The 57,671-nt window shown below is 38.8% G+C and carries 48 protein-coding genes, 1 pseudogene, 1 riboswitch and 1 other annotated feature (2 of these 51 running past the window's edge); of the genes and pseudogenes, 12 read left to right on the top strand and 37 right to left on the bottom strand.

Annotated features, from left to right (window positions below; genetic code table 11):
• The 18 genes from thiC to ileS all read right to left on the bottom strand — a co-directional run.
• Positions 1–1,285: the 5' portion of a phosphomethylpyrimidine synthase ThiC gene (gene thiC, locus NFR44_RS04710; protein ID WP_251441527.1), read on the bottom strand. The gene continues 65 nt to the left of window position 1, outside the view; only the first 1,285 of its 1,350 coding nucleotides appear in the window; its start codon is at positions 1,283–1,285; its stop codon lies off the left edge, out of view.
• Between the two features lie 97 nt (positions 1,286–1,382).
• A riboswitch (TPP riboswitch) is annotated at positions 1,383–1,484 on the bottom strand.
• Between the two features lie 131 nt (positions 1,485–1,615).
• On the bottom strand, positions 1,616–4,126 hold the full coding sequence (locus tag NFR44_RS04705) for a beta strand repeat-containing protein (protein ID WP_251441526.1): 2,511 nt from the start codon (positions 4,124–4,126) through the stop codon (positions 1,616–1,618).
• Positions 4,127–4,678: 552 nt separating this feature from the next.
• Complete coding sequence (locus NFR44_RS04700) at positions 4,679–5,833, bottom strand: ABC transporter substrate-binding protein (RefSeq protein WP_251441525.1); 1,155 nt, start codon at positions 5,831–5,833, stop codon at positions 4,679–4,681.
• Entirely contained in the window at positions 5,830–6,639 is an 810-nt protein-coding gene (locus NFR44_RS04695) for an ABC transporter ATP-binding protein (protein WP_251441524.1), read from the bottom strand. Before NFR44_RS04695 ends, NFR44_RS04700 begins: the two co-directional genes overlap by 4 nt.
• A gap of 4 nt (positions 6,640–6,643) precedes the next feature.
• Complete coding sequence (locus NFR44_RS04690; RefSeq protein WP_251441523.1) at positions 6,644–7,651, bottom strand: FecCD family ABC transporter permease; 1,008 nt, start codon at positions 7,649–7,651, stop codon at positions 6,644–6,646.
• Positions 7,648–8,646 carry a FecCD family ABC transporter permease gene (locus NFR44_RS04685; RefSeq protein WP_251441522.1) on the bottom strand — a complete coding sequence of 333 codons (999 nt, stop codon included), beginning with the start codon at positions 8,644–8,646 and terminating at the stop codon, positions 7,648–7,650. The genes NFR44_RS04690 and NFR44_RS04685 overlap by 4 nt, the downstream gene beginning before the upstream one ends.
• Positions 8,647–8,658: 12 nt before the next feature.
• Positions 8,659–10,881 carry a TonB-dependent receptor gene (locus NFR44_RS04680; RefSeq protein ID WP_251441521.1) on the bottom strand — a complete coding sequence of 741 codons (2,223 nt, stop codon included), beginning with the start codon at positions 10,879–10,881 and terminating at the stop codon, positions 8,659–8,661.
• Between the two features lie 103 nt (positions 10,882–10,984).
• A complete protein-coding gene (locus NFR44_RS04675) occupies positions 10,985–11,713 on the bottom strand; it encodes a TonB family protein (protein ID WP_251441520.1) in 729 nt (242 codons plus the stop codon).
• Positions 11,714–11,722: 9 nt separating this feature from the next.
• Positions 11,723–12,130, bottom strand: coding sequence for an ExbD/TolR family protein (locus tag NFR44_RS04670; protein ID WP_251441519.1), 408 nt, complete (start codon positions 12,128–12,130; stop codon positions 11,723–11,725).
• The gene (locus NFR44_RS04665; protein WP_251441518.1) at positions 12,120–12,749 is read right to left on the bottom strand and encodes a MotA/TolQ/ExbB proton channel family protein; all 630 of its coding nucleotides are present in this window, start codon (positions 12,747–12,749) and stop codon (positions 12,120–12,122) included. The genes NFR44_RS04670 and NFR44_RS04665 overlap by 11 nt, the downstream gene beginning before the upstream one ends.
• Before the next feature lie 31 nt (positions 12,750–12,780).
• Positions 12,781–14,715 carry a TonB-dependent receptor plug domain-containing protein gene (locus NFR44_RS04660; protein ID WP_251441517.1) on the bottom strand — a complete coding sequence of 645 codons (1,935 nt, stop codon included), beginning with the start codon at positions 14,713–14,715 and terminating at the stop codon, positions 12,781–12,783.
• A gap of 60 nt (positions 14,716–14,775) precedes the next feature.
• Positions 14,776–16,686 carry a TonB-dependent receptor plug domain-containing protein gene (locus tag NFR44_RS04655; protein WP_251441516.1) on the bottom strand — a complete coding sequence of 637 codons (1,911 nt, stop codon included), beginning with the start codon at positions 16,684–16,686 and terminating at the stop codon, positions 14,776–14,778.
• On the bottom strand, positions 16,683–17,714 hold the full coding sequence (locus NFR44_RS04650) for an ABC transporter substrate-binding protein (RefSeq protein ID WP_251441515.1): 1,032 nt from the start codon (positions 17,712–17,714) through the stop codon (positions 16,683–16,685). Before NFR44_RS04650 ends, NFR44_RS04655 begins: the two co-directional genes overlap by 4 nt.
• A complete protein-coding gene (locus tag NFR44_RS04645) occupies positions 17,711–18,571 on the bottom strand; it encodes an ABC transporter ATP-binding protein (RefSeq protein ID WP_251441514.1) in 861 nt (286 codons plus the stop codon). The genes NFR44_RS04650 and NFR44_RS04645 overlap by 4 nt, the downstream gene beginning before the upstream one ends.
• A gap of 9 nt (positions 18,572–18,580) precedes the next feature.
• The gene (locus tag NFR44_RS04640) at positions 18,581–19,684 is read right to left on the bottom strand and encodes a FecCD family ABC transporter permease (protein ID WP_251441513.1); all 1,104 of its coding nucleotides are present in this window, start codon (positions 19,682–19,684) and stop codon (positions 18,581–18,583) included.
• A 681-nt stretch (positions 19,685–20,365) separates the two neighbouring features.
• Positions 20,366–20,575: a 4Fe-4S binding protein gene (locus NFR44_RS04635; protein WP_251441512.1), complete on the bottom strand. Its 210-nt coding sequence runs from the start codon at positions 20,573–20,575 to the stop codon at positions 20,366–20,368.
• Positions 20,576–20,598: 23 nt separating this feature from the next.
• Positions 20,599–21,552 (bottom strand): HAD family hydrolase, encoded by a 954-nt coding sequence (locus NFR44_RS04630; RefSeq protein ID WP_251441511.1) that lies wholly within the window; start codon positions 21,550–21,552, stop codon positions 20,599–20,601.
• A gap of 463 nt (positions 21,553–22,015) precedes the next feature.
• Positions 22,016–24,847 (bottom strand): isoleucine--tRNA ligase, encoded by a 2,832-nt coding sequence (gene ileS, locus NFR44_RS04625; protein WP_251441510.1) that lies wholly within the window; start codon positions 24,845–24,847, stop codon positions 22,016–22,018.
• A 42-nt stretch (positions 24,848–24,889) separates the two neighbouring features.
• Positions 24,890–25,089 (bottom strand) — a binding site (T-box leader).
• Positions 25,090–25,368: 279 nt separating this feature from the next.
• Here ileS and NFR44_RS04620 point away from each other — a divergent pair.
• Positions 25,369–26,550: an MFS transporter gene (locus tag NFR44_RS04620; RefSeq protein WP_251441509.1), complete on the top strand. Its 1,182-nt coding sequence runs from the start codon at positions 25,369–25,371 to the stop codon at positions 26,548–26,550.
• A 29-nt stretch (positions 26,551–26,579) separates the two neighbouring features.
• On the opposite strand, the gene NFR44_RS04615 is transcribed toward NFR44_RS04620, so the two are convergent.
• From NFR44_RS04615 to fusA, 4 genes are all read right to left on the bottom strand, one after another.
• The gene (locus tag NFR44_RS04615; RefSeq protein WP_251441508.1) at positions 26,580–26,903 is read right to left on the bottom strand and encodes an ArsR/SmtB family transcription factor; all 324 of its coding nucleotides are present in this window, start codon (positions 26,901–26,903) and stop codon (positions 26,580–26,582) included.
• Positions 26,904–26,983: 80 nt separating this feature from the next.
• Positions 26,984–27,883 carry a DMT family transporter gene (locus NFR44_RS04610; RefSeq protein WP_371875180.1) on the bottom strand — a complete coding sequence of 300 codons (900 nt, stop codon included), beginning with the start codon at positions 27,881–27,883 and terminating at the stop codon, positions 26,984–26,986.
• A 173-nt stretch (positions 27,884–28,056) separates the two neighbouring features.
• Entirely contained in the window at positions 28,057–28,530 is a 474-nt protein-coding gene (locus tag NFR44_RS04605; RefSeq protein ID WP_251441506.1) for a NanQ anomerase/TabA/YiaL family protein, read from the bottom strand.
• Positions 28,531–28,655: 125 nt separating this feature from the next.
• The gene (gene fusA / locus NFR44_RS04600) at positions 28,656–30,728 is read right to left on the bottom strand and encodes an elongation factor G (RefSeq protein ID WP_251441505.1); all 2,073 of its coding nucleotides are present in this window, start codon (positions 30,726–30,728) and stop codon (positions 28,656–28,658) included.
• A 264-nt stretch (positions 30,729–30,992) separates the two neighbouring features.
• On the opposite strand from fusA, the gene NFR44_RS04595 reads away from it, so the two are divergent.
• Positions 30,993–32,363 (top strand): amino acid permease, encoded by a 1,371-nt coding sequence (locus NFR44_RS04595; protein WP_251441504.1) that lies wholly within the window; start codon positions 30,993–30,995, stop codon positions 32,361–32,363.
• 335 nt (positions 32,364–32,698) lie between these two features.
• Here NFR44_RS04595 and NFR44_RS04590 read toward each other — a convergent pair whose 3' ends face one another.
• The 6 genes from NFR44_RS04590 to NFR44_RS04565 form a co-directional block, all read right to left on the bottom strand.
• Positions 32,699–33,604: a LysR family transcriptional regulator gene (locus NFR44_RS04590; RefSeq protein ID WP_251441503.1), complete on the bottom strand. Its 906-nt coding sequence runs from the start codon at positions 33,602–33,604 to the stop codon at positions 32,699–32,701.
• A 107-nt stretch (positions 33,605–33,711) separates the two neighbouring features.
• On the bottom strand, positions 33,712–35,040 hold the full coding sequence (potE, locus tag NFR44_RS04585) for a putrescine-ornithine antiporter (RefSeq protein ID WP_251441502.1): 1,329 nt from the start codon (positions 35,038–35,040) through the stop codon (positions 33,712–33,714).
• Between the two features lie 710 nt (positions 35,041–35,750).
• On the bottom strand, positions 35,751–36,344 hold the full coding sequence (locus tag NFR44_RS04580; RefSeq protein WP_251441501.1) for a hydrolase: 594 nt from the start codon (positions 36,342–36,344) through the stop codon (positions 35,751–35,753).
• A 1-nt stretch (position 36,345) separates the two neighbouring features.
• Positions 36,346–37,767 carry an argininosuccinate lyase gene (argH, locus tag NFR44_RS04575; RefSeq protein WP_251441500.1) on the bottom strand — a complete coding sequence of 474 codons (1,422 nt, stop codon included), beginning with the start codon at positions 37,765–37,767 and terminating at the stop codon, positions 36,346–36,348.
• Positions 37,767–38,978, bottom strand: a complete 1,212-nt coding sequence (locus tag NFR44_RS04570; protein ID WP_251441499.1) for an argininosuccinate synthase — start codon at positions 38,976–38,978, stop codon at positions 37,767–37,769. Before NFR44_RS04570 ends, argH begins: the two co-directional genes overlap by 1 nt.
• Before the next feature lie 116 nt (positions 38,979–39,094).
• Positions 39,095–39,901 carry a class III extradiol ring-cleavage dioxygenase family protein gene (locus tag NFR44_RS04565; protein ID WP_251441498.1) on the bottom strand — a complete coding sequence of 269 codons (807 nt, stop codon included), beginning with the start codon at positions 39,899–39,901 and terminating at the stop codon, positions 39,095–39,097.
• 242 nt (positions 39,902–40,143) lie between these two features.
• Between NFR44_RS04565 and NFR44_RS04560 the strand changes: the two genes are divergently transcribed.
• Complete coding sequence (locus tag NFR44_RS04560; protein ID WP_251441497.1) at positions 40,144–41,076, top strand: transglycosylase domain-containing protein; 933 nt, start codon at positions 40,144–40,146, stop codon at positions 41,074–41,076.
• A 163-nt stretch (positions 41,077–41,239) separates the two neighbouring features.
• On the opposite strand, the gene NFR44_RS04555 is transcribed toward NFR44_RS04560, so the two are convergent.
• The 5 genes and pseudogenes from NFR44_RS04555 to NFR44_RS04535 form a co-directional block, all read right to left on the bottom strand.
• Positions 41,240–41,626: a YybH family protein gene (locus NFR44_RS04555; protein ID WP_251441496.1), complete on the bottom strand. Its 387-nt coding sequence runs from the start codon at positions 41,624–41,626 to the stop codon at positions 41,240–41,242.
• On the bottom strand, positions 41,619–41,924 hold the full coding sequence (locus NFR44_RS04550) for a putative Se/S carrier protein (protein WP_251441495.1): 306 nt from the start codon (positions 41,922–41,924) through the stop codon (positions 41,619–41,621). Before NFR44_RS04550 ends, NFR44_RS04555 begins: the two co-directional genes overlap by 8 nt.
• A 33-nt stretch (positions 41,925–41,957) precedes the next feature.
• Positions 41,958–42,644 carry a sulfurtransferase-like selenium metabolism protein YedF gene (yedF, locus tag NFR44_RS04545; protein ID WP_251441494.1) on the bottom strand — a complete coding sequence of 229 codons (687 nt, stop codon included), beginning with the start codon at positions 42,642–42,644 and terminating at the stop codon, positions 41,958–41,960.
• Complete coding sequence (selD, locus tag NFR44_RS04540; RefSeq protein ID WP_251441493.1) at positions 42,634–43,671, bottom strand: selenide, water dikinase SelD; 1,038 nt, start codon at positions 43,669–43,671, stop codon at positions 42,634–42,636. Before selD ends, yedF begins: the two co-directional genes overlap by 11 nt.
• A gap of 70 nt (positions 43,672–43,741) precedes the next feature.
• Positions 43,742–43,930, bottom strand: a pseudogene (locus NFR44_RS04535) (DUF951 domain-containing protein); the annotation flags it as partial.
• A gap of 566 nt (positions 43,931–44,496) precedes the next feature.
• On the opposite strand from NFR44_RS04535, the gene rbr reads away from it, so the two are divergent.
• The gene (rbr, locus tag NFR44_RS04530; RefSeq protein WP_251441491.1) at positions 44,497–45,045 is read left to right on the top strand and encodes a rubrerythrin; all 549 of its coding nucleotides are present in this window, start codon (positions 44,497–44,499) and stop codon (positions 45,043–45,045) included.
• A gap of 388 nt (positions 45,046–45,433) precedes the next feature.
• Here the strand turns inward: rbr and NFR44_RS04525 are convergent, their stop codons facing one another.
• The 3 genes from NFR44_RS04525 to modA are packed head-to-tail and all read right to left on the bottom strand — an operon-like array spanning position 45,434 to position 47,562.
• On the bottom strand, positions 45,434–46,057 hold the full coding sequence (locus tag NFR44_RS04525) for an ATP-binding cassette domain-containing protein (RefSeq protein WP_251441490.1): 624 nt from the start codon (positions 46,055–46,057) through the stop codon (positions 45,434–45,436).
• Between the two features lie 11 nt (positions 46,058–46,068).
• A complete protein-coding gene (gene modB, locus NFR44_RS04520; RefSeq protein WP_251441489.1) occupies positions 46,069–46,737 on the bottom strand; it encodes a molybdate ABC transporter permease subunit in 669 nt (222 codons plus the stop codon).
• Positions 46,738–46,758: 21 nt separating this feature from the next.
• Entirely contained in the window at positions 46,759–47,562 is an 804-nt protein-coding gene (gene modA, locus NFR44_RS04515; RefSeq protein ID WP_251441488.1) for a molybdate ABC transporter substrate-binding protein, read from the bottom strand.
• A gap of 303 nt (positions 47,563–47,865) precedes the next feature.
• Between modA and NFR44_RS04510 the strand changes: the two genes are divergently transcribed.
• The 7 genes from NFR44_RS04510 (at position 47,866) to NFR44_RS04480 (ending at position 55,577) form a co-directional block, all read left to right on the top strand.
• Positions 47,866–48,843 (top strand): AEC family transporter, encoded by a 978-nt coding sequence (locus NFR44_RS04510; RefSeq protein ID WP_251441487.1) that lies wholly within the window; start codon positions 47,866–47,868, stop codon positions 48,841–48,843.
• Between the two features lie 450 nt (positions 48,844–49,293).
• A complete protein-coding gene (gene argC / locus NFR44_RS04505) occupies positions 49,294–50,331 on the top strand; it encodes an N-acetyl-gamma-glutamyl-phosphate reductase (RefSeq protein ID WP_251441486.1) in 1,038 nt (345 codons plus the stop codon).
• A gap of 62 nt (positions 50,332–50,393) precedes the next feature.
• Positions 50,394–51,614 (top strand): bifunctional glutamate N-acetyltransferase/amino-acid acetyltransferase ArgJ, encoded by a 1,221-nt coding sequence (argJ, locus tag NFR44_RS04500; protein ID WP_251441485.1) that lies wholly within the window; start codon positions 50,394–50,396, stop codon positions 51,612–51,614.
• Between the two features lie 47 nt (positions 51,615–51,661).
• Positions 51,662–52,615, top strand: coding sequence for an acetylglutamate kinase (gene argB, locus NFR44_RS04495; RefSeq protein WP_251441484.1), 954 nt, complete (start codon positions 51,662–51,664; stop codon positions 52,613–52,615).
• 11 nt (positions 52,616–52,626) lie between these two features.
• Positions 52,627–53,823: an acetylornithine transaminase gene (locus tag NFR44_RS04490; RefSeq protein WP_251441483.1), complete on the top strand. Its 1,197-nt coding sequence runs from the start codon at positions 52,627–52,629 to the stop codon at positions 53,821–53,823.
• A 54-nt stretch (positions 53,824–53,877) separates the two neighbouring features.
• Positions 53,878–54,804, top strand: coding sequence for an ornithine carbamoyltransferase (argF, locus tag NFR44_RS04485; protein WP_251441482.1), 927 nt, complete (start codon positions 53,878–53,880; stop codon positions 54,802–54,804).
• Positions 54,805–55,013: 209 nt separating this feature from the next.
• The gene (locus NFR44_RS04480) at positions 55,014–55,577 is read left to right on the top strand and encodes a biotin transporter BioY (RefSeq protein ID WP_251441481.1); all 564 of its coding nucleotides are present in this window, start codon (positions 55,014–55,016) and stop codon (positions 55,575–55,577) included.
• 91 nt (positions 55,578–55,668) lie between these two features.
• Here the strand turns inward: NFR44_RS04480 and NFR44_RS04475 are convergent, their stop codons facing one another.
• Positions 55,669–56,595, bottom strand: a complete 927-nt coding sequence (locus tag NFR44_RS04475) for a DODA-type extradiol aromatic ring-opening family dioxygenase (protein WP_251441480.1) — start codon at positions 56,593–56,595, stop codon at positions 55,669–55,671.
• A gap of 307 nt (positions 56,596–56,902) precedes the next feature.
• Between NFR44_RS04475 and NFR44_RS04470 the strand changes: the two genes are divergently transcribed.
• Positions 56,903–57,671 carry the 5' portion of a hypothetical protein gene (locus NFR44_RS04470; protein ID WP_251441479.1) on the top strand. It continues 590 nt past the right edge of the window, so only the first 769 of its 1,359 coding nucleotides appear in the window; the start codon lies at positions 56,903–56,905; its stop codon lies off the right edge, out of view.

Below are 57,671 nucleotides of genomic sequence, written 5' to 3'. Positions count from 1 at the left end.
CACACATCGTACAGGTTCCTTCGCACTCTGGCTTACTTGATTCATAGTAGCGACGTGCCTTTTCAGGATCAATAGCCAGTTTAATCATAGTATCAAAATCTACTTCAGCACGAGCTTTACTCATAGCATCATCCCAAGCCTGTGCGCCTGGAATGCCTTTTGCCAAATCGGCTGCATGAGCGGCAATACGCGTAGCAACAATACCTTCTTTTACATCGTCAATCGTTGGTAAACGCAAATGTTCCGCTGGTGTCACATAGCATAAGAAGTCAGCCCCACAAGATCCGGCAATAGCCCCACCAATGGCACTCGTAATATGGTCATAACCAGGTGCAATATCTGTCACTAATGGACCAAGTACATAAAATGGCGCTCCATGGCAAAGGCGTTTTTCTAATGTCATATTAGCCGCGATTTCATTAAGCACCATATGCCCTGGCCCTTCAATCATTACCTGTACATTATGCGCCCACGCCCGTTTTGTCAATTCGCCTAACGTGATTAATTCTTCAATTTGAGCCGCATCCGTCGCATCGTGCGTACAGCCTGGCCGACAAGCATCGCCTAGACTTAACGTAACATCATAAGTTTCACAAATTTCTAGTAAGCGGTCATAGTATTCATAAAATGGATTTTCCTGATTATTCATTTCCATCCAAGCAAAGAGCAAGGAGCCCCCACGTGACACAATATTTGTCAAACGAGGATTATCTTTAATCCGTTGCGCTGTTTTACGATTCATCCCACAATGAATGGTCATAAAATCTACGCCGTCCTTCGCATGCTGTTCCACCACTGAAAAGAACTCATCTACCGTAATATCTTTTAAGTCTTTATCTAACATACCAACTGCATCATACATAGGTACAGTGCCAATCATAGCGGTAGACATATCAATCAATTTACGACGAAACTCCTGCGTCTTACCAAAATTGGATAAGTCCATAATGGCTTCTGCTTTCATCGCAATGGCATTGCGTACTTTTTCTAATTCTTCCTCTATATTATTATGCTCCGGTGAAACGCCAAGATTCACATTAATTTTAGTACGACAACGTTCACCTACCGCTTCAGGCGATAAACTTTTGTAATGTTTATTAGCAGGAATGGCCACTTTCCCTGAGGCTAACAAGGCCATTACATCCTCTAGGCGCAGTTGTTCTTTAGCGGCTACCACCTCCATCTGAGGCGTCACAATACCCTTGCGAGCCGCATCCATTTGCGTGGTATAGCTACCTTGCTTTACTACTGTCGTGTTTTTACATTGATTATCTTGCTGTTTCATCGAGAGGCCTCCTACATAGGTCTAAATATAACGAATGACTGTCTAAAACACGCAAAAAAGCAAAAATAAAAAGCTCATCCACGTGGATGAGCTTATGAAACGTCCTGTACAGCTTTCCTACGTCGGCATTATCCGAATCAGGTCAAGGGTCAAGTGTTCAAGCACTTTTCTCAGCCTACAGGCTCCCCTAGCTTTTTTGTGTATTTTCTTTATTATAGTACAGGCTCGTTGATAATACAATGAAAATTTACAAAATGACCTCTCTCAAATTATTTATAATTTAACTCATGATAAACTCCTATATTTCAAATTTAACACTACTAATATTTACTATTTAACAGAAATCACATTGCCATAGACATCACGTTCAACTTGATCATTAGATTCATCATTGATACGCACGCGTTCAATTTTATCTTTACTATTAGCTTCACCAGAAATATGATCAATACGAATTCTACTTTCTCCCTCATTAGAAGCAGCTAATGCTGGCGTATTACTGATAATACCTAGCAACTGATTAACTTTCGCATCTAATTCATTAACTTTATCACGCAAGTTTTGATTATCTAGTTTTAAATCAATAATTTCTTGTGCCATAGCCACCCGAGATCTAGATACTCCACTAGACTGTCCAACTTTAAAGGATAAACTAGCATTAAACATGTTTTCACCATTACCCATAGAACTAGCCACTCCCAACAAAGTATCTTCATTAGGTTGATAATATGCTCCTAGTGCAACTGCATCTGAATTTTTGTAATTACCATAACCTACAGCAAATGACCATTTATCATCAGCATTAAAACCAAGTGGATGTAACCCCGCTAAAGCAGCTGCCCCTGCACCAACTTTATCAATCTTACGATTCAAGTGATTATAATTACCCGATAAATTAGTAACTTTTTGATTTGTTTCATATAATTGATCCCCTGTTACCGCATCAGTAGATCCTTTACTAATATCTCCCGGTTTAATATTGGTAATCGATGTACCTCCCATATCAATACCATTATCATTAATAGTAGGACCATTTTCAATTTTTAATCCGCTATTATTAATGACTGTCTCACCAATTGTTATACTGCCATCTTTCCCTAAATCAATATCTTTTGCTAAACGAAGTTGTAATTGTTTATCACTACTTACTACACCAATATTATTCGCAGTAGCTAATTCGGACGCACCACCTACTATCGATAACGATTCTCCCATTTTAACATTAGTAATACTACCTACATCACCTTTAAAATTGAGACCTGTATTCACTGCATCCGAAATACCATTCACAATACCGCTTACATCTACGCTATAATTCTTAGAAGTATCATTCTGAATAAAATCAATTGACTTTGTAGCTGAATTATAACTGCCTCCAGTTGTATACGTATTACTATCAGTAATATTGTTAATAGATTCATTAATAGAATTAGCTACAGCGTAAAGCTGGCTACCATTTATAGCATCTGTAGAATCTTTACTTACTAATCCCGCTGCTACATTTTGAATCCGTCTCGTTCCTTCCCCTTCGCCCGTATTTGTACTACCAACAGAAACGACGCCAGCAATATTATCGCCTCCAGCAAAGCTTAAATTTTGTCCATTTATGGTATCACTTGTATATACGTCAATCCCTTTTGTTGTACTCCCACTAACTACATATGCTGATTTACTACCAAGAAATACTGAGTTATCTAATGTATTTTTGATATTATTGCCTAATACAAAAGTACTATTAGTAGATATCTGATTACTATTACCAATCGCATAGCTTTCACGGCCCGATACAGAAGTTACACCATAAGTACCTATACCAAATACACCAGACTTTTCAGCAGTACTTTCTAACTTATTATAAGAACCTACTACTAATCCATATTTAGCATCATTTGTAATTCCATGACCTAAACCTAAACCAAATTGCTTGGTTATCCTCGAGTTAGAGCCTATAGCAACTACATTGCTGGCAACTACAGCATTATTTTGGAAATGACCAATAATAACACTCTTATCTCCACCGGCATTATTTCCCGCTTGTGTACCCATAACAATAGAATTAGTAAGTGCTGTACCTTTATTATTAGTATTAGCATCTATGCCTGCGTTAGCACCTGCAACTGTACCTAGAATAATATTTCCAGCTCCATTAATGTTTCTCCCTGCACGAACACCAAGAGCTACATTGGATGCCCCTTCTGATCCCTCTAAAGCACCACTACCTAATGCTACATTACCACCTTTTGAATATACAGAACTAATAATTGGGCTTCCTGTCCAGCTTTTACTCTCTCTCAAAGCATTAAGACCAATTGCTATATTGTGACTATCTGTATTTTTTGTTTGCGCCGTATGTGTATTAGCCCAACGACCAAGAGAGATGTTCTCTTCACCACCTAAATACTGTCCCACTTCTGAACCAAAAGCAAAATTATAATATCCAGTTGTTCCTACACCGGCTTGTAAACCAACTGATACATTATTTTGATTTAGTGCTTCAGCTCCATCACCCATCGCAATAGCATTAGCTTTTATTACCTTAGCATTTCTACCTATAGCAATACCATTTAATGGATTATCAGCATTAGCAGCTGTACCAGTACCTTGAACCGTAGCATTCAACCCAATAGCAATAGCGCTGGATAAATTAGGCGTTTTCCCATCAGTTCCTTTTGCAACAGCCCCCTTGCCAATTGCCACATCCCCAGCTGAGTTAGTTTCTGAACTCTCTCCAATAGCTACACCATTTCCTACCCCCTCTGTGTTAGTGGCGCCCCACACATTACCACTAATCATAGTTACACTAAGGCTTAATAATAATAATTTCTTAGATACACCGTTCATAAATAATCTCCTTCTAACTTATACAACATCTTACACAATTAACATACAGCACTTAATCTCATAGGCAAACTCTCCCTGACTAATTGTCATTCTCACCATAGGACTTAACTATGTCTCTATAATTATATTTTACTCTCAATTATCAATTAAATTAATCAATATTTTTTTATAAAATATTTTTGAATTATTTTTCATTTTTCAAAATGCTTATAAACAACCATATTTACCAGATAATTATTCTACCCCCCCCGGAATTTTTTCACCTTTATCTAATTTTTATATAACACTACACCTTCTAAAATGTTTTTAATAACTTCATATCATAAACTAGATTTTTTCATATTAATTTTGTTTTAATTTCATAATCAAATCTTTATGTATTTAATCCTAATTTCCCAATATCAACTTCAATAAAAAAACAGTTTGTCTTTATGTTATAAATTCATAAAGACAAACTGTTTTACATAAATTTGCTAATAGTTTTTTTAATCTTACCCCAAAACCTACCGCATCAAATCTATACACTCTTAGCGTAATATCATAGCAAAATCTTTATTCAACTGTCATAAAATACCTATGCAAATCCTCAATAGCCCGCTCTTTCGCAATAATACCATGAGCATTCCAAATAACGGGATTTACATTTAAAATGTGCCCTGCCTTAACAGCCGGAATGGTTTGCCACAGAGGGTCGTCTTGCAACTCTTCATACCGTTTTTGAGCCGCTTCATTATTGCCACTACTACTTGGCCCATAGCCACTGGACACAATGAGATACTGCGCTTTTAATTCTAGTAACATTTCAAGGGATACTACATTGGTATCACCTGAATCTTGCGCAACCGCCATTGGATCTGGCGTTAAATGAAGTAACTCATACATGAAACGATTAATATCATTGGTCGAATACGGGTAGAGGCGCACTTCTTTTTTCAAGATACGAAGTAAGGCTACGGGGCTATTACCAATGCGGCCCTTTATATCCATGCGGGCTTGTTTTACTCGGTCATAATACAGTTGCAAACGTGCGTTTGCTTGTTCTTCCCGATGTAAAATTTTTCCCAACGCTAACAGCGTTACCTCTGTATCTTGCAGTCGTAAAGCCGCTACGGGCGCAATTTTACTCAAAGCCACATAAGCATTACGGTCAAATGAATCACGTAAGAGAATTAAATCTGGTTTCAGTGCTTGCACTTGTTCCAAATTAATGGCTTTAATATTTTCATTAATACTAATCGGCACCACGCCGTTAGCCGTCAATTCATCATGTAGATAAAACGTAGGTGGATTATACGCGCCCACCATAGGCGCCCCTAAGGCTACCATAGGGTCTTCCAGACGAATCACAACAACTCGTTTTGCCTCTTTAGGAATCACCGTCGTGCCATATTTATGCTTTAAAATAAGTTGACCATTCGTTTCTGTAAATAAAGCATTTGTCCGTTGTATTACGCCTTCATACCGAGCCGTCAACTCCGCATCAATCGCCTCTGCCGTATCACTTCGGGGTACATCCGCTGGAAATAATGGTTTCGCTGTCTGAGCAGTTGTCATTAAACTAGGTGTAATCGACCAAGACGTAATCGCCCCGCAACCAGCGAGTATAGTCGTAGTCACGATACCTAAAAGGAGCATCACCGCTAGTCTAGGTAGCCGTAGCAGTCTAGTTAGCACTGTCAATATCTCCTTCATTAGCCCACTTTTCATAGGCTACCTCCCACATTTTGTGGAATACAGAAGGGCAACTTCGTCAAAAGATCCTTCATAATCATCGCTGTAATACCGAATACATCAGCTAACATTTCAGCCGTAAATACCTCTGTCGGCGGCCCTTGAAACCGTACTTCGCCCGCCTTCATAGCAATAATATGGTCTGCAAAACGAGCAGCTTGATTTAATTCATGTAATACCATAATAACAGTTTTACCATACGTCTTATTCAACTCAGCAACTAATTGCAACACTTCTAACTGGTGAGCAATATCTAAGAAACTGGTAGGTTCATCTAAAAAGAGAATCTCTGTATCTTGTGCCACGGCCATAGCTATCCACGCACGCTGTCGTTGTCCACCGGATAAATGATGAAGGGGACGTTCCGCCAAGTCCTCTAAATGAGTGACTGCTAAGGCCCAATTAATAATGTCCCTGTCTTCCCGATTCATCCGTGTAAAAACACCATTTTTATAAGGGGCCCGTCCATAGGCTAACAACTCTTTTATAGTTAACCCATGGGGAGCCATCGGATGTTGTGGTAAAATAGCAATTTTCTTAGCCAAGGTTTTCGTATTTTCTTCGTGAACCGATTGTCCATCCAAATATACCTTGCCACTCATAGGCGTTATGATGCGACAAATCGTTTTTAATAACGTGGATTTGCCACAACCATTGGCCCCGATTAAAGCCGTCACTTTGCCACGGGGAATGGTAAGGTTTAAGTTATCGATAATTACAGTTTTATCATACCCTGTGCGGAGCGACTCAATCTGTATATCTGTTTTCATTGTTTCACTCATACTTTTACCCTCGTTTCCGTGCCAAAATAAAAAGAAAATACGGAGCTCCAATAAGCGCTACCACAATGCCCACTAACATTTCATCAGGAGCTATAATAACGCGCCCCACCCAATCGGCTGTAATCAATAACCACGCCCCTATAAGCGCCGTCAAAGGCAATACGTAGGTACAATCTGCACCGACTAAACGCCTAGCAATATGAGGTGCTACAAGACCAATAAAGCCAATACTTCCACCAACCGCTACACAAGTTGCTGCTAGTATCACACCGATGACCAAAAACAACACTCGACTTCTATGAATACGCACGCCTAGACCAATCGCCGTCTCATCCCGAAGACCCAAAACATTAAGGGTCGTCCGATTCACATATAGCGTAAGCGCTAATACCACAACTACAACACCTAAAATAATGACATGGAGCCAAGTATTACCTGCAATATTACCAATAATCCATGTATTCACTTGGTTAAATTTTTCAGGAGATAGTGTCACGATTAACAACGTTTGTAAAGCGTGGATACCGGCTGTCAACGTAATACCACTCAAAACTAAAGAATATGTACTATTCACAGTACTCTTACGCATAGACAATCCATAAATACTACCGGCTGCTAACAAGGCACCTGCGACCGCTACTAAAGGCAAAGACCATATAGGCAACCCTTGATTAGAGGGCGTTATAAAAATCAAAAGCATAACACCTAAGCCAGCGCCAGCATTGACCCCTAGTAAACTTGGCCCAGCCAATTCATTGCGCGTTAACTGTTGAAATACCGCCCCAGCTAACGCAAGGCCCATCCCAATTAGAACTGCTAACACCGCTCGAACTAAGCGAAAGTCAAAGACAACTAGATTTTCTTCCGCACTACCACCACCGAGCAGTATCTGTAACAAATGCGCATCAGAATAATAGGTGAAACCTGTGCTTACATGGAGGAAGAAAAAGATAAGTAATAATACAAGAAATACTACACTATATAGGCAAAATCGTTTTTGATGACCCGTCATGACCGTGCCCCCTTTCGATTTGCCAAATATAAGAAGAAAGGCACCCCGATGAGAGCTGTAATAGCCCCCAAGGGAATTTCAAAAGGCGCTGCCACACTGCGAGCTACTAAATCTGCAGCCACTAATAAAATCGCCCCTAGTAAAGCCGTAATCGGTACTACCTTACGATAATCGATACCAACTAATTTACGCGCCATATGCGGTGTCACTAAACCAACAAAACCAATCGGACCGGCTATTGCTACAGCCGAACCACAAAGAACTAGCACTGCAAGACCAGCTAACAAACGAATGCGTCCCATATGACTACCAAGACCTATGGCCATTTCTTCGCCAAAACTAAGCAAGGTAACAGACTTTGACAACACAATGGCCATTACTAAGCCAAGCACGGTCCAAGGCCATAACAGTAACACCTGTGCCATACGGACACCACTAATACCACCGGCCGTCCAATAGCTAAGATCTTGTGCTACATCAAAATAAACAACTAAAGCCTGTGTTATTGCTAAAAGGACAGCGCTCACAGCCGTACCTGCTAATGCTAAAAAAACAGGCGACATACGACTGCCATTGCGGTTAGCCAACAACATTATAGCTACAGTAGCTAGCGAGACCCCGCCAAAAGCAAATACAATCATTACATTTAAGCTACTATAGGGCCATATAATCATAGCAATCGCTAGTCCTAAAGCTGCCCCCGCATTAATCCCCATAATGGAAGGACTTGCCATAGGATTATTCGTAACCCCTTGCATTAAAGCGCCAGCTACGCCAAAGCTAACGCCACAAGCAATAGCCAATAAAAGCCGTGGCACGCGCAACGTACGCACTAATAACTCATCCACTTGCGTAGGGTCATAGGCTACTAAAGCTTTCCAAATAATAGGCCAGGTAATATGACGGGCTCCCACAGTAAGTGAAAAGCCCGCCAATACAACAAGTCCAATTAGTAGTAACATCCCTAGTAACCAAGGCCGTCTATACCAATTCATGGGCAACCTCGATTAGAAATCTGCAGTTACAGAAAGAGCAAAGGTGCGACCAGTGCCTAAGTATACAGCATTTTCAAGAGCACGCCATCTTACCGTATCTAATACATTATACACATTAGCGCGTACTGTCATTGGTGTATTATGCCAATTAAATTTATAACGAGCCCCTAAATCCCAACGAACCCAAGCAGGCGTACCTAAAGTATTGGTAGCATTAATATAAGCCGAACCATTGTAAGTTAATTTAGTCGTTAACGTTAACCCTTCTACGCCCTTCAAATCATGTTCCAAGCCAACAACAGCGCTATACCGTGGCACCGCTGCTACACGATTACCTTCATTAGTGCCTCCTTCAGTGGCTGTATATTTAGCATCTAAGAATGTAAAACCACCAAGCCAACGAGTTCCTTTTGTTGGCTCACCAAAGAAGCTCACTTCAATACCACGGTTACGCTGTTCACCATCAACACTGTAAGTATTGGTAGATGTATTCTCAATCAAACTTGGCTTAGTAAGTTGGAACGCACTCACAGTCGTAGCAAATTTACCAAAATCAAATTTTGCCCCTACTTCATACTGTTTAGTCTTATAAGGCGCAAACACTTCTCCATAATTACTTGCATTCGTATCAGTTACAGTTTCCCCAGCTGATAAACCTTGAATATAGTTAGCATAAATAGATGTTTTATCATTTAATTTATGCACAATCGCAACCCCTGGGGAAAAGGCAGTTTCATCATAGCTAGTAACACCGGTAAGATTGTTATTTTTATAACTATAGGTATCAGTTTTCACACTTTGTAAACGGCCACCTACCATAAACTGCCATTTTTTATCTTTAGTAGAAATAACATCACTAATAGCAATACTCTTCAAGCTATTTTTATCATTAAGTGGCAAATAGGAAATATTGTCATCAATATACGCATCAAAGGTTGGATTATAAACGCTTGTAGCACCCGTACCAGCTAAATCAATATTGCGATTATTCATATATCGCTTGTAATCAATACGAGAGGCACCAATACTAATTTCGTGGTCTAACGAATTCGTTTCAATCTTACCTTTTACCCCTAATTCAGCTGTAATCCCTTTATTTAATTGTCCATTATGTTTATAGGCAATCTTAGAACTACCTTTATCATTGGATAAAGTAAATGTATTGTATAAATAGTCCATAGATGTACTACGCATACCAAAGGCAGCATAAGCCGTCCAGTCTTCATTTAGGTCATATTCACCTTTCCAAAGACCAAATTTTTCAGTAATTCTGCGATATGTACCAGGCGCGCCAAATTTCGCATCATCCGCTACATCAGGCAAGGCTGTTAATTTAGCAGCTACTTTTTCTGAAATGCTCACACGGTACTGCGGATTTTCAATGTCATTATATACATAACCTAAATCTAAAGAGGTACGCCAACGTTCACCTTTAGCATCCAAGCCTAATGATACGGTACTAGCACTATTCGATTCATCTTTATAGGTAGTCTCTTGTTTACCACGGTTTAACACTGTTAAACTTACACCATATTTGCCATCATTAAAACGTCGTGACATGTCCAATTGTTGTGAAAATTGATGACCTGTGCCATAACTTAGCGTTACTTGGTTTACCGGTGTATCACCAGCTCGCTTTGGTACAAAATTAATAACACCGCCCACTGTATCATTAGGTGCCATACCACTAAGCATAGCACTTGGTCCTTTAAGGATTTCTACGCGGTCAAGACCTTCAACACCGGTATAAAAACGTGGCGCAATTCCATATACACCATTGAATTGCACATCTTGTTGGGTCGTTTTAAAACCGCGAATATTCCATGCATTAGAAGCACCAGATAAAGTCTGATCATTTACAGACGCATCATTAGATGCCACGTCAATAATATTCGTAGCTTGCTGATTAGCCATAGTTTCAGCCGTAATACCGGTTACATTAAAAGGCGTATCTAAAAAATCTTTTTTGCCAAGCATACCTATTGAGTTTACTCGAGATACTTGACCCCCAGCGTATACAGGATTTTCATTTCCTACTGGCGTAACCTCTACAGGCTCTGATTTTTCCTGCACCAATGTTACTTTTCCCAAATCTTGCAAATCACTATAATCTCTTGCCGCTACGGAATTACCAAATACACTAACACTCCATAAGCCACCAAGCACTAAAGCTCCTAACACACGACTAGCCAACACCGCTTGACGCTGCTTGGCACCCACACAACTTACTTTCATTATAATAAGCTCCTCTCTTAAATCACAAATGTATAGTTACTATATATAACTAAAAAACAGAAGGGCGAACATATCCGCCCTCCTGAACTTTCATTAACTAAATTTAACTTCCAAATTCAATCCTTGCCTCTGAAACAACAGGTTCACCATCAACTGTTTTGGGGCGGTAAGCACTATTTCGAGCCTGTTGCAAGGCCCATCGATCTAACGATCCATTACCACTACTACTAATAATATCTACTTCTACAGCACGGCCAGCTTCATTAATCATTACATACACCACAACATTACCACTACCAGGTAATGTACGAGGCCCTAAATATTCAGCACCAATTACCACTGGTTCATGAGGAGTCGCTACCTCAGCGCCACCAGTACCTTCAGAACTACCATTACCAGCACTGCCTTCACTAGCTCCGCCTTGGCTATTACCACTAGGATCACCTACTTGGCTAGCACTATAGTTAGTACTTTGAGACGATGTATTCGTTCTTGGTTGTGCATCCTGCTTAATAACTTGCTCCACTGGTACACCACTTTTAATGGCCTCTACTTGCTCCTCTGTCATAGGTGCTGGTGGTTGGACCGACGATTTTTGTGGCGCTGCTACTTGTGGCCCTCCTGCTGAAACACCTACATCACCTACAACATTAATAGAAATAGGCGTTCGATCAGGTACTAAATCTGGCTTTTGTAAAAAAGACCATACCATACCACTCACTAGTGCCAAATTAATAATCACTGATGAAGTTATGGCCATACGCCAACGATTCTTGTAGATATGAGCAAAAGGTGATGGATTTTTGGTTACAGCTTGTGTAGTTTCATCCATAACTATCACCTACTTACTCTCAGTAGCCACTGCAATTTTGTTTAGATTCATATTTTTTAGCGTATCCAAAACTTGTACGAAAGTACCGTACTGTGCTTTTTGATCTGCTCGTAAGATAATTGTTAAGTCGCCACCTTTAGCTTTTTCTGCCTCTAAACGTTGCGCCATACCTTCTAAGTTTGCATATGAATCTTGTTCTACATAAATACGACCATCTGCTGTAATCGTAATAGGAATTTTACGCTGCAAATCTACTGAACTAGCCGTAGCTGTTGGTAAGTTTACAGGCATTGATTTCTGTACAACCATGGAAAGCATACTCATCATGAAAAACACTAATAGGAAGAATATAATGTCAATCATAGGAATAATCATAAGCTTTGGTTTATTAGTCGTACGAAGACTTCTAATTTGCACTAATAGCTCCTTCTTCCGTTGTTACACCAACAGCAGCGTTCATATATACATTACCGATTTCTTCCATATCCGTAATGAGTCCATCCTGTTTATGTACTAAGTACGAATGAATAACTAATGCTACAATAGCTACACAAAGGCCAGTAGCCGTAGCGATTAAAGCTTCACCAACCCCACCAGTAATAGCAAAGGGTTGACCATCAGATACAGATAATACGCTAAAAGAACTAATCATACCGGTTACTGTACCAAGCAAACCAAGTAATGGTGCCAACGTAACAATAGTTTCTAAATAGCTTAAACGAGAGCGAAGGCGACCAGCGATAGCGCCAGCAGCTCCTTGTAACGCTGCATTTTTAGATTTTACAGTTTGACGACGAATAGCTGCATTCAACATTTCTGCAGCCACACCACCATCTTCAGCACATAATTCTTCTAACCCTTTTTCATTGTTAGCCGCCGCTAATACAGGTACTTCCTCACGCAAGCGATCCATGTTGGATTTAGCTGCGCTATAAGTGCGTACACGCTCTACCAAAATAGCAATCGCAATGATTGAGCAAAGTAAAAGGGGGTACATTACAAGACCACCTTGGTGAAATAATTCTAATAGTTCCATACAAATCTCCTTCTATCTTTATTACAATTAATTAAAAGGTATGTTCTACACCTACAACATAATGACGGCCAGGCATAGCATACGAACCAATTGTAGTCGATGGCTCTACTTCATAAGCCTCATTTGTCAAATTAAAGGCTTGTGCGTATACCTTTGTAGCCTCATTAATTTTATAATTTACATTCACATCCCAGACAAAATAAGAGGAGTCAGAAAATTGTGTTTCTGAACGGCCTGTTACATACTGGAATAAGTTATTAACTGACCAACGATTCTTCTCATAAAAAAATTCTAAACTATAGCGATTAGGATTGCGGTTATCAGTTGCATTTACATAACCACTACCTGTATCTTGGCGAACTTTCAAATAACTGTAGCCAGCTCTTACTTTCCAAGCTTCATCCAGACGATAGGTAGCGCTTAGATTCAAACCTTGTCTTTTTTCACGATTTACATTTTCATAATAGCCTGGAATATACGTATTATTAGGGCCATAAGAACCATTTACCCAAGAAAGTGCATTTTTCAAACGACTATTAAATACACTAGCAGATACAGTCAATCGATCTGTCACATCACTATCAATACCAAGCGTTACCGTCTGTGATTTTTCTTGTTCTAAATCAGGATTGCCACGCCAAAATTCGGTAGCAGCATACAACATCTTAAGAGTTGGGTTATTTACTGCTTGGCCCCAAGAAATATACGCATGGGTATTGTCATTTAACTTCTTATTTAAGCCAATGTGAGAAGCAAAATCGCCACCAAACATATCTTGGTGCTCATAACGAGTTCCAAAATTAGCCGTCCAACCACGACCTAATTCCCATTTATCTTCTACATAAACTGCTTTACTTATCATAGAACGATCAAAGGCAACACCGTTATTTTCCTCTTTAATATGTTCTTGGTTATAAGTCACACCACTAATTAAAGTATGATTTCCTAATTGCCAAGTCTTCTGCCCTTCAATGCCATCCATAGATAAATCATGACTATACGAACTAGAGGTAGAACCAGAGCCAAAGCCAGAATCACTTACTTCCGTATTTCTATATGCGCGAATAAAAGTTCCAGAATCACTACCAAAGTTATATGTAACGCCATAACTCATATCAGTAGTCTCTTTTACATTACCTGCACCAGTAACAGTTCCTAAGAGAGGATTTTTCAAGCGAATTCCATAACCATCTTTCTTTTCAATGCGGCTAAAATCTAAACTTAATAAGTCATCACCTATGTAACGATCATAACGAGCAGTCCATTTATCACGATTAATATACGTATCAGGAAATTCATGCGTATTGCCACGATAGTCCTTGTAGTCTATGTTATCGCGACGTTCTTTTGTATATGATACAAAATACCCATTCTTTTCATCTCCACCTTGAGTGATAATAGTTCCTTTGCGATGCCCCCAACTACCTAATTCACCACGAACTGTTGTCTGCTGTCCCATTGTTGGAGTCTTGGTGATAATATTAATAACACCAGCTACGGCTCGCTCACCATACAACGCAGAATTAGGTCCTTTTACTACTTCAATACGTTCAATATTATCCATAGGAATCTGATCAATATCAATAGCATTAGAAGCACCAGATACCACTAAATGATCCCAGTTCATCTTACGACCGTTTACCATAACAAGTACTCGCGTGTCACCATTTAATTCAGGATATGCGGCAAAGCCTTTCTGAATTACAGGTACATTATTAGCCTTTAATGCATCAGACACTTGATTATAATTCCCTTGCTCAATTTCTTTCGCCGTAATAACTGTTGTATCTGCTGGCACATCTACTTTTTCTTCCGACAGACGACTAGCTGTTACCAATACTACTTTACCTAAATCTTGTAAATTTGCTTCATCGTAATTAGCAGCCCACACACTACCGCTTGTCGCACTCACAACTAAGGCCGTTAATACTGCTTTACTTACTGTACTGCGATGAGTAAATTTCATGATACCTCCTAAGTCCTAATACACTAATACGTGAATACACTACACTAAACTACCAATTAATTAAAAGGTATGTTCTACACCTACAATATAATGACGCTCTGCCATAGCGTACGCACCAATTGGTGTACTATAAGGTTCTACCTCATAAGATTCATTAGTTAAGTTAAGCCCTTGCGCATATACTTTAGTGGAATCGTTAATTTTATAACTTACATTTAAATCCCAAGTAAAGTAAGAGGAATCAGTATAATAAGCAGTTGAACGACCTGTTACATATCTAAAATCATTCGATACATACCAGCGATTCTTTTCATAGGAAAGTTCTAAGCCATAGCTATTAGGATGGCGGTTTTTTGAATCATTTGTCATACCACTACCTTCATCAATTTTTTGGCGAAGGAAATTATAAGAAGCACGTACCTTCCATGCATCATCCAATTTATAAGTAGCACTTAAATTTAGACCTTGACGCTTTTCTTTATTAATATTGTAATAAACAGTTTTACTAATGCTATTATTCCACTCCCAATCCAAAGCATCTTTTAAACGGCTTTCATAGATACTAGCAGATACTAATAAACGATCATTTACTTGACTATCAACACCTAATGTTACGGTATGTGATTTTTCTTGTTTCAAATCAGGATTACCAAGCCAATATGGGGAATTAGCGTATAACATTTTCAAAGTAGGGTTATTTACCGCTTGCCCCCAAGAGATATAAGCATGGGTATTCTCGTTTAACTTCTTATTCAAACCAATATGTGAGGCAAACTCACCACCAAAAATGTCATGATGTTCATAACGAGTACCAAGATTAGCTGTCCAACCTTGGCCTAATTCCCATTTATCTTCAATAAAAATAGCCTCATTATCTGTGCTCTTATTGAAGCCTACTCCATCATTAGTTTCATCAATTTTTTCTTTATTGTAGCTAACACCACTAATTAATGTATGGTCACCAATTTTCCATGTTTTTTGCCCTTCTAAACCAAGCATAGATAAATCATGTTCATATGGTGTGCCTGCAAAAGGTGCATTTGCTTTTTCAGTATTGCGGTATGCTCGAACAAAAGTCCCAGAGTCAGAACCAAAGTTATAGGTAACACCATAACTCATATCTGTAGTTTTACTCTTCATGCCAGCGCCATAAGCGGTCCCATTTAATGGATTACTCAAGTAAATGCCGAAACCATCCTTACGATGACTATAAGAAAAATCAACTGTCATACGGTCATCATCAAAATAATGGTCATAGCGAGCTGTTACATTATCACGATTAATGGAACTGTCAGGGAATTCATAGGAATTGCCATTGGCTGCCTTATAATGGTAATTATCTCGACGTTGTTTGCTATATGATACAAAATATGCATCATTTTCATCACCGCCTTGAGTAGTAATACCGGTTTTCCAATATCCCCAGCTACCAACTTCAGCTTTGGCAGTGGTTTTCTGTCCCATACTGCCTTCTTTGGTAATAATATTAATAACACCAGCTACCGCACGTTCACCATATAAAGATGAATTAGGTCCTTTAACGACTTCAATACGTTCAATATTTTCTACAGGAAATTGATCAATATCAATAGCGTTATTATCACCTGATACAATTAAATGATCCCAGTTCATACGACGACCATTTACCATAACAAGTACACGGGTATCACCATTAAGCTCTGGGTACGATGCAAAGCCTTTCTGTACCACTGGCACATTATTGCCTTTCAATGCATCTGATACACTATTGTAATTCCCTTGCTCAATTTCTTTCGCCGTAATAACCGTTGTATCTGCTGGCACATCTACTTTTTCTTCCGACAAACGACTAGCTGTTACCAATACTACTTTACCTAAGTCTTGTAAATTGGCTTCATCGTAATTAGCAGCCCACACACTACCACTTGTCGCACTCACAACTAAGGCTGTTAATACTGCTTTACTTACTGTACTGCGATGAGTAAATTTCATTTATTTTGTTCCTCCTCAAAGCCTTGAGCAATTTTCTCTAAGGCATCCACCACACGACCGTTGCCATTATTCACATCTGCAAAGGGCACCGCTATAATTCGCCCTCCTTGAACCGCTCGCATATTGCGCAAATTTGGATCCGCTTTTAACTCAGCAATAGCTTCTGCATCACTGACTGTGCGATTTCCTTGGCTTACAGTCACATACACAATTACATCAGGATCAAAGGCCAACACACGTTCAGGCCCTACAATCGAAATTTGTCGGTTCGTCAAATTATGACCACCCGCTTTTTTAACAATGTCATCTACAAGATATACTGGCCCATACAAACTATAAGTACTATGTCCATGAGATTGTAAAATAATAACATTAGGCTTATAGGACCAAGTATTCACTCGCGTAGACACGACTTGCACTCGCTGTTGTAACTCTGCTTTATAGGCACTTGCCTTTTGTGGGACTTGAAATAATTGTCCCATATCATCAATAAAGGGATAAATTGTACTCTCTAAGGTTGGCTGATTCTTACGAATCGTAGCCGGTACAATATATGCACCAATATTTCGTTCATACCACTGCCGCACATCACCTAAAGCGGCTGGTGTAAAATGATGCGACCATCCCATTAATACATCTGGTTGCATCGCTAATACTTGCTCTCGACTAGGTACATAGCTATTAGTAATTAAAGGTAACTTGCTATATATATCACGATACCGCGCCGGTTCTTCACCATAAGGAGCTACCGTTCCCACAATACGATCAGCTAACCCTAAATCAATGAGTAGTTCCGTTGCACCTGGATAAGTCACAATCACCCGTTGTGGTGGCTTTTCATACGTAAAACTCATCAAATTAGCATCGCTATCTACATTTTGAATCGTAATACCTCGCTGCTGTTCATCATTATTACCCACTACTTGCCAATGCCCATTGGTATAAGCAAACCAAGTAATTAAGCTTAAGCAGAACATCAAAAACAGACCTATGCAGCGCCGACTCCACCGTTCCCAAACACCAATCATAGTTGACCACCAGAATCAAATCTCTCAAATGCTCGTTCACTATTCCTTTGAGCTAATGACCTATAAACTGATTCTTCCGCACTATAGCGTAACGGCTGTCGTTCATAAGTAACCATAGGGATGCCATCTTCATGATAAGAAACTGTACTAGACACTTCGTATACCTCACGAATTAATGGCTCACGCACAATCTCATGTGGTGTCCCTTGCGCTACTAATTGACCTCGTTTCATAATAAAAAGTTCATCACAAAATAGAGAGGCCAAATTCAAGTCATGAAGTGCTGCTATAACACCAACGCCCAATCCTTTTATGACTTCCAATAGTTCCAACTGATAGGTAATATCTAAATGGTTCGTTGGTTCATCTAAAATCAAATACTCCGGTTCTTGGCAAAGGACGCGCGCTAACATAACCCGCTGCTGCTCACCCCCTGATAAGGAAGCAAAACTTCGATGTGCTCTGTCCCACATTCCTACCTTGCGAAGGGCTTCCATCGCCAAATTCACATCATCTTCCGTATCATCTTCAAATCCTTTTTTATAAGGGGTTCGTCCCATCATCACAATTTGCCATACAGTAAAATCAAAGTTAATTGTATGAAACTGTCCCATCACACCAATTCGTTTAGCTGCTTCACGTAAAGGAATTTGTTCTAATGGCGTTTCATCAAATTGTATCCGCCCTTGCTGCCTAGAAATGACTCGATATAAATGCTTTAATAAGGTAGATTTGCCACAACCATTAGGACCCATAAGTCCTACAAATTTATCAGCCGGAATCGTAAGGGATAATTGGTTTAAAATCTGAGTATCTCCTACATGATAAGTGAGGTTCTCTACTACAATTTGTTTCATAGATACCTCCTAACTACCAAAATTCCGACTTGTGCCAAAAAGAAGTTTCATAAATAATGGCGCTCCCATTAGTGCCGTCAAAATACCAATTGGTAAATCACCAGTCGGCAATAATACTCTCGACAATAAATCAGCCAACACTAAAAATATAGCGCCGCCTAATGCAACCACTGGCAGTAAACGTTTATGACCAACCCCAACAACAGCACGTGCCATATGAGGAATCACTAGCCCCACAAAACCAATAATGCCACACTGTGAAACTAGCACACCTGTCAATAAAGCCATGCACGCCATATAGATGTAACGCTTACGAGTCGCATTAATGCCTAGTGTAACTGCCATTTCTTCACCTAATAACAATGCATCTAAGGCTCTTACTTGCGATAAGAAATATACAGTCATACCACCTACAACAATAGTCGGCCAAAATAGCATGGACCATTTCGCATCAGCTAATGAACCCATAGTCCAAAAAGCTGCGCTTTGCATCCCTTCCGCATCACCAGCCATATAAATAATAAAATTGGATAAAGCTGTACATAAAGCACTCACTACAGCCCCTGCTAATACTAGTTTCACTGTAGAAATACGCCGTCCCATACCGGCTAACGCCATAACCGCCAGTGTAGCTACAATGGCGCCACCAAAGGCCCAAATAGGTACGCCTACATTAGCAGCGCCTAATAAAAAACCTAATAATATCGCCATAACAGCCCCTACCGAAGCCCCCGAAGCAATCCCTAAAATAAACGGCTCTGCCAAAGGATTTTGCACCGCAGCTTGCATAACAGCCCCTGACAAGGCTAACCCTGCTCCTACTAAAGCGGCTAATATAACACGAGGAATGCGAATATCCCACACTATATCAGTCATAGCTGGTCCTATTGCCTCTGGTATAGGTGTATTCATTATTTTTCCAGTAATTACAGTCAACACATGACCTGCAGGTATAGTTACACTGCCCAATGCAACAGCTCCTATAATTGAGCATATTAAAAGGGCAGTTAGAACCGATACGGCCCAACTGCCCACTGTTTCAGTGCGATGCTTCGTAGCGGTTTGTAACTCTTGCAGGCGTTGCTGACGTGTTATTATTTCAACGTCGTTCATCAACTACCCTCATTTCGCTTATGACATAAAAACAGGTCAACAGAATACGTCTTTGATTTCATATAGCACATATATTGTGCTAGTTAATCGAGCTTGCTTAAGCTCTACTGAAATCGTTGCGCAGTGCTAACCTTGTCGAAAGAGGCCAAATTTTTGGCTACAAATATTACATTATCTTATGCTACTTAGCATATTTATATTTTAAGATTTCTAAACTAAATTTAATGATTTACAATTACAAATTGAGAAACATTATCTTTTATCACTTCAAATATTTTATAGTAAATACAATAAGCTGTCAACAAAAAACTCCAAAAAGTCCATGTAACGTACTATATAATTATTTACCGTATATAGTAAGTATACATATAATAACATTTAATATACATTCTAATTCCAGTCATCTGCTGAGATTCCAGCTATCTAACAAAATTTAATATTATAGAACACATCGCCATTATTAAACAATCACACCCCTATTACTACTAAACCAGTATGACGCGATTACTAAACAAATATGAGGCTATTACTAAACAAGTATAACTCTATTTTTAAGCAAGTATGATGCTATTTCTAAACAAGTATGGCGCTATTTCTAAACAAGCACTGCCCTATAATAAATAATGACTCCACCAACTATAAACGATAAAAATATCAAAAACAGCGAGTAGATTTAGATACTTATATCTCATCTACTCGCTGTTTAATAATCGCCCCTACCGGACAAATTTCATAACAGTCTCCACAACCAATACAACCCGCTTCAATAAAAAATTGTTGTGGCTTTTCTATGATAATCTGCACAGGACAATCCATGGCACAAGCGCCGCATTTCACACAGCGCTGGCCATCAATCTGAAATGTAAACACATATGTATTTGTATCTGTCATATATTCTCTGTAAGTTAAATGCCTTACTTCTCCTCTGCACGCAATACCAAACGAATCATTTGTGCCACACCATCTTCATCATTAGTAGGCGCTAAAAATTTAGCCGTTGCTTTAGCCGTTGCTTCCCCATTCATCATAGCAAAGGAAACTCCTGCATAAGCTAGCATAGTCAAATCATTATTACTATCGCCAATAGTCATCACTTCATCTGCAGTAAAGCCTAAGGACTCTGCCAAAGCTGCTACGGCACGCCCTTTACTAATACCTGGCTGCACAAACTCTAAATTGCCTTCACTGGATTGAATAATTACAAAACGATCATCCTCTTTAAAATGTTCTAAAATTGCGTTTTTCTTCGCCTCTGTACCATAAAAGAGCTGTATTTTTTCTAAATCCATGCCAGTATCAACAATATGGTCTCGTAAATTAGGAACCATAGTACGACTCGCTTTCATGAGAGGTACTAAATGAGGTGGCAAATTACTTGCAAAGGCCATCATACCTTCTGTTTCACCATAAATTTCTTTACCACCATACGCTTCAATATACACGTCAAAAGGCAATAATTCATCAAGCAAACGTAAGCCTTCCGCATTACTAAACGATTGATGAAACACAGTGGTCGTTTCACCCCCGTCTCGCTTCAATACAAGCGCACCATTGCTGCAAATATAATGGTGAATCTCCGGTATACGATGAATTACTTCACCCATTTCACCCCAAGCACGGCCACTCGCTACCGCTACCGTTATACCTCTTGCCATAGCTGCTTTTACAGCCGCTACTGTTTCATCGCTAACATGTTTGTGTGTATCAACCAAAGTTCCATCCACATCAGAAACAATAAGTTTGATAGGCTTTTTTAATTGTAAATCTGCTACTGAACCTGGTAAACTAGCCTGTTTTCCCTTTTGTTCAGCCGCTTTAAACACAGCCGCTTGATCCTCTATATTTATGGAATTTATTTTGTCTGTCATAGTCATCTCCATTATCAAATGAGTACATCTAGTACTTACATCATCTAGTACTTACATCATCTAGTACTTACATCATCTAGTACTTACATCATCTAGTACTTACATCATCTAATATTTATATCCACTAATACTTAATAATAGCTAATATCCATACTCTACCTATTATTTACTACCATGCAAAAATACATACAAAACTATATATTTTCTAAATCAACTACATCTATCAATATCAATATAAATATATTATATCACATTAATACAAATGACCATGTGGCGAACCCCTCACCCCATAAATACTTATAAAAATTTCTCTCTAATTCCATTATATTTGAACACAAAAAAGCCCCTTAGAGCCTCTTGCTACGACTTTTTAAATCTTTGATTTAAACCTGAGCAAAAGAGGAGCCTAAGGGGCTTTTCTCTACCAATATTATCTTATTAAGAGAAATCCTTTATAAGAATTTTATTTACCTAACACATCTGCACAGCGATGACATAAGGTAGGATGTTCAGCATCCTTACCTACTGTATCACGATGAATCCAGCAACGTTCACATTTTTCAAATTCACTTGGTTTTACAACTACACTCAAATGACCTTCTTCGGTAGCTACAGCTTCAGCTGGCGCATTATTACGGCCTTCAACAAGTTGTGCTTCACTTACAATGAGAAGAGCTGCTAAATCACTTACTTGTGCTAATGTTTCATACGCTGCACCATCAGCATAAACAGTAATGGACGCATCTAAAGAGTGACCAATAACTTTATCTTGACGAGCCGTTTCAAGAGCTTTAGTCAACTCACCACGAAGTGCCAATACTTGGCTCCATTTTTCAGCTAATGCCGCATCATAATGAGCTTCATTACCAGTTGGCCAATCTTCAAGCATTACACTTTCACGCATACCGTCTTCTTTAGGCATATATTGCCATACTTCTTCAGCTGTAAAGGACAGTACAGGTGCTACCATACGAACTAAAGTCGTTACAATTTCATACATAGCAGTCTGCGCACTACGACGAGCCACAGAAGTTGCTTCTTCTGCATACATTGTATCTTTTAATACATCTAAGTAGAAGGAACTCAAATCAACAGTACAGAAATTATGAATTGTATGATATAAAATATGGAATTCATAGTTTTCATACGCTTCCGTAACTTTACGACGTACTTCTTCTAAACGAAGAAGTGCCCATTTATCGATTTCAGATAATTGATCATAAGCCACTTTATCTGTATTTGGATTAAAGTCATCTAAATTACCTAGCAAGAAGCGGAACGTGTTACGAATCTTACGATATACTTCGGATAACTGTTTTACGATGTCTTTAGACAAACGCACGTCACCTTGGTAATCAGCTGAAGATACCCAAAGGCGCATTACATCAGCCCCATACACATCAATGATGTCAGATGGTGCCACTGTATTACCAACCGATTTAGACATTTTACGGCCTTCACCATCCACTACGAAACCGTGAGTTAGTACAGAGTTATATGGTGCTTTACCAGTTGTAGCTACACCGGTTAACAAGGATGAGTTAAACCAGCCACGATGTTGGTCAGACCCTTCAAGGTACATAGCGCATGGTACATCAAGGTCCTCATTTTCAAGTACACCCGCCCAAGAAGAACCACTATCGAACCAAACGTCCATGATATCTGTTTCTTTGCGGAATTCATCATGACCACAATGAGGACATGTGAAACCTTCTGGCAATAATTCTTTTTCAGTATGATTCCACCAAGCATCGGAGCCTTCTTTAGCCACCCACGCTTGAACAGACTTAATCGTGTCATCGTTGATTACATAATCACCACAGGATTTACAATAGAATACTGGAATTGGCACGCCCCAAACACGTTGGCGAGATACACACCAGTCCCCACGGTCAGCAATCATATTATAAATGCGGTCATGACCCCATTTAGGAATCCACTGTACTTGATTATCAATTACGTCAAGCGCTTCTTTACGATAGCCATCAACGGATGAGAACCACTGTTCTGTCGCACGATAGATTACAGGATTTTTACAACGCCAACAATGTGCATATTGGTGACGAAGAGAACCTTTGTGAAGTAACGCACCATTATGCGCTACAATTTTCAAAATAGGCACTTCTGCATCATGAATTTCTTTGCCGCCTAACGCTTCTTCGGTATCACCATAACGACCATTATCTACAGCACTTACATAGGTGCCCGTTGGATCTACAAACGATGTGATTTCAAAATCAACTTTACCTGCTTTTTTATAAGTCTGATATACACCAAAGTCTTCTTCACCGTGAGCAGGCGCTGTATGAACACAACCGGTACCAGCTTCAAGGGTTACATGGTCACCTAAGAATACAGGCACTTCGCGTTCAATGAATGGATGTTTGAAAGTAGCTAATTCTAAATCAGCCCCAGAGAAGGTATTAAGTACAGTATAGTCTGCTACTTGAGCATCTTTTAATGCATTAGCTACCAAATCAGTAGCCATCAAGTAATATTCTTCACCTACTTGCACCCAAGAATATTCTAATTCAGGGTTCACAGAAATTGCTTGAGATGCTGGCAATGTCCAAGGTGTAGTTGTCCAAATAACAGCATAGGCTTTTTTAGTATCTACATCAGCTGGTAATGTACGTTTTAATTCATTAACATACGCATATTTTACATAAATAGAGAAGGATTTCTTTTCTTTATATTCAATTTCAGCTTCTGCTAAGGCTGTTTCACAATGAGTACACCAGTATACCGTTTTTAACCCTTTGTAAATATGACCACGCTTAGCCATTTCACCAAAGATGCCAAGTTGTTTAACTTCAAAAGCTGGTTTCAAAGTCAAATATGGATCTTCAAAACGACCAAGTACACCGAAACGAATGAAGTCTTTCTTTTGATCTTCTACACACTGCAAAGCATATTCTTTACATTTAGCACGTAAATCAAGAGGACTCATTTCATGACGATTAAGGCCTGTGTTTTTAATAACCGCATGTTCAATTGGCAAACCATGCGTATCCCAACCAGGAATATAAGGTGTGTAATATCCCTGCATAGTTTTATATTTCATGATAATATCTTTTAGTGTTTTATTAAGGGCATGGCCAATATGAAGTTTACCATTAGCATATGGAGGGCCATCATGCAATACAAACGGCTTATTTCCTTTGCGCAATTCTAAGCGTTTTTCATAAATTTTATTATCTTCCCAATATTTCAAATATTCTGGTTCTCGTTTTGGTAAGTTGCCGCGCATTGGAAATTCTGTAGCAGGCAAATGTAATGTTTTACCGTAATCCATAAATAAACTCTCCTCTCAACTAATAAAAAAAGCGCTCATCCCCGAAGGGACGAACGCTATAAGTCCGTGGTACCACCCTACTGACTCCATATGGAGCCACTCACGCATATAACGGTGCTCACCGATAAATTTAACATTTATATGCTCCCAAGTGATTCGTCATTTCTTCATTCGCTGAACTCACACCATCCATCAGCTCGCTGAGAACTACCCGAAATGACCGTCTTCGTCATCGCATGTCATATACAGTTATCAAAATAAGTCTTACTGTCAAGGACAGTTGACCAACTCATAGTAACTTTTGTTATAGATAGAGTATAGATAAGGGACTTCGTTTTGTCAAGTAGGTTTATGATTATTAGTGCCACAAAATTTATCAGGAACTTCAAAAATGTACATTTTATCAAAAAAGAGTATAATAAAATCATATTAATACGAACTACTTACTATTTACTATGTAGTACACCTTACTATGTAGTACACATTACGATAAACTACTCTATCTACAAAGGAGGACGCCTATGCCCGCCTGGCTACGCACAGATTATATCTGTTTTTTCGGGGCTTTTCTATCGGCCCTTGGCATGAGCCAATTAGCACCACTCTTACCTCTTTATTTACATGATATGGGGGTAACCGCCACCAATGAAGTGGCCTATTGGTCTGGTCTAGCCATGGGCGTAACCTATCTCGTAGTGGCTTTTGTATCTCCCTTCTGGGGGCGCCTAGCCGATCGCAAAGGACGAAAAATTTCCTTACTCCGTGCTAGTTTTGGCATGATGCTTTGCAATCTTTTGATCTGTTTTGTCCAAACACCAGAGCAACTTGTATTCGTCCGTTTTATACAGGGCCTTGTATCTGGCTTCTTTTCCGCTTCCGTTACCCTTGTAGCTTCTGAAACGCCAGAACATAAAATGGGATGGGCTTTATCAGTCTTAGCCTCCTCAAACTTAGCCGGTTCACTCTTAGGACCTCTTATTGGTGGCTACTTAGCCGGTCTCTTTGGCATTCGTACAAGCTTCTTTGTCATCGCTTGTTGCCTAGGAGCTGCCTTTTTACTCATTTACTTTTTAGTCCACGAAACCTTTGAACCACAACCAGAAAAGGTGCCTCATAGTTTCAAAGAATTATGTAGCCAACTCCCTCATTTGCATGAGTTATTTATTGTCGCCGCATCTACTTTTATTTATGCCCTTTCCATCATGTCTTTACAGCCAATTATTACGGTCTACTTAAATGAAATTATGCCACCCCATACACCTCATTTAGCACTTCTTGCAGGAGCCGTCTTTGCTGCTACCGGTTTTGCTCAAATGTTAAGTAGTTCCTTCATGGGGCGTTGGATTGATCGCATTGGTCCCCGTCGCATTCTTATGGGATCGCTCATTTATACAGCCATGATGACTATTCCCCAAGCCTATGTTACAACGGCTTGGCAACTCGGTGTCTTACGCTTTCTCACAGGACTGGGTCTAGCCGGTTTACTGCCATCCTTAAATACATATATTTCTACTCACTCTCCCAAACATCTATCAGGACAAGTATTCTCTTATAACCAAACAACTCAATTTTTAGGCTATTTCATGGGCTCTGTTGGAGGCGCTCTCTTTATGGGCGAATTTGGCTTTACAGCCCTATTCTGGGGCACAGGCCTACTCTTCTTATTAAATGCCCTATGGGTATATACAAAATTAAAGAGCTAACACAAAAAGCAGCCATATGGCTGCTTTTTTTATAATTCTGTCCCAATATATGCTGCTAACGCTACTATAGTCGCTTCATTACGACGATAGTAAGTCCATTTCCCATAACGAGCGGACTCCAACAAGCCTGCCCGCTGCATTAAGTCCAAATAATGCGAAACGGCGGATTGCGAAATGCCTAATTTATCTTGAATACTCCCTACACAGACTCCTCCTTCAAATGAGTCGCCCTCAGGAATATGAAGTCCCTGGGGTGGAAAATATTTAGTCGGCTCTTTGAGCCATTGCAAGATTTTTAAGCGACTTTCATTAGATAAAACTTTAAAAATGTCGAGTAATTGTTTATCATTCATACTTTTATTATATCTTATCTTCTAGATATGTCAATCTAATTTATCGAACTTAGTCAATATAGTGGCTTAATAATTACTTTCTAATTACTACTTTTTTCCCGAGCTAAAATAAATATGGTCGACAAAATCAATACAAAGCCAATAATATCACTCGTCATAAATTGACTCCCCAAAACAAGCCAACTCAATAATGCCGCTGAAATAGGTTCAATAGAAGACAAAACAGACCCTTTAACAGCACCAATGCGCCGCACCCCTTCTAAATACGCATTAAAGGAAACAATGGTGCCTAATACAACTACATTGAAAACACCTACATAAGTCCACATATCCCAAACACCAGGCACATCAAAAGGTGACGCAATCATTGCCGTCACAAGACCAGAAAAAAGCATAGCAAAACCTACTACAGGCCCTGTACCGTACCGCCGTAATAAAGGCACTGGTTGTACACTGTAAATAGCTACTGCCACAGCAGATAAGAGCCCCCAAAATAATACCCGTTCATCAATGCCGGCAAATTCAAAATTACCATGAAAAGCTATTAAAGCTGTACCTATCATAGCCAAGACAACACTAATACCCTCGCCCCAAGTAGGTAGCTTAAAATAACGAACTGCCATATACACAACAATCATCGCTGGTGCCAAATATTGTAAAACGGTAGCAATCCCAGCCCCTGCATAGTAAATAGAACGGAAATAAGCATATTGGCAAAGAGCCATACCAAATAAACCAAAAACAAATAAACCAATCACATGATAGGGTGTTTTAAATATTTGAAAAATATGAACACGCCCTTGATAAAAAGCAGCTAATACCGTAACTACACCTGACACTAACAGACGCACCGTTAATAGCCACTCTGGACTAATAGCCCGTTGCTGTTGTAAAAATTGTGCCGATATCCCCGACAAGCCCCATAAAATACCACCGAATAAAGTAAGGGCAATCCCTATTGTCTTTTCTCTATCCATCATGCCCTCCTCATCTTAAATAATTTATAAAAACGACCGGCATTTGCCGGTCGTCTTTTTACGCTATTTTATTGTAACAAATAGTGCTCTATCTCGCAAATATAAAGTTCACCTTGTATGTCTTACCAAGTACTTCAGTAACAAAACCTTGCCAGACTAAGCGCCTACTTTATAACTTAGTCAACTAATTTCATAGCGACTTTTACAACAACTTTTAATACTTTACTTGGTTCATCATTGACAGCACAGCAAGGGCGATGAATATCTTCTGGGAAGAAGATTGCATAAGAACCCGCTTGAGCAATAATATAGCCTTCATCAGCTAATCCTTGCTCGTAAAAATACAAATCCTTGTCATCATGTGCTTCTACCACTGGTTCAGTTTGGCGATCTGGTAAAAAGCCCATTTTTTCCTTGCCTTCAATAACAAACTGCACATCTAAGTACTGCTTATGTGCTTCAGGGCGAGTTTCTTCAAACTTCTTTGTAGTTACTTCTTGTACTAAAGCAAAGATATTATCACCATCAATATCATGGCGACCAATTTCCAAACTCTTTAAATCAGTATCTTTCAACCAATCGAGTACGCGCTCTAATACTGGTGCATAACCTAACCCTTTATAATTCACATTCACACTACCAAATATCATATATATTGTCTCCTTTGAGCCCTCTAGGGGCTATTTATTTTTAACTCTACTTAGATGAACCACATCTTCGAGTCAAGAGAAGCCAAGTTGAAACATCCCGCCAAACCCTTTGTTTCAAACATTAACTATTCATCATCACCAGTCCCGTCAAACTTAGCAATAATGCCCTCAGCTGTCTTATGAGGTACTTCTTCATAGGAGCTAAATTCCATGTTAAACACGCCTTGACCTTGTGTCATACTACGCAATACAGTTACATAGTCAAGCATTTCAGCAAATGGAACTTGTGCTTTAACCACAGTAATACCTTCCCGTTCCCCTTGTTCCATGCCTAATACGCGACCACGGCGGCTATTTAAGTCCCCCATAATATCGCCCATGAAACTATCTGGAGCAAATACATTCACATTATAAACAGGTTCTAGTAAAACTGGTTTAGCCTGTGGCACACCTTTTTTAAGAGCTTGTGCCGCAGCTACTTTAAAAGCCAATTCAGAAGAGTCTACTGCATGATACGAACCATCCAATAAGGTCACTTTTACACCAATCATTGGATAGCCGGCTAATAAGCCTTTATCTAATGTTTCTTTAGCGCCTTTTTCAACAGCTGGAATATACTGTTTTGGTACAGCGCCACCGAAAATCTTATCTACAAATTCAAAATCGCCTTCATAAGAAGGTTCAATGGCAATTTTAACATGACCATATTGTCCATGACCACCACTTTGTTTCTTATGTTTGCCTTCCACTTCCACTTGACCGCGCACAGTTTCACGATATGGAATATATGGTTTTTCTAATTTAGCTTTTACGCCATATTTCCGCTCCATCTTAGTAAGGATATGTTCTAAATGAACTTCACCCATACAACGCACTTGCATTTGACGCCCTTCTACATCTTTTACAACTACGCAAGTTGGATCTTCTTCAGAAATACGTTGTAACGCAGCGGCTAATTTTTCTTCTTCCCCTTTCTTTTCAGGGACCATAGCTACCGTATGGAGTGGTTGTGGGAAACGAATTTGACGATATTTTACTTTAAAACTAGGTGTTGCAAAAGTATCACCTGTCTTCGTAGCAGTAAGCTTAGGAATAACTACAATATCCCCTGCACCAGCTTCGGTAACTGGTACTTGTTGCTTACCTATTAAAGTATACATTTTACCCCATTTTTCTTCAATACCCTGCGTCACATTTAGAAGTTTATCCCCTTCTTTTAATTCCCCAGAGAATACGCGAATAAAGCTTTGTTTACCTGCAAATGGGTCTAAAATTGTCTTAAATACAAAGCCAGTAAATGGTTTATCTACATGAACTATCCGTTCTTCCCCAGTATCTACATCTTCCGCTGTCATCACGCGCTTAGATGCATCTGGCATATAACGAATCATACGATCTAACACTTGATCCATGCCAATGTTATTAATAGCACTGCCACACATAACAGCACATACGCGACCTGTCAACATACCTTCCCGTAAACCTTGACGGATTTCTTCTAAGGTTAATTCTTGACCATCTAAATATTTTTCAAGTAATTCATCATTACCTTCTGCCGCCGCTTCAACTGTCATTTCACGGATTTCTTCTACCTTAGCTTCTAATTCAGCAGGTACGGCAACTTCGGTCATCTTACCATTTTCATAAATATACGCTGTGCGTTTCGCTACGTCTACAACACCTTTAAAGTCAGGCCCTTCACCAATAGGAATCTGCAATGGCATGATGGCTTTGCCAAATAAATCATGCATTTTTTCAAGAGTGCCAAAGAAATCGGCCCCTTCTACGTCCATCTTATTGATAAACGCCATGCGTGGCATTTGTAATTCCACCCCATAATCCCAAGCGCGAATAGTATCTACTTCAACCCCAGAAGTGGCTGATAATACCATCAACATGCCATCAGCGGCACGCAAAGCAGCACGAACTTCACCATGAAATTCGGAATAACCAGGGGTATCAATGAAATTAATTTTATAATTTTTCCATTCACAAGGTGCCATACCTAGCTGAATAGTTACATTACGTTTAATTTCTTCAGGCTCAAAGTCCATAATGTGTTTGTTATCTTGACCTTTACCTACGGATGCTACAGCACCACAAGCCAATAGTAAAGATTCTACTAATGCTGTTTTACCAGCCCCATCATGAGATACAATTGCCACATTACGAATCAAATCACTAGCATATTCTTTCATATGAACCGCCTCCTTTAAAGCGCAGAAACGCAATTTACTGTACTTATTCGCTATTCATGTATGAATCTCCTTTATTCTTATTATACATTTTTCGAAAATAACTTAATTTTTTACAAAATGTCCAGTTAAATGCTACAAATAGCTTGCCAAAAACGACTATTTACCGTAACATTAAATAATATATATAAAAGGTTTGGCCGCCCAAATTCAAGTAATATAGTAGTTTAGTAGAGTCGAATGGCCAACCGTAAAGGGGGATTTTTTATGAGTGAACATGAAACACAAGACAAGCATCATATGAAGCGTGGACTGAAAAATCGTCACATGCAGATGATTGCCTTAGGAGCATCGGTAGGGACTGGCCTATTCTACGGTTCGGCACCAACCATTAAATTGGTAGGGCCAGGGATTATTGCCTCTTATGCCTTAGCAGGGCTCTTTATTTTCTTTGTTATGCGTATGCTAGGTGAAATGGCCGTTCGTGAACCAGTATCAGGTTCATTTAGCCATTTTGCTAATAAATATTGGAATGGCTTTATGGGCTATTTAGCAGGCTGGAATTATTGGACTTTATTTATGTTAGCAGGCATGGCGGAACTAGCAGCCATTGCTGTATATCTAGCCTACTGGTTCCCAGATATACCACATTGGCTAACCACCCTCATATGCCTTGTAATTATTACCGCTATTAACTTAATTAACGTTAAAGCCTATGGGGAAGTAGAGTTCTGGGCCTCCTTTGTTAAAATCGGAGCCATTGTAAGTATGATTCTCTTTGGTTTCTATCTTATCTTTACTACTATGGGGTCTTTCCCTAATAACTTCCATAATTTGTGGGATAATGGTGGTTTCTTCCCGAATGGTTCGTGGGGCTTCCTTTGCTCACTAGCAGTAGTCATGTTTTCCTTCGGTGGTGTTGACCTCATTGGGATAACAGCCGGTGAAGCGGAAGATCCTGAAAAGAGCTTGCCAACAGCTATCAACGAATTATTACTTCGTATTTTAATTTTCTACATCGGTACAATGGTAGTACTTATGTCCTTAGCACCATGGGATAAAGTTGGTCTTGAAGCTAGCCCATTTGTACAAATCTTTGAAGAAATCGGAATTCCAGCCGCTTCTAATATTTTAAACTTAGTCGTATTAGTAGCTGCCCTTTCTGTATTTAACAGTATTTTATATAGTAACTCCCGTATGCTATACGGCCTTGCAAAAGCAGGCAATGCACCTAAAGTCTTCAGTTATTTAACAGGCAGTGGTGTTCCCCTAGCAAGTACCTTATTCTCAGCAGGTTTAGCCTTAATCATCGTATTAACAACATACCTCTATCCACAAGCAGGCGAAGTATTCATGCATCTCCTCGCGCTGGTAGTAGCCGGTCTTGTTATTAGCTGGTTCATTATTATCGCGACACACATTAAGTTCCGCAATACCTTCTTTCGTGAAAATCGCTTAGATGAACTTAAATTTAAATCACCGATGTATCCATTCATCAACTACTTATGTATGTTATTCTTACTCGTTGTAGTATGCGTAATGTGGCAAATGGATAGTTTCAAACCATCGGTTATTGCGATTCCATTCTGGATTCTCTTCTTATATGTAACATATAAGTTGAAAAAAACAAAAAAATAATACAACAAAATGCCTGTAAGCACTACAAATTATAAAGTGCTTACAGGCATTTTTACCATACGGCTCTCACCCCGTATGACTCTCTTAGGTTGCGCTCTCTTCTCGCTCAAGGTAATATCAATCAATCTTTATAACAGATAGCTTGACTTACTAAAACCCCAACGTAACTCTCTCTTTTTCTCATTCTGTCCCTAGTCAATAACACTACGCCCTTGACTGGAACTTATTATACGTGCTTTTCATGCTCGTGACTAATATATACAGAAAACGGTTAGTTATAGTCTAAACCTATAACTAACCGTTTTAATATTACCCTAGCTAATTAACTAAATAAGCTACACACTTTGCGTATTTTTCTTTAATGCTTCAATATATTGCTGACAATACTTACCAGCTGCTACTTTATTATGCAGAATATAGCCAATTTCAATCTTTTCATCCACATCAAGAGGGATGGCTAAAATATTAGGACCATTTAATTTCTCACTAATAATCCCAGAACAAATGGTATAGCCATCCAGACCAATCAAAAGATTAAATAAAGTGGCTCTATCACACACTACAATATCTTTAGCACTCTCACAAGTACTCAATATTTCTTCAGAAAAATAGAATGAATTATGTTCTCCTTGTTCATACGACAGCCGCGGAAATGGTTTCAAATCCTCCAAGGTAACCACATCTTTAGACGCTAAGGGGCTAAAGGAGCTAACAAATACATGTGGTTTAGCTGTAAACAAAGGATGAAATGTTAAATCATGACGTTTAAATTCTTTACGTAAAATGGTTTCGTTAAATTCATTCAAATATAAAATACCAATTTCACTGCGTAAACGCGCTACGTCTTCAATAATTTCATAGGTCTGCGTTTCACGAATACGGAAATCGTATTCATTGCCGCCATACGCCTTAAGCACATCTACAAAGGCTTCCACAGCAAAGGAATAATGTTGTGTAGATACACAGAATTCATGTTTCACAGCTGTTTGGCCAAAGTATTTTTCTTCGATTAAATTCGTTTGTTCAATCACCTGTCGTGCATAGCCTAAAAATTCATCCCCTTCAGGCGATACAATTACACCCTTATTGGTCCGTGAAAAAATAGTAATGCCTAATTCTTGCTCTAATTCTTTGATGGCCGCTGTTAAGCTTGGCTGTGCAATAAAAAGTTCTTTTGCCGCCTTATTAATAGAGCCTTGCTTAGCAACGGTTACGATATATTTTAACTGTAATAATGTCATACATGCCCTCTTTTATTCCCAATATCTCAATATAATATGTATTTAAATTGTAATGGAAAACAAAAAGGACTGCAAGCCCCATAGGCTTACAGTCCTCAATTTATATATTAGATGATGCTACGTTTGGATCGAACCGCACGCGGTACAATGTTGAAAGCTAATTGATAGATAATATATCCTACAATGATAGCAATCGTACCACCTACGATTGGACCTTCACCGCTCGCATAAATAGCATATACAGAGTAAGCAAATGCTACTACGCTCAAACCATACATACTACGACGAGTAAATAGAGATGCTCCTTCAGTTTTCAATAACTTATGAACAGCGATACAGCAAAGAAGGTATGGGAATACATTCGTTACTACCGCTAGATTCACTAAGTTTTCAAACTGACGACTTAACGAATCATTCATAGTCATAAAAGCTAATGCAGATTGCACTGTTAACAAAATTAACAAGCCACGAACTGGTGCATCCGCTTTATTTACACGGCTAAATACTTTAGGGAATAAACCAGCATCAGCGGAGCTCTTAAATACACGAGATAAGGTGAACTGCCAGCAAAGGATAGCGCCACAGCAAGAAATAACCATAGCTGCCATCACAATTTTACCAACTGTATCATTGAACATCTGTGCAAACACCATACCGAATGGTGCTGTGGAGTTTAATAAATCCACATTAGGCACGATTCCTGCCATTATATTAGTAGACAATACATAAATCACCGCTACTGCTAATGTGCCGAAGAACGTTGCAATTGGTACGTTTTTCTTTGGATTTTCAACAGCATCCATGTTGGCTGCTGCGGATTCAAAACCTAAGAATCCCCAAAGAGTTAAAGCGATGGAAGAACTCACTGCATCAAAGAAAGGCAGTTGATTTGGATTCCATACAGCTGAATACAAACTTGGGTCAAACCAGAACCAGCCAAATACACTAATGAAAAGAACTGGTAGGATAGCACCCCAAACCGTAATATTACTTATACGACCAGTCTTAGCATTGCCACCAAAGTTTAATACAGCAGCAAGCCATAGCAACACAATCGTTGCCAAACTCATTTGTACTGGCGATAAGGTTAAATCAAATAAGACAGCTGCGTAGCCCACTGCGGAGATCGCAATCGCTACGTTTGCAATTACAAGCGAAATGGCATAAGCATAATTTGCCATAAAATGTCCGGTTTTGCCAAAACTATACTCTGCATAGCCCCCCATGCCACCACTCTTAGTAGTGAACATACCACACTGTGCAAAGATATGAGCCAATATTAAAGACCCTACAGCTGTAATCAGCCAAGACAAAACGGAAATGGTTCCTACTTCTGCAAGTTTAGTAGGTAACATAATAATCCCAGCCCCCATCATATTCGCTGCAACGAGCGTGGTCAACTGGAATACAGACATTTTTTTAGCGGTGGTTTTCATGTATCAATCCCCTTTCTATGTAGCTCAACATCTACAACTTAACTAAGTGAACCGCTATCGATATCAGTCCTTGCGGTTGTGCGTGGATGTGATATCGCATGTAACGTATTTCTATTTTTTATTGACGACTTATTCTAACATCTATTTGCAAATAATAAAAGTCTTTTTTTCAATATAAAAAGTCCAACGAAGCTAGACGGCATCTAATTTGGCACCTATTTTATACTGTGAAATTCTCAAAGTAGGCATTAACACTACTTTTTTAGTTTTTTATAAGTCTATTTCTACCAATGGCGGACATAAAATTATTACACGAATTGAATAATTATTTATAAACTAACTATTTAAAACGAGAAGAACTCATTTTAACCATAATAAGTTTTAATTTTAGTCTATTTTTTCCTATGCCGAATAGGAATTTTCATGACCTATTCCGAAATAATTATGACTTTTTTCTAATTAAACTAGCCAATGTCCACTGTAAAAACACAAATTTTAAAATAAATTAATGAGCTCACAATTTATTTTCATACTATGGTACAAGTTAGCCATTTTCTCTAAGCTCTACTTCACAGTTTGTTAATTTATTGTATAAAAATATAAAAAATGTAGCAACTGACTCTACTCGAGTCAATTGCTACACTCCATTCTTAACCCCTATTATATTTCACTATCTAAATAAGCGTATAGCTATTGTAAGCACATTTCGCTCAACCAACATGTGCTGTATATTCAGCCATAATATGGTCTTCCATAGCTTGCATAGCGGCTAAGGTCTTACTTAATAATTCATCTAATTCCCAGCCTAAGCGCTCTGCACCAGCTTTAATAACATCGCGCGAACAGCCAGCGGCAAACTTTTTGTCTTTGAATTTTTTCTTTAAACTTTTAAGTTCCATATCTTTAGTTGATTTGGAAGGACGCATCAATGCAGCAGCGCCAATAAGCCCCGTTAATTCATCGGCAGCAAACAGAACATTCTCCATTAACTCTTTAGGTTCCCAATCAATGCAAATACCATAGCCATGACAACAAATAGAATATATCATATCTTCAGCTACACCAGCATTTTTCAATAACTCCTGCGCTTTCACACAATGTTCTTCTGGATACATTTCAAAATCCAAATCATGCAACAGTCCTACTTGCGCCCAATAATCAGCCTCATCAGTAAAGCCTAATTGTTCCGCATACCAGCGCATAACAGCTTCTACCGTCAATGCATGTTGAATATGAAATGGTTCTTTGTTATATGTTTTTAACAATTCTAATGCCGTTTCACGACTCAAAGATGGTGTATGCATATTAAACCCTCCCTAGTTGCTCAGCCCATTTTGCTAATTGCGCTTCTTCTTCCGCTACTTGCTCTGCCCCAACTTGCCGTTGACGCGCTACACATTCAGGTGCAGTGCCGCTATAATTCTTGCGACCTGCCACACAAGCTTCAATAGTAATCGCCTCAAGAATATCCGCTTCAAATACAGGGGATATCTTTTTGAAATCCTCTACAGTCAAATCCAATAATACACAATGATTCTGAATGCAATGCTGTACCGCTTCCCCTACAATTGCATGCGCTTCACGGAATGGAACCCCTTTTTTCGCCAAATAATCCGCCATATCAGTGGCATTAGAAAAATCATTGGCTAGTACTGAATAAGTGCGTTCCCCATTTACAGTCATGTTCCGCAACATATCCGCCATAATAGATAAAGCAAAATGTAAAGTATCAACAGCATCAAAGATACCTTCTTTATCTTCTTGCATATCCTTATTATAAGTAAGTGGCAAGCCTTTCATAGTCGTTAATAGGCCTAACAAATGGCCATAAATACGACCGGTTTTACCACGCACTAATTCACACACATCAGGATTCTTCTTCTGTGGCATAATGCTAGAGCCAGTGCAATGCGCATCATCAAGTTCAATAAAGCCAAATTCCGTGCTAGACCAAATAATAAGTTCTTCACTGAGACGGCTTAAATGCATCATAACCGTAGATGCAAAATGTAAAAATTCAAGCACATAGTCACGATCACTAACAGCATCCATACTGTTTTCATAGATTTTACTAAATGCTAATAATTCTTGCGTATACGTCTGGTCAATAGGGTACGTCGTTCCCGCCAAAGCTCCTGCTCCCAAAGGCATTACATCAGCATGTTTATAAATCAAAGGCAAATGGTCGAAATCGCGTTGAAACATAGAAAAGTACGCCATCATATGATGACTAAATAGTACTGGCTGTGCCCGTTGTAAGTGCGTATAGCCAGGCATAATTACCTCTTTATGTTTTTCTGCTACTTCTAGCAACGCTTTTTGTAAATTGACTAACAATTCACCCATATGGACCACTGTTTTGCGGACATACATATGTAAATCTACAGCGCATTGGTCATTGCGACTACGCCCCGTATGAAGACGACCACCGGCCTCACCAATAGCATCAGTTAAACGCTTTTCAATATTCATATGAATATCTTCTAACGCTACTGAAAACTCTAAAGTGCCCGCTTCAATCTGGCCTTGAATTTCCGTTAATCCAGTTACAATATCATCACAATCGGCTTGTGAAATAATCCCTTGTTTAGCTAGCATTTTCGCATGTGCTTTGCTACCTGCAATATCTTCCGCATACATACGGGCGTCAAAAGCGATAGAGGACGTAAAGTCCTCTACCGCTTTGTCAGTTCCCTTTGTAAAACGGCCACCCCAAAGTTTAGCCATTATTTACCTGCCTTTTCTTTCATCAATGCATTAATTTTAAGTGGTAAACCGAAAAGATTAATAAACCCTTCTGCATCAGCTTGGTTGTATACATCATCTTCTTCGAAGGTTACAAATTCCTGATTATATAAGGAATATGGTGATGTAGCACCAGCGCTAATAATATTACCTTTGTATAATTTCAAATTAATCGTACCCGTTACAGTTTTCTGGGTTTCATCTACAAATGCTTGTAGCGCTGCCATCAATGGTGCAAACCACATCCCATCATATACAAGCTCTGCATATTTATTAGCCACTAATTCTTTATAGTGATATGTAGCCCGATCTAGGCAAAGGTATTCCAATTCACGATGAGCATACATAATAATAGCACCGCCTGGATTTTCATAGACACCACGAGATTTCATACCTACTAAGCGGTTTTCCACAATATCAACAATCCCTACACCATTGGCAGCCCCTAGTTCATTCAAAGCCTGTAATAATTCAAGAGGAGTACCTGTTTTACCATTAACAGCCACTGGCACGCCTTCTTTAAACTCAATTGACACTAAAGCTGGTGTATCAGGTGCTTCTTCTGGTGATTTACATACTAAGTGCACATCATTTTTAGGTGCATTAGCTGGATCTTCTAAATCCCCGCCTTCATGAGATAAATGCCATACATTCTGATCCATGCTATATGGATGCGATTTAGTTACAACTACCGGAATGTCATGTTTAGCAGCGAATTCCATGCAGTCTTCCCGAGATTTTAAATCCCATTCACGCCATGGTGCAATAATTTTAGTATTAGGTGCTAACGCTTTAATCGTCAATTCAAAACGAACTTGGTCATTCCCTTTACCAGTAGCCCCATGTGCAATTGCATCAGCGCCTTCTTGCTTAGCTACTTCTACTAATTTTTTAGCAATTAAAGGACGAGCAAAAGAAGTGCCTAATAAATATTTACCTTCATATACAGCGCCTGCTTTAACAGTTGGCCAAATATAATCAGCAACAAATTCTTCTTGCACATCTAAAATATACGCTTTAGATGCACCCGATTTAATCGCTTTCTTTTCAACCGCTGCATAATCTTCAGGCTGACCTAAATTACAGCAAACAGCAATAACTTCACAGCCATAGTTTTCTTTTAACCAAGGAATAATAACAGATGTATCAAGACCACCTGAATAAGCTAACACTACTTTTTTAATATCACTCATTATAAACACCTCAACTTACTTTTTTAAGAATAGATTTCTGTATTTCATGTGTAACATTATACATAGTTACGAATATTAATTCAAGTATTTTTGCAAAAATATACAGAAATTTTATTTTATTTCAGTTTATATTGTACTAAACCATAGGTTTCACCATTAACAGATGAAAAATGATGTGTTTCTACAGACCCTTTTAAACCACTCACTGCGCCCAATACAAAAGCAGCCGTTCGCAACGAATAATCCTCCCCTATTGGGTAACCTAACTCTTGTAATAGTCGTGGTTGTTGATCGCCTAAAGATTGCATAAGTGTAATATTCGTATCTAAGTTTTTATCTATCCCATTCACCCAATGATTAGGTAGTAAGTTGGCACTCCCGATAACCGCCACACGACGTCCCGATGACTCGGCCGCCAGCTGTACAACTTTGCCAAAGGTATATAATTCCTCATAGCTAAGTCGTCCCATCGTAAGCCTTACAATTTGCTTATTGCCTAAGCCTTGTTCAGTCAAAACATGCAAAGGAATTGTCGCCGTATGATGTAATAAATAATCATCTGTAGAAATAATGGGTAAACTATCTAAAATACTAGTCAAAGGAATCCCCATGCGTTCACTCTGCTGTTGCAACGCCTGATTGAACACGCGGTCTGTTTCAAGCCCCACCGTAAATGTAGTCCCATTAGCTAAAGGAATAGCACCTCGCAAACGCGCTTGCGGACTAAACCCTAGAGCATCGTTTAATGTATGTTGATAGCGACTCAATATTAATATAGTTTGTGGCTTACTGGCCTTAATTGCCTGCGCAGCCTCTTCCATAGCCCCTATTACTTCATCATAAGCACTACGATCCGTTGCCACTGCTTCATAATAGCGCAAAGGTGCGGGCCAATAAGAAACACTAACAATGCGACCTTTCATAGAGACCTCCTTCTCAATACACGATACTCAATATATATGAATTCCATGGTAATAATCGACCATACTATTAATACCATTATAGTATTAATTTATTTTATTCCATTTTACTATAATTTACTATTTATTTCATCTATCGGAATAAAGAAATAACCTTTTTTCATAGTCAAACTAACTTCATCACCATATATTAACTATGCATAAAAAGGACTAGCTTATTTTCTAACATATGGTATGATAGAGCCATGAAACTTCTATTTAAACTATTAATAACACTTGTTCTATTAGGACTTGGACTATACTGGTTCGCTGGTTATACACCAGAAGAGACAGGTACACCACGAAGTCCCCATACGCAACGAGAAGAATCGCTAGAGTCTACAGAAGACCAATTAAGTCGTACAGAGCGTATTAGTCGTTTATTTCATTTCACCGACGCCGTTGAAACGGCGTTAAATAATCGCGTGCCCCCCAATCAGCAAGTAAAAGGAGACCATATAAGCACGCATCTGAAAGAAGCACTAGTCGCCACGGAAGATAAGCGTTTTTATGAGCATGGCGCCATTGATGTATTTGGTATTGGACGTGCTTTTTACACTAATTTGACAGCTGGACGAACCGTCGAAGGCGGTAGCACCATTACACAACAATTAGTTAAAAATTTATTTTTATCTTCTAAACGGATTATGTCTCGCAAGGTAGAGGAAGTCATATTGGCCTACTTAATGGAATACTACTATAGTAAAGATGAAATCTTAGCAATGTATTTAAATACAATCTATTACGGTAATGATTATTATGGTATTTATCAAGCAAGTACAGGCTATTTTGATACTCCCCCTGAAAAGTTAACCCTTGGTCAATCGGCCTTATTAGCGGGTCTACCACAAGCTCCCTCCTATTACAACCCAGTTAAAAATTATAAAGCGGCCAAAGAGCGCCAACGAACAGTTTTAACACTCATGACGCAACAAGGCCTAATTTCTAATCGTGAGGCAGACAAAGCCTATTATGCTAACTTACACTTAACCAGTGGCAACACCGAATCTATAGATTCCCCAAATACAGAAATAGAATCTGAAACAACGACAGAAACTTCGTCCTCACAAGCCACGACTAAAGCCAATCATAAAGTGAGTCATTCTTCATCACCTAATAAATTTAGTGTAGATGAATAATTAGGCTGTGCCAAGTTTCATAGTTTACTACTCACTACTAAAATTTAACTTCTAAATAACTATAGTAATAAAAAAGTCTACGCTCCATAGATTGTGTGCGTAGACTTTTTGTATATTTATATATAAAGCATTTAACTTATATCATGACTGTAATGATGCAAGGTTAATCGAGCAAAGAGGTGCCGTATGAATTATCTATAGCACATAACCATTGTCCATTAACCTTTCTATATACATAGGTTGCTCTTCGTTCCATACTATATTCTGACTCTTCTTTATTCGTAGCCTCTAATAAGGTTTGTGATAAAACAAGAACTGTATCTCCTGCTTCTATCATCTGCATTTTTCCTTGTGTCGGTACGATACTATTCTTAAAATAAGCAGCAATTTTTATAAATGCTTCTTTAATCTTATCCTTACCTTTTACTTCTAACCCTGGTTTCACCACTAACACAGCATCATCGGTATAAAACTCTAATAAATCATCAAAACGCTCTTCCTTAATAGCTATATCTGCAGCCCCGATTAGCTCTTTAATTGTCTCATTCATAATACTCACCTTCCGTATATCCATCATGAGCTTTTTCACAATAATCTATGCTTGTGAGTTTAGTACACTTTTTAGCCGCTCGATCATACTCATACACACCTGAATGGGTTATACGAGATTCTTTTAAAATAAGCAGAACCGCCTCTAAATCACATTTGGAACATAAAATGCAAAGGCCACAAGCATGGTGTAGTACAGCTGGGGTTGGAATCAGTTGCAACTTAATCTCCGCTGCTTTTAATGCTTTTTCAGCCTTCGTGGCAAAATAATAATTAGTAAAAACTATTAAAATTTCCATACCCAGTTTCCTCATACAGCCTATTCTACATGTTTATAATATCACCATGGATTCCGTCATCATCGCATCAGTAATTGCATACAAATTGGTAATAGAGCCTACGGCTACCTTTTCTTTCATGCCATAAAAATCTAAACAAATACCGCAAGCCGCAATTTCCACGCCAGCATCCGCTAATTTCTGAAGATTTTCTATATGTTCGGATCCTTCAGTTACCATTTTCACGCCACTATTAATAAAGAATACCTTTGCCGGCTTTACATCTGCTTCAGTTAAACAAAACCAAAACGTTTTCATTAAAGTGCGCCCCAACTCTTGATTCCCTTCCCCTAAATAATCTTTTGTCACCAACAACACTTTGCCACCTGCTCGTTCCGGTGTATCTAACATAGCCATTGTCGCTGGTGTTTCTACTAAGGTTACGCCCTCACCAACGGCAGTCGTATCTATAGCCGTTTCCGGGGTTAAAGTAATATAAAAATCCTTGCCATCTTCCACAATAGTCACTTTGCAATGACGGGATTGCCCAAATTTCGCCACATTATCTCGACTCACCTCATTATCTACAATCGTAGTAAATACTGCCTTAGGCTGTCCTTCCATGGCTTTCTTAGTTTCAATTACAGGGGTGGGACAAAGCGAACCACGTACGTCCACTACAATATTACCAGCCCCTACTAAATTAGTATTAATCGTTACATTCATATCCTCATTTGACATAAACCGCATACTCTCCTTTCTTCACTACTTGCCCGATATTTCGAGCTTGTGTAAGACCTACCTGTTTCAAAGCGTTTAATAATTCCTCTGCTTCATCAGCTGGTACAGACAATAATAAACCGCCTGAAGTCTGAGGGTCATAACAAATATCACTCCATACAGTATCCAATGACTCAAGCCCTGTCACAGAGGTAATCGCCTTACGATTACCATAAGTAGCCGCTGGCACAAGGCCCATTTCAGCCGCTTCTGTTACACCTGAAAACAAAGGTAATGCTTCCGTTTGAATAGATAAGGACACATCACTACTCATAGCCATTTCACTACCATGGCCAAGTAAACTAAAACCTGTAATATCGGTACAAGCATGAATTGCGAAATTTTGTGCCGTTTCACAAGCTAATTTATTTAAGGTACGCATGCTTTCGATAGCTTCTTCAGTACCAGCTTGAAACAAATCACCTTTCAACGCTGTACTCATAATGCCTGTTCCCAGAGGTTTAGTGAGAATCAAGACATCCCCCACTTGAGCCCCTTGATTGCGCCATATCTGCTGTGGATTAACTCGCCCTGTTACAGACAAGCCAAAAATAGGCGTATCATTTTCTATACTATGACCACCCACTACTACAACATTCGCTTCTTTTAACACACTCATAGCCCCTTGTAACACGGCCGTAAGTGCGCCCTGTTCCACTAGCGGAACAGGAAAGCCCACCAAATTCATCGCTGTCAATGGTGTCCCACCCATAGCGTAAACATCACTTAAGCTATTCGCTGCTGCAATTTGACCAAATAAATATGGATCATCTACTATGGGCGTAAAAAAATCAACAGTTTGCACTAACCCTAAATCATCACTAATTTGATACACCCCTGCATCATCAGCCCCTTGCATATTAACAAGTACTGCCTCGTTAGTTGGAAAGGGCACATCTTTTAATACATTTTGTAAAATATGAGGGCCTAATTTACAAGCACAACCACCCTTAACTGCATAGGTTGTCAATTTAACCAACTGACTCACCACCTAAATGTTTTGCCTCTTTTTCATCTACTTCTACTGACAAAGAGGTATCATTACTTTGCTCAGGCTCTACGCGACGTATAATCTTTTTAACAGCCTTTTCAAATTTCGGGCGGGCAATCATTACTTGATGGCCACAGCCACAACAAACTATTGTAAAATCGGTACCAATGCGCCGAACTTCCCATTCATCGCTGCCACAAGGATGCGATTTTTTCATTTTAACCACATCGCCAACATAATATCGTACAAATGCCATAAACGCCTCCTTAATTCCACTAAATACATTATTAATTATATAATTCTTTTTAATTTCTTTATACTTTATATTATATAACGAAGTACTAGGTTATGCGTACTTTTTTCTTAATATTCTACAATTTAGCAAATTTTACCTCACTCACTAGTAAGGGCTACTACAATTAGTAGGAAAACTTGTGAGCTATACCATGCATGGTATCTATCCACTCTAATTCCTACTATTTTATAGGTAATTCTCAATAACTTTGAATTTACAACGATATCCATTCTCATTTACATATTTTGAGGCATTTAGCCCATTTTAAGTCACCGAGAATCCAAAAAGCCAGCAAACACAAGCATTGATAAATATTATCAAATAGACAAATTTTGATTTTTTTAGAATTCAGGGCTTGATTTTCTCAATTTCATAGTCTATAATGTAATCAACAATGATTATTCATTAGTTTGAATTGTTGTAAACATTATAAAGTGTATTTCTAAGCTATTATTAATTTTTTACTTCATTTTGTAAGTACATTATGATTGTAGTAAAGTTACTACAATAAAGAAGGAGAGATTAACATGTCTGAATTAAAAGGTACAAAAACAGAACAGAATTTACAAGCCGCTTTTGCTGGCGAATCCCAAGCTAACCGTAAATATACTTACTACGCTTCTGCAGCTCGTAAAGCTGGTTTAAACAAAATCGCTGATTATTTTGAAGAAACTGCTTTAAACGAAAGCGCACATGCTAAAGTATGGTTCAAATTATTACACGGTGGCGATGTAAATGCTGACGTAGTTGTAAACTTAAAAGATGCAGCTGCTGGTGAAAACTACGAACACACTGAAATGTACCCAGAATTTGCTAAAGTAGCAAAAGAAGAAGGCTTCACTAAAATTGCTTACTTATTCGAACAAGTTGGTAAAATCGAAGCTCGTCATGAAGAACGTTATCTTGACTTAGTAGAATTTGTAAACGGTGGTCGCGTATTCAAACGTGAACAACCAGTAGCATGGATTTGTGCAAACTGCGGTTACATTCATGTAGGTACTGAAGCTCCTCAGCTTTGCCCAGTATGTGCTCACCCACAAGCATTCTTCTCCCAACACATTGAAACAACTTTATAATTTAAATCAAACTGTGCAATAAGCATGGTACTCAAGTGAGCTATTCAGAATATCAAGCAAGTGCTAATTTAAATCTATACAAGTGTTTCTGTCATTGATTTAACAATAGTCCCTGTTACAGTAGGAAATAAGAATTTCCTTATATTATATATTTGAAAGTTCAATTGGTACTAACGCCAAGTGGCGTCTTATATGATACGAAACCAAGTGGTTTCCATAAAAGTACGAGAAAAAGGCCCTTCGGGGTCTTTTTCTCGTTTTTGTTTTTAATTAATTGTATGTCCTGCACACAAAAAGGGCTAGGAGCCTATCTCTAATTGCTCCTAGCCCTAAGCCGTTAATAGTATTTATAATATACCCATTATCAACCTTGTATACTAACCTATTATTAACCTTGTAATATACCTTTTTCAAAACTCCAATGATAGTCGCCAACCGCCTTAGCTTCATCTTCATCATGAGTAACCCACAAACAAGGAATATTCCACTCTTTGATAATATCAGCAATATCAGCTTGCACTTGATGACGTAACGTCCAATCTAAAGCAGATAATGGTTCATCTAATAACAACACACAAGGCTTAGCATATAAAGCACGCCCTAATGCCACTCGCTGTTGCTCACCGCCAGATAAATTACCCGCTTTGCTTTCCCTATATCGTTCTAATTGAAGACGTTCCATAATGCGCGCTAATAAGGCATCATCGCCACGCTTACTATAGGTAATATTATGTAAGACACTCATATGTGGGAATATTACATTCCCCTGTGGCATATACCCTACATAGCGTTCTTGTGGCTTTACAAAAATATTCTTTTCTTTATGAAACCAAAAGGTCTGATCTTGTTTAATAAAGCCCTCACGAGGCTTGATTAAACCAGCTAAACTTTTAATTAACGTCGATTTACCATTACCAGAGGCCCCTGTTAATGTTGTAATACCAACACTAAGAGTACCTGACCCTTGCACTAAAATGGTAGGTCTTTGTATGGCAATATCAAAACATATCATGCCCATACCTCCTAGCGTTCTTTTTGATACTGAAACAATGAGCCCTTAGTAATAAAATGGACCGTCCAAAGAAGTCCTAATGTAAGGGCACAAATATAAATCACCAATTCAAAAGCCCCTGTATAATCACCAAATTCTACTAAAGAGTAAATAGCCAACGGCATAGTCCTAGTAACGCCTGGAATATTACCGGCGATTAAAATTGTAGCACCAAATTCACCAAGAGCGCGACTAAAGGCCAAAATACTACCTGTTAGAATCCCTTTCCAAGCTAAAGGAATGGAAATAGTGAAAAAAATTCGCCATTCAGAAGCGCCTAAGGTGCGTGCAATATCCTCTACTGCCGGATCAATCGAACCTAAAGCAGCCCGCACAGTTTGATAAAACAAAGGAAAACCAATAATGGATGATGCCAAAATAGCGCCAGCTTTTGAAAACACAACCTGCCAGCCATGAGTATCTAACCAAGCACCCAAAGCATTACCAGGTGTAAATACTAATAATAAAGCAAAGCCCACTACCACTGGTGGCAATACTAACGGCAAAGTCACTAGAGAGTCTATCAATGTTTTACCCGGAAAATTATAGCGTTTCAAGATATAACAAAGCAATAAGCCCCCTATGACTATGTTACAGAGAGCAATGCTTGCTACCTCCAACGATAGCCATAAAGGGCTCATATTCAACAACCTTTCTATTTCTTACTTAGCGCTATTATCTATATTTGTAAACCCATATTTTTGTAAAATTTGTTGTGCTTCATTGCTGGTTAAATATTCATAGAATTGCTGAGCCAATTCATTATCATATTTAGTCACAATAGCAATTGGATAGCGAATTGGATCATGGCTATCACTTGGTGCAGTAGCAACAATCTGTACACGATCCTTCAAATCTAGAGCATCTGTTTTATATACAAAGCCTGCATCAGCAGAGCCTTCAGCTACATAAGCAGCTACGGCTTTTACATCTTTTGCATACACCACTTTATTTTCTACTTGATTCCAAAGATTTAATTTCGTCAATGTTTGTTTAGCATATTTCCCAGCTGGTACAGTCTCTATGGTCCCCAATGCCAAACGGTTTACACTAGCTAATTGTTCAATAGTAAGTTGTGATTTATCTTTTGGTACAATCAAAACTAAAGAATTAGCTATTAATGGTTTTACTTTAGTTACTAAATTTTTCTCTTGCAATTGGTGCATATTTTTTTCATCGGCCGAAATAAAAATGCTGGCAGGTGCGCCATTTTCTATTTGTTGACGCAAAGTACCAGAACCACCAAAGTTAAGGGTAATCTGAGTTGGATCTAAATGACGAGATTTAATAAAATTATCTTTTAATTCATTAGCTGCGGCTTGCAAGCTAGCTGCGGCCGATACAGTGATAGATTCCGATTTAACTGCTTGCGCCGCCTTTTGATCATTTGATGAGTCCCCACATCCAGACACCGCCAACGCCATAGCACTTAACGCAACCATAAGCCACATTTTGTACCGTTTCATGTAAACTGCCTCCTTCAATTCGCTAAGTATTTACACACCGTACTTAGTCCATTCTGACTATGCTCTAAACGACACATCTTAGCCAATGTATTGACTATTTGTAAATTCATTATACCCCATTTATTAGGGAATTGTAATATATAGTCCCGTTTTTACACCTCTCTTTTACAGAAAATATTACAAATTATAAAAAAGAATATTCAATTCGCCTATTATTATCAATTTTGGTTGTCTTTTACATTGTAATTGCGTTATAGTATAAATGAAACATAGTGTAATAGTAATGTAAAGGAGGCCATTCTATTGTCATTATTTCTGCATATCTTCTGGACAAGTGTCGTGCCAATTTTAGCCTTAGTATTAGTTGGCTTTATATTGGATAAAAACTTCAAACTTGATTTGCGCTCACTAAGCAAATTAAACTTTTTTATATTACTACCAGCCTATGTATTTAGGTCTTTATATACAGCCCACTTAACCGCTGAAAGTATTGGCATTTCAGTATGTGCCTTCATTATTTTATTCTCCAATAGCTTCATGGCCTTAGGCGTATCCAAATTCTTCGGCTATGATCGAAAAAAAACACAAATTGTTCGGAATGCCACCATGTTTAATAATGGCGGTAATATCGGGGTCGCTATCGCTACCTTTGTTTTTTCCAATATGCCCTATATCGTTGATGGTCAAACGCCTTATTTAGAGGCTGGTATCGTAGCTGTTATTGCTACCTTCATCATTCAAACTATTTTCTGCAATACCTTAGGCTTCTATCAAGCTGGCTCTGGTCTCCTAACACGTCATGATGCTTTAAAGCTAGTATTCCATATGCCCGTCCTTTATGCCGCGCCAGCCGCCTTATTAGCACGCCTCATACCTTATGACTTAACAACCTTAGTGCTATGGTCACCCCTCAATATATTCGCCAGTGCCTTTGTTGGTATGGCCATGATTACCTTAGGCGTTCAAATGAGTCGCACGCCTTATAATTTCTTCAAAAAAGATGTGATGGTTACCACAGCACTACGTCTCATTGGGGGACCTATACTCGCTTGTGTAGTTATGTTATTATACATCCTCCTTTATCAGCCAGTCGACCCGATTGCAGCCCAAGCTATTATTATTACCTATAGCGTTCCTTCCGCTGTTAACACAGCTCTAATTGCCTTTGAAATGAAAAATAATCCAGAGTTTGCTACCCAAGTAGTTATGTCTACAACACTCCTCTCAGCCATAACTATGCCAATAGCTATCCTCTTTGCTTATTATACGTTCCCAATTTAATATTGCTGTGATTAATATCACCTATAAAAACATAAAAAAACACCGTTAGTTATAACTAACGGTGTTTTTTTATGCATTCAATCTTATATTTTCTATTCTTTACAAATAGGATTTCTCTCCCCCAACACTTTATTTTTCCTGGCATTACATAATGTCATTTTTCATATACATAAGATATATACTAATCAGGTCGTATTTTTATAATTTTATATTGCATTTTTATTCTTACCAGGTGTATAATTTCAACCATAGAATTTTTATGCAAATTCTAAGAATATTAATTCTTTATCAATTAACGAATTTCAAGTTAATCCATAGTAGCCATTAACCCTTAGCTAAAAGAAAGTATTACGGTATATGCACTATTACGGTATATGTACTATCACTAAATATGTACTAATACTAATATTCACTTAACTTTATATTAATGCATTTAGAGGAGCGATTCATATGACAAAAGTAAGTATTATTGGCGCAACAGGATATGCCGGTGCCGAATTAGTTAAATTATTATTACATCATCCCTATGTAACCTTAACCCATGTAACCTCTGAAAATCATGCAGGCAAAGCCCTAAGTGATATATATCCACATCTCTTTGGCCTTACCAAGTTAACCTTAGAAAGCCTAGCTGATTTACCCTCCATTGCCCAAGACAGTGATTTTATCTTTGTAGCTCTACCGCACGGTCATGCTATGAAAGTAGGTCAATTCTTAGAAAATACGCCAGTCCGACTCATTGATTTAGGAGCTGACTATCGTTTCAAAGATACTAGCATTTACGAAAATTGGTACCATGTCCCCCACACACATCCTCAAGCTAACAGTGTATACGGGTTAGCTGAATTAAACCGCTCCGCTATTAAAACTGCCAAGATTATTGGCAATGCTGGTTGTTATACTACAGCTTCTATATTAGCCCTAGCCCCCTTGGTTAAAGCCAAACTCATCGATACAACAACGATTATCATTGATGCTAAATCAGGTACCTCCGGAGCTGGTCGCTCTCCTAAGCAAGATACCCATTATCCGGAATTTTATGATGCCTTTAAGGCCTACGGTGTAGCTACTCATCGCCATACGCCAGAAATCGAACAAGCCTTAAGTCTTTTAAATGATACCCCCATAATGGTTAATTTCACACCTCATCTAGTGCCTATGAGTCGAGGTATCTTAGCTACAGCCTATGCCACATTACAGCCATCTATAAATAATAGCGACATTACCAATGCTTTTAAAACGGCCTATGGAAAGGAACCCTTCGTCCGCTTACGTGGTGAAGGATCTTATCCAAACACCAAATATGTGCGCGGTTCCAACTTCATTGACATAGGCTGGCATATAGACACACGAACCCGACGAGTAATCGTCCTTAGTGCGATCGATAATTTAGTAAAAGGCGCTGCTGGACAAGCAGTCCAAAACTTAAACATTGCTTGTGGCTATGAAGAAACTACAGTGTTACAATTAATCCCTATGTATCCATAAAATCCATACAACTAAAAATCAATACATCCTATAAATTATAACTATCCAAGGAGGTCCTTCCTATGAAACAAACAATTACTTTAGATACAATTTCTCACGGAGTTACTTATGCTAAAGGCTTTCAAGCAATTGGTATTCAAGCCGGCTTAAAGAAAAGTGGCAAACATGATTTGGCCCTCATTTATACAGCTAAAAAAGCAGCCGTAGCCGGTACTTTTACCCAAAACAAGGTAGCAGCGGCTCCAGTATATATTTCCAAAGAAACTGTAGCTACTGGCACCGCCCATGCTATTATTTCTAATTCGGGTTGTGCCAATGCTTGCACTGGAGCACAAGGGCTAGCTAACGCTCATACTATGGCACAAGCTACAGCTCAAGCCCTACATTGCGAACCTAATGATATAGTGGTTGGTTCTACTGGTATTATTGGCCAACAATTGCCTATTGATGATATTACTAAAGCTATCCCTACATTAGTAGATAGCCTGACCTTTGATGGCACTGAACTAGCAGGCAAAGCAATTTTAACCACTGACACCTACTCCAAAACAGCCAGTACACATTTCACTGTAGCAGATAAAGAGATTCACTTAGGAGCTATTGCCAAAGGGTCAGGCATGATTCGCCCTAATATGGCGACAATGCTTTGTTACATAACAACAGACCTTGCCATTACCCCTGAACTCCTTCAAAAAGCACTTCATGCTTGTGTGTCCAAATCCTTTAACATGATTTCCGTTGATGGCGATATGAGCACTAATGACATGGCTATCATATTAGCAAATGGTGCTGCTGAAAACCCGCTCATTGATACAGAAAACGAATACTTTGACCTTTTTCAAGAAGCGCTTATGGCAATTACTGTATCTCTAGCCAAACAAATTGCTGCCGATGGCGAAGGAGCTAGCAAATTCATTACCATTAATGTGGAAGAAGCCACCGATTTTGAAAGTGCTAAATTGGTAGGCATGACCATCGCCAATTCCCCTCTTGTGAAAACAGCATTTTTTGGGGAAGATCCAAACTGGGGTCGTCTCATCTGTGCCGCCGGCTATGCAGGAGCCCCTATGAATCCAGATACGACTGTATTAAAAATTGGCGGCATTACAATTTTCAAAAATGGCATGGGCGCTGTATATAATGAAAAAACCTTAAAAGACATTATGAGTGAACATGATATTACCGTCACCGTCGAACTCAATGAAGGGCAAGCTAATGCTACTGTCTGGACCTGTGATTTAACATATGACTATGTAAAAATCAACGGCGAATATCATACCTAATAAAGTATTTTGTAGTTTCCACAACTTAATTGAAAGGAGCTCTTCCTATGATTAACGAACTTAACGACCTTAATGTAGCTACCGTTCACAACCCTAATGAGGCAGCTATCCACACTACACTAAGTGCTGCCAGCAAAGCTTCCATCCTTATCGAAGCTTTGCCATATATTCAAAAATTTACCGGCAAAACTATGGTCATCAAATATGGTGGCAATGCAATGATTAGCGAAGAACTAAAAAATAAAGTCATGCAAGACATTGCCCTTATGAAATGCATTGGCATTCGCCCCGTTCTCGTCCATGGCGGCGGTCCTGACATTACTAACTTTTTAGAAAAAGTTGGTAAAACAAGCTCATTTGTTAGCGGTCTACGCGTAACCGATGCTGAAACTGTTACAATTGCGCAAATGGTACTAGGTGGCAAAATTAATGCAGAAATTGTTAGTCGCCTCAATAGTTTGGGCATTCCTGCTATCGGTTTAACTGGCAAAGATGCCAATTTGCTAAAAGCCCATAAAAAACTGGCCGAAGTGCATGAAGCCAATGGTGAAACAAATCACATAGATATTGGCTTTGTAGGTGAAGTTACTGCGGTCAATACACAATTAATTAACGATTTATTAGACAATGGCTATGTACCTGTCATTTCACCAATAGGAGCCGGCAAAGGCGAAACTACCTATAATATCAATGCTGACTATGTAGCCGCCGAAGTAGCAGGCGCTTTGGGAGCTGAAAAACTCCTCATGCTTACTAACACCAAAGGTATTTATACATCCTTAGATGATCCAAAATCTTTCCTCTCTAGCATTCCCCAAGCAGAAGCTGTTGCTCTAATCGAAAACGGCACAATCCAAGGTGGTATGATTCCTAAAGTGGAAGCCGTCTTACATGCCCTACAATGCGGTACCAAACGCGTCAGCATTATCGACGGGCGTGAGCCACATGCATTATTGCTTGAATTATTTACAAATAAAGGGATTGGCACAGAAATTATTTAAGGAGGAGCCCCATGAATACAACCGACATTATAAATCACGATAAACAAGATTATTTCCCAGTCTTTGCACGGTATGATATCGTTCTTGACCATGGCGAAGGGCCTTACCTCTATGACACGAATGGGAAACAATATTTAGACTATTTAGCCGGGATTGCTGTTAATATAGTAGGCCATAATTATCCACCATTAGTAAAAGCCATTGCAGAGCAAGCCAGTAAAATGATCCATTGCTCTAATCTCTATTACACAGAAGTACAAGCTCAAGCCGCTGCCAAATTAAAAGCCTTAAGCGGCATGGATAAAGTCTTTTTTGCCAATTCAGGGGCCGAAGCTAACGAGGGCGCTATTAAACTAGCCCGTAAATATGCAACAGCTAAGGATCCTGAAAAAATCCAAATCATTTCAGCCCTTCACAGCTTCCACGGACGCACCATCGCCACCTTAACGGCTACAGGCCAAGAAAAATATCATCAGGGCTTTGGCCCCTTGCCAGCAGGCTTCGACTATGTACCCTACGGAGATATTAACGCATTAACAGCCAAAGTTACCGATAAAACTTGTGCCATTTTATTAGAAGCAATCCAAGGCGAAGGAGGCGTTCATATTCCATCTGCCAATTATCTTAAAGAAGTAAAAACACTGTGTGAAAAATATGATGTGCTTCTTATTATTGATGAAATTCAAGCTGGCATGGGCCGTACAGGCACCTTCTTTGCTTACCAACAATTTGGTATTCAACCAGACATCGTAACCTTAGCTAAAGGACTCGCTGGCGGTGTGCCCATTGGAGCCTTTTTGAGTACAAATAAACTAGCTCATACCTTCAAAGCTGGTGACCATGGTTCCACCTTTGGTGGCAATCCCCTAGCCTGTGCCGCCGCTAATGCTGTTTTAACCGCCATCGAAACAGAACAGCTTATGGCTAACGCCACAACAGTAGGCAAGTATCTATTAGAGCAATTAAGCCACTTAAAAACACAGTATCCAACTTTAATTACGGATGTCCGTGGCAAGGGCCTTATGGTTGGTGTAGAGCTTACTAAACCAGGTCGTGATATTGTGAATCACTGCCTACAAAAAGGTCTTATTATTAACTGCACCGCTAATACAGTCCTACGTTTTGTCCCGCCTTTAACAATTACTAAAGAACATGTAGATCAACTCATTACCGTCTTAAATGACGTATTACCAACGCATATAGACTAAACTATTTATATACATTCATACAAGCATACGAGCATACGAACAAAGGAGCAACTTATGAAACAGGGCGACGATTTTATTTCTATCCATGACCTTTCAACTGAAGAAGTATGGCAATTATTAGAACTAGCAACAGACCTAAAAGAAAAACAAAAAGCAGGCATACCTCATCCCTACTTACAAGGAAAAACCTTAGGAATGATTTTTGAAAAATCATCTACACGTACTCGTGTCTCTTTTGAAACAGGCATCTATCAGCTAGGGGGACAAGGCTTATTCCTATCGAGCCGAGATTTGCAAATGGGTCGTGGTGAACCTATAAAAGATACAGCCCGTGTATTATCTCGCTATGTAGATGGCATTATGATTCGCACATTCGCCCACGATACAGTCTTGGAACTTGCCAAATATGCGGATGTGCCCGTTATCAATGCATTAACAGACCTGCTTCATCCCTGCCAAGCTATGGCTGACATGATGACAGCCGTAGAGTATAAGGGTAAAAACTTAGCAGGCAAGAAATTAACCTTCATTGGGGATGGCAATAATATGGCTCACTCCTTAATGTTTGCCTGTGCTAAACTCGGTATGCATTTTACCTTTGCTGGCCCAAAAGGCTATGAACCTAATAAAGAAATTATTAAACTAGCTACCGCTGATGCCAAAGCAACTGGTGGTACCATCGAAATTCTTAATGATCCCCTAATTGCCGCTAAAAATTCTGACATTTTCTACACAGATGTATATGCTAGTATGGGACAAGAGGCAGAATATGAAGCAAGACTCAATATTTTCAAAGGCTTCCAAGTCAACCAAGATCTTCTTAATGTAGCCCAACCGGATGCCATAGTTATGCATTGCCTTCCAGCTCATCGTGAAGAAGAAATTACAAATGACGTATTTGAAGCGCAAGCTCAAGTTATTTTTGACGAAGCCGAAAATCGTTTACATATGCAAAAAGCAATTATGGCAACCATTATGTAGTTCAAATTCATTGAATATGGGAATATTAAACATTCATGCATTAGTAATCGGTATATAAGAACTAAGTTTATTAAAAAATGCAGCTTGTAAACATTAAACATAGCTATTTAGCAACACTATAATTGTAAACCCAATAAAAATAATAGGTTGATAAAAAGAACCTCCCCTTGTATACTTAAAATTAGGTATAGAAAGAGGAGGTCTTTTTTATGAAAACACGTTTGTTATTTCGTGCGGCACTCATCATCGCATTATTAACAATTGGAGCACGCATTCAAATTCCATTACCTTACTTTGATTATTACACGTTACAATTTACCTTTGTATTATTAGCTGCGGTCATTTTACCACCACGCTACGCTTGGGGTGCTGTAGCTACTTATGTGCTTATGGGGCTTATTGGAATTCCTATTTTCGCTGGTGGTGGCGGTCTTGGCTATATTGTCCGTCCTAGCTTTGGCTATTTAATTGGTTTTATTTTTACAGCAGGGATTCTATCCTATATGAAGCATCACTACCACCTTCACAGTCGCAAAAGCTATTTTGGACTTAACTGTCTAGGGATTTTCATTACTTATCTCTTTGGCTTATCGTATAAAATTGCCATATTATCCTTATATTTGAATCAAGCCGTGCCGCTAAGTGATATCTTTCATGTTGCAATTGCCTTTGATATTCCCGCTGATTTCCTAATGATTATCATCTTATCGGCAGCGGAAGTACCAATTGTTAATGCCCTTCAAAGCTTAAACCGACAAGCACTGACTCATTAACACAAGCTCACTCAAACTAGTATATATAAAATAGAAAATAAAATGGCCGTCATTCCATAATTAGAATGGCGGCTATTTTATATATGCTCTATCAATCCCAAACTAAACTAGTCATACTCAAACTCCCCCATACATAATCATGAGTAGTAATAGTAACAGGTTGTAATGTTAACTGATTAACTGTGCCTTCACCCAATACAGCGCCTAAGCAATAATATAATGGCGCTAAATGATCCGGCATCTCTGCTGCAACCCGAGCACCAGGCAACATTTCCCAATGTAAAGCACCTTCTAAATCATTATCCATTGTAGGATCTAATTTACGCAATAAAGTTTCTTCAAACTGTTCAGCCTGTAGCAAGGCACTATTCCCCATATTGGGATTAATGATTCGTAAATTATGAACAATATCACCACTGCCTATAATAAGCACACCTTGCTCACGTAATGCAGATAACTTTTGCCCTAAAGCAAACCACTGACGAGCATCCTTCTGGTAATCGACAGACAATTGAACTACAGGAATATCTGCTTCTGGAAACATTTTTAATAAGGGTGCATAAGCCCCGTGGTCATAACCACGATTCATTTTTACTGACACTTCACTACCTAATACAGTTTGTATCCACTCAATCAACGATTTAGATGTATGTGCTGGATATTGTAGCTCATAAATGGGTTCGGGAAATCCATACATATCATAAATCATAGCAGGCTCAGCATCCCCTTGTACAAAACTACCTGCTGTATACCAATGAGCCGAAATCATCAAAATAGCCTTTGGCTTAGGTATATTCGCTACTATTTTCTCCCATTCTTTAGTCCAAGGATTGTCTTCTATTAGATTCATGGGGGAACCATGTCCTATAAATAAAACAGGCATACTTGATTTAACTCTGATATTCTCTGAAGTTGCTGATTTTGAAACTGCTCTCTCCGAAATGGCTTCCTCTGAAACCATCACCGTATTTGCTATATTTCTTTGATGTAAGTGTACTGTTTCTTTTTCCTCCATCATAATAAAAACCTCTTTTCAATCTACTATTCAACGCTATAACTTACCTATCTTCTCATGATACCATTATAATATGTAATATAAATCATTACAACTGTTATCTTTGTTATATACTCTCTCTGTTATATATTCCCTTTGCTTTTCTACTTTATATATTTCTGCCACTTTTTTATTATATATTTTGCCTCACAACCTATTTTATACACCAGTTCATATTATATTTATGCGCTTTATATATACTTACTATATAGCTTATTAAGCAACTATTTAACCAATACTACTTTATTTTATTATAGTAAAGAGGCGCATTATGAAACCAACCGTTTATAAAAATACAATACATACACATAATAAAACTAACATTGCACGAAAACTTTTATTAACGTCCACAATGTTAACAATCCTAGCTATGAATCCTGTGTTAGCTAATACAGCTTCAGCAATAGATTTTAACAAAATTCCTCCCCTCCCACCTATGCCCAATGCTACTATGTTACCGCCAATTGGTGACCATAGCATTTCAGAAATCCCTGCCTATGATTATGGTGCCTCTAAAATAGTTAATGCTCGAACCGAAACATTGAATAAAGAGCTAACTAATACTCAATCTGATGAAAATGTAATTATGGCCAAGAAAACTGGCATTGCCAATGTAACTAATATAAAGATATCCAAAACTGGCAACACAACGAGTGAAGACAATAGTAACTTTTACGGACAAAATGCAGCTATATTAGCTACACCTAGTAGTACCATTTATCTAAATGGCACTACTATCAATACAGATGCTAATGGTGCTAATGCCGTTTTTGCTAGTGGTAAAAACGCAAATATTGAAGCTAATAATATTTCCATTCACACAAAACAAGACTCCTCACGTGGCCTTGATGCAACCTATAACGGTGTTGTCATTGGTAAGCAGGTAACAATCACTACAGAAGGGGCCCATAGTGCCTCTCTAGCTACTGATCATGGTGAAGGTACTATCAATGTTTCAGAAGCAACCCTTCATACTAGCGGCCAAGGCAGTCCACTCATTTATTCTACCGGTAATATTACTTTACAAAATGGCGTTGGTG

Source organism: Veillonella intestinalis (assembly GCF_943193155.1).
GTDB lineage: Bacteria > Bacillota > Negativicutes > Veillonellales > Veillonellaceae > Veillonella_A > Veillonella_A intestinalis.
The sequence above is the reverse complement of the archived record's forward strand: the minus strand, read 5'-3'. Positions and strand labels throughout refer to the sequence as shown.

Coding starts and splice junctions, on each gene's coding strand:
- argF (WP_251441482.1), top strand. CDS start 53,878: ATGAAACAGGGCGACGATTTTATTTCTATCCATGACCTTTCAACTGAA.
- NFR44_RS04650 (WP_251441515.1), bottom strand. CDS start 17,714: ATGATTGGTGTTTGGGAACGGTGGAGTCGGCGCTGCATAGGTCTGTTT.
- modA (WP_251441488.1), bottom strand. CDS start 47,562: ATGAAACGGTACAAAATGTGGCTTATGGTTGCGTTAAGTGCTATGGCG.
- ileS (WP_251441510.1), bottom strand. CDS start 24,847: ATGGATTACGGTAAAACATTACATTTGCCTGCTACAGAATTTCCAATG.
- NFR44_RS04640 (WP_251441513.1), bottom strand. CDS start 19,684: ATGAACGACGTTGAAATAATAACACGTCAGCAACGCCTGCAAGAGTTA.
- NFR44_RS04675 (WP_251441520.1), bottom strand. CDS start 11,713: ATGGATGAAACTACACAAGCTGTAACCAAAAATCCATCACCTTTTGCT.
- rbr (WP_251441491.1), top strand. CDS start 44,497: ATGTCTGAATTAAAAGGTACAAAAACAGAACAGAATTTACAAGCCGCT.
- NFR44_RS04610 (WP_371875180.1), bottom strand. CDS start 27,883: ATGATGGATAGAGAAAAGACAATAGGGATTGCCCTTACTTTATTCGGT.
- NFR44_RS04660 (WP_251441517.1), bottom strand. CDS start 14,715: ATGAAATTTACTCATCGCAGTACAGTAAGTAAAGCAGTATTAACGGCC.
- NFR44_RS04645 (WP_251441514.1), bottom strand. CDS start 18,571: ATGAAACAAATTGTAGTAGAGAACCTCACTTATCATGTAGGAGATACT.
- NFR44_RS04570 (WP_251441499.1), bottom strand. CDS start 38,978: ATGAGTGATATTAAAAAAGTAGTGTTAGCTTATTCAGGTGGTCTTGAT.
- NFR44_RS04480 (WP_251441481.1), top strand. CDS start 55,014: ATGAAAACACGTTTGTTATTTCGTGCGGCACTCATCATCGCATTATTA.
- fusA (WP_251441505.1), bottom strand. CDS start 30,728: ATGAAAGAATATGCTAGTGATTTGATTCGTAATGTGGCAATTGTATCT.
- NFR44_RS04590 (WP_251441503.1), bottom strand. CDS start 33,604: ATGACATTATTACAGTTAAAATATATCGTAACCGTTGCTAAGCAAGGC.
- NFR44_RS04635 (WP_251441512.1), bottom strand. CDS start 20,575: ATGACAGATACAAATACATATGTGTTTACATTTCAGATTGATGGCCAG.
- NFR44_RS04695 (WP_251441524.1), bottom strand. CDS start 6,639: ATGAGTGAAACAATGAAAACAGATATACAGATTGAGTCGCTCCGCACA.
- NFR44_RS04630 (WP_251441511.1), bottom strand. CDS start 21,552: ATGACAGACAAAATAAATTCCATAAATATAGAGGATCAAGCGGCTGTG.
- potE (WP_251441502.1), bottom strand. CDS start 35,040: ATGAAAACCACCGCTAAAAAAATGTCTGTATTCCAGTTGACCACGCTC.
- NFR44_RS04555 (WP_251441496.1), bottom strand. CDS start 41,626: ATGAATGAGACAATTAAAGAGCTAATCGGGGCTGCAGATATAGCTATT.
- NFR44_RS04605 (WP_251441506.1), bottom strand. CDS start 28,530: ATGATATTTGGTAGTGTGAATGTGAATTATAAAGGGTTAGGTTATGCA.
- argB (WP_251441484.1), top strand. CDS start 51,662: ATGATTAACGAACTTAACGACCTTAATGTAGCTACCGTTCACAACCCT.
- yedF (WP_251441494.1), bottom strand. CDS start 42,644: ATGTCAAATGAGGATATGAATGTAACGATTAATACTAATTTAGTAGGG.
- NFR44_RS04690 (WP_251441523.1), bottom strand. CDS start 7,651: ATGACGGGTCATCAAAAACGATTTTGCCTATATAGTGTAGTATTTCTT.
- NFR44_RS04615 (WP_251441508.1), bottom strand. CDS start 26,903: ATGAATGATAAACAATTACTCGACATTTTTAAAGTTTTATCTAATGAA.
- NFR44_RS04655 (WP_251441516.1), bottom strand. CDS start 16,686: ATGAAATTTACTCATCGCAGTACAGTAAGTAAAGCAGTATTAACAGCC.
- argH (WP_251441500.1), bottom strand. CDS start 37,767: ATGGCTAAACTTTGGGGTGGCCGTTTTACAAAGGGAACTGACAAAGCG.
- NFR44_RS04525 (WP_251441490.1), bottom strand. CDS start 46,057: ATGATATGTTTTGATATTGCCATACAAAGACCTACCATTTTAGTGCAA.
- argC (WP_251441486.1), top strand. CDS start 49,294: ATGACAAAAGTAAGTATTATTGGCGCAACAGGATATGCCGGTGCCGAA.
- NFR44_RS04565 (WP_251441498.1), bottom strand. CDS start 39,901: ATGAAAGGTCGCATTGTTAGTGTTTCTTATTGGCCCGCACCTTTGCGC.
- NFR44_RS04680 (WP_251441521.1), bottom strand. CDS start 10,881: ATGAAAGTAAGTTGTGTGGGTGCCAAGCAGCGTCAAGCGGTGTTGGCT.
- NFR44_RS04700 (WP_251441525.1), bottom strand. CDS start 5,833: ATGAAAAGTGGGCTAATGAAGGAGATATTGACAGTGCTAACTAGACTG.
- NFR44_RS04560 (WP_251441497.1), top strand. CDS start 40,144: ATGAAACTTCTATTTAAACTATTAATAACACTTGTTCTATTAGGACTT.
- NFR44_RS04595 (WP_251441504.1), top strand. CDS start 30,993: ATGAGTGAACATGAAACACAAGACAAGCATCATATGAAGCGTGGACTG.
- argJ (WP_251441485.1), top strand. CDS start 50,394: ATGAAACAAACAATTACTTTAGATACAATTTCTCACGGAGTTACTTAT.
- NFR44_RS04620 (WP_251441509.1), top strand. CDS start 25,369: ATGCCCGCCTGGCTACGCACAGATTATATCTGTTTTTTCGGGGCTTTT.
- NFR44_RS04580 (WP_251441501.1), bottom strand. CDS start 36,344: ATGCATACACCATCTTTGAGTCGTGAAACGGCATTAGAATTGTTAAAA.
- NFR44_RS04490 (WP_251441483.1), top strand. CDS start 52,627: ATGAATACAACCGACATTATAAATCACGATAAACAAGATTATTTCCCA.
- NFR44_RS04705 (WP_251441526.1), bottom strand. CDS start 4,126: ATGAACGGTGTATCTAAGAAATTATTATTATTAAGCCTTAGTGTAACT.
- NFR44_RS04475 (WP_251441480.1), bottom strand. CDS start 56,595: ATGATGGAGGAAAAAGAAACAGTACACTTACATCAAAGAAATATAGCA.
- NFR44_RS04550 (WP_251441495.1), bottom strand. CDS start 41,924: ATGGAAATTTTAATAGTTTTTACTAATTATTATTTTGCCACGAAGGCT.
- modB (WP_251441489.1), bottom strand. CDS start 46,737: ATGAGCCCTTTATGGCTATCGTTGGAGGTAGCAAGCATTGCTCTCTGT.
- NFR44_RS04665 (WP_251441518.1), bottom strand. CDS start 12,749: ATGGAACTATTAGAATTATTTCACCAAGGTGGTCTTGTAATGTACCCC.
- NFR44_RS04685 (WP_251441522.1), bottom strand. CDS start 8,646: ATGAATTGGTATAGACGGCCTTGGTTACTAGGGATGTTACTACTAATT.